Here is a 47,310-nt window from a genome sequence, read left to right as displayed (position 1 = left end):
TCACCAGTCCTACCCCTGTGTCGGTGCTTTGTCCACGACCGGTAGTGCCCAGGTGCCCGTGACGGACCCGTTCAGACCCCGTAGGTTGGCGTACATGGCGCTGCACGTGGTCGCCGCGCGCACCGACCCCGCGCTGTTCCGGCTGCCGTGGTCGAGACCGTTGGCGCAGTGGGAGGACTGGTACGTCGTCCCGCTGCCCCTCGGTCTGTCGCGGCACGTGGTGCGGGTGGTCCAGGTCAACCGGCAGTTCCTCGCGGTCAAGGAGACCGAGGAGTCCATCGCGCTGCGTGAGTACGACCTGCTGCGCGATCTGCAGCGGATCGGCCAGCCGGCCGTCGTCGCCCGCGGGGTGATCACGGGCCGGACGACGGCCGACGGCGAGCCGCTGCCGGCGGCGCTGCTCACCGAGCACCTGCACTACTCGCTCCCCTACCGCGCGGTCTTCCAGCACGGTCTGCGTGCCGAGCAGGTCCCGGCCCTGATCGACGCCCTCGTCGTGCTGCTGGTGCGCCTTCACCTCGCCGGCTTCTTCTGGGGCGACGTGTCGCTCTCCAACGCCCTCTTCCGCCGCAGCGCCGGTGGATTCGCGGCGTTCCTGGTCGACGCCGAGACCGGGGAGCTCCGCCCCAGCGTGTCCGACGCGATGCGCGAGCAGGACGTCACGGTCGGCTCGGAGAACATCTTCGCCGAGCTGATGGACCTCCAGGCCAGCGGCGACACCGACGTCGAGGTGGACCCCTTCGCGATCATCGCCCAGCTCACCGAGCGCTACCACGCCCTGTGGGAGGAGCTGACCGCAGCCGAGGAGTTCGGCGCCGACGAGTGGTACCGCGTCGAGCAGCGGATCGCCCGGCTCAACGACCTCGGCTTCGACGTCGACGAGCTCGACGTGCGCGCGGAGTCCGACCGCGTGCGGATCCAGCCGAAGGTGGTCGAGGCCGGGCACCATCGTCGTGAGCTGCGCGAGCTCACCGGCCTGGACGCCGAGGACAGCCAGGCCCGCCGGCTGCTCAACGACCTCGCCGCGTTCACCGCGCACTTCGGGTACGACGACGAGGACCGCGAGGTGGTCGCGCGCCGCTGGCTCGCCACCATCTACACGCCGATCGTGGACCTGCTGCCCCCGGGCCTGCGCCGCACCATCGCTCCCGCGGAGTACTTCCACGAGGTGATGGAGCACCGCTGGTACCTCTCCGAGGAGGCCGGCCACGAGGTCGACATCTTCGAATCGGCCCGCGACTACATCGCGAACGTCCTCCCGCGTCGACCACCGGACACCCCGTCGGGCCTCGCTTGACGGTGCCTGACCGGGCCTGACCGGGCCTGACCGGGCCTGACGGGGTTGTCCGGTGGTCGGGGAGGTCAGGACGGCCGGACGAGGATCTTGACGTTCTCCTCCTTGTTCTCGATCAGCTCCTGGAAGCCGCCGACGACCAGGTCGTCGAGGTCGATGCGCCCGGTGATGAACTGGTGGGGATCGACCTTGCCCTGTGCGATCAGGTCGATCGTGGGCCGGTGGTCGTCGGCGTACGCGAGGCTGCCGAGGACGTTGACCTCGCGGAACACCAGGTCGTTCATGGCCACGGACGCCTCGTGGCCCCAGATCGCGACGTTGACGCAGGTCCCGCCTGCCCGGGTCGACTGGATCGCGGTCTTGAGGACGGCGTCGACCCCGGCGCACTCGAAGGTGATGTCCGCGCCGCGGCCCGACGTCAGCTCCATGATCTCCGCGGTCACGTCGGTCGAGCGCGGGTCGAGGACGTGTCCGGCGCCGGCCACCGAGGCCTTCTCCTTGCGGACGTCGGCAGGCTCGACGACGATCACCTCCTCGACCCCGACGGCGCGCAGGGCGGCCGTGGTCACCAGGCCGATCGGGCCCGCGCCGAAGACGACGGCGGTGTGGTCCGGGCGCGATCCCGCGAGCCGGACGGCGTGGTAGGCGACGGCGAGCGGCTCGACCAGCGCGCCGACGTCGGTGCCCAGGTCGCCGAGCGGGTGGATCCAGCGACGCTCGGCCACGACGTACTGCGAGAACCCGCCGCCCATTCCCGACAGGCCCACGAAGCCGAGGGTCTGGCACACGTTGTAGCGCCCGTTGGTGCAGGCGTCACAGCGCCCGCAGACGATGTAGGGCTCGACGACCACCCGGTCGCCGACCCGGAGGTCGGTGACGCCCTCGCCGAGCTCGGCGACGACGCCGGCGAACTCGTGGCCGAGGGTGATCGGGACGGTCTCGCCGGTCAGCGGGTGCGGTGCGTCCGCGGGTGGCGCGAAGATCGGGCCCTCGAGGTACTCGTGGAGGTCGGTGCCGCAGATGCCGCACCACTCGACCTCGACCTTGACCGTGCCGGGCCGGACCACCGGCTCGGGCACGTCGTCGATCCGGATGTCGCCGCGGCCGTGGAAGCGTGCTGCCTTCATGACGGTCTCCTCTTCTCGGTTTCTTCTCGGTGGGTGCGGTCAGCCGGCCGGCGTGACGGCGGGATCGGGCAGGGGGACGCCGGGGTCGGCGGTGGCCTGCGAGTCCGGGGCGGGCGCGGACTCCGGCGCTCGGAGCGGGTAGGAGCCGAAGCCGACGATGTAGAGCAGCGTGACGAGGGCGAACCAGTCGAGGAAGCCCAGCGCGTTGCCGTGGAGGGCGCCGACGACCGCCGGCTCGTGCAGGACGTGCTCGGCGAGCACGTAGTAGTAGGCGACGAAGGTCCCGAGCGCGAGACCGAAGGTGATCAGGGCCCGGCACACCAGGTTGGTGGCGGTGCCGTAGCCGGTGGGCCGGTTGCCGAACGCGTTGCCCCAGAAGATCATCCACGCGACCCAGCACACGCCGATCTGCGACGGGAACTGGTTGATCGCGACGCCCAGCTGGTCGGTCACCGTCGAGCCGACGACCAGCTCGACCACGGCGCGCAGCGCGAAGTAGAGCACCGTTCCGAGCACGACGTTCCCGACCAGGGAGGCCAGCGCCACGGCGCCCCGGCCGCCGGCCAGGCGCCACGGCCAGTTCTCCCAGCACAGTCCGGTGAGGACGATCGCGATGACGACGCTGTAGTACCAGCCCAGCAGGGTGTTGAGCTCCAGCACCGGACCGCTCTCGGTGACCCGCTCCGAGACAGCAGGAATGCCGAGCACGACGTACAGCAGGATCGTCGGACCGAGCAGGGCCGCGATCTCGCACAGGCCCACGAACGGCTGGCGCAGGCCGCGGTCGGTCCACGGCCAGTGGTTCCAGTTCACGACGGCCATGACGTACGTCGAGAAGCCGAACAGCACGAAGAGCGCGCCCGTGAAGTAGCCGACCCCGCCCTCCCGGGCCGCGGAGAAGTCCGGGACCAGGCTGCCCAGGCCGTGTCCGAGGAGCCAGGTCACCACGATGGCGAAGGTCGCCGTGGCGGCGGTGTACGCGACGCCGCGCAGCGGCTGCGGGAGGCGGGCGAAGCCGGCCAGCTCGAGGTTGAAGCCCGTCCAGACGACGAACATCAGCGCCCAGAACAGGGCGGCGTTGAACGGGAGCGGATAGACGTCGAGCGGGCTGGTCTTGGGATCGGCCAGCAGATACCAGCCGAGGAGACCGGCGGCGAGGACGACCGCCAGGTTCACGAGCCCGAAGGCCCACCACGCCATGGGGCGCTTGTCGTTGTGCTGCATGTCGGACCACCTTCTGCGAATGTGATCGACAGCACACCCGCAGCGCCCGGCGAGCCGGAAGCGTTGCAGACGGTTGCAGCGCGAGACGGCCGGTTCAGTGGCCGGATCAGTGGCCGGTCAGGGGCGGCCGCGGAGCTCGAACTCGGCGGCCACGTCCGCGGGCCCCACCGGACCCCGCAGGGCGAGCGCCCACAGCAGCAGCCGCGCCTTGACGGGCGAGAGCCAGCCGGCGCCGACCGCGCCCCGGGCGAGCAGGTCGATCTCCGAGCCCGGATAGCCGTACATCGCCCGCCCGGTGGGCCCGGAGCCGGTGCGCGAGGCGAAGACGACCGGGAGCTCGCCGGCCAGGCGGCCCACGGCGTCGGCCATCCGCGCCGAGACATGGCCCGCGCCGAAGCCGGCGATCACGACACCGTCGATCCGGTCGAGCCCGCCGGCCAGGAGTGCCTCGAGCACGTACCCGTCGTCGCCGAGGTAGGTCGCCACCAGCGGAACCCGCGGATCGCCCGCCCGCTGTCCCGGCGGCACCCGCAGCGCGGGCACCCGGCCCGGCGGGACGCCGTACACGACCTCGCCCTCGACGCAGCGCCCGATCGGGCCGAACACCGCGGACCGGAAGGCGCTGGTCGACATCGAGTCGGTCTTGGCGACCCACCTCGCCTGGTGCAGCTCGTCGTCGAACGCCACCAGCACACCGCGCTCGCGGGAGCCCTCGGCGACGGCGCAGCGGACCGCGGTGAGGAGGTTGGCCGGACCGTCGGCGCCGGCGGCCTGCGGCGAGCGCATCGCTCCGGTCACCACGAGCGGCTCGGGGCGGTCCCAGAAGAGGTCGAGCAGGTAGGCCGACTCCTCGAGGGTGTCGGTGCCCTGGGTGATCACGACGCCGTGCGCGCCGTCGTCGACGGCGGCCTGCGCCCAGGCGAGGGTGCGCATGACGGTCGGCTCGTCGAGCGACGGGCTGGGCAGCTGCGCCAGCGTCTCGGCGCGGACCGTCGCGATCTCCGCCAGGCCTGGTACGGCGGCCGCGAGCCGCTGCGCCGTCAGGGTCGGCACGATCTCGGTGCCGTCGGTCGCGCTGGACGTCGAGGCGATGGTGCCGCCGAGGGCGCCGATCGCGACAGGGGGCCTCATGGGGCCATCCTCTCCGGTCGGTCGACGTCGGTGCGCACTGGTTGACTCCTCCCATGACCAAGGACGCGGCCCCCGGCCGGATGGGCGGCAGTGCCGAGCGCCCGGCGCGCTTCTTCGCCGACGCCGCGGAGTTCGACGCCTGGCTCGCCCAGAACCACGACACCGAGACCGAGCTGTGGATGGGCCTCTACAAGAAGCACGTCCCCGATCGCGGGCTCACCTGGGCACAGGCCGTCCCGGTCGCCCTGTGCTGGGGCTGGATCGACTCGGTCGCCCAGCGCATCGACGAGGACGCCACCCGCCAGCGCTGGACCCCGCGCAAGAGGACCAGCAACTGGAGCAAGGTCAACCTCGAGCTCGTCGAGCAGTTGCGCGCCGAGGGCCGGATGCAGCCCGCCGGGCTCGCGATCTGGGAGGCGCGGCGCCGCGAGCCGGCGCCCTACACCCACGAGGTCGACGGCGAGCTCGTGCTGCCCGAGGAGTACGCCGCCCGGCTGGCCGCCTCCCCCGCCGCGACGGCCTTCTGGGAAGCGGCGACCAGGACCTACCGCCGGATCTGCGTCAACTGGGTCCTCGCCGCCAAGCAGCAGGCGACCCGGGACCGCCGGATGGCCCAGCTCGTCGACGACTCCGCCGCGGGGCGGCTCATCCCGAGCCAGCGCTACGGCGACATCCCGAAGTGGGTCGAGCGGGCCGCGGCTGCGGCGGACGCGGCGTCCTCCGCGCGCTGACCGGTCATGTAACTCGGTGTTCGTGCGACTACCACGGGGTCCTGACGCGTCACGAGACCGTGGTAGTCGCACGAACACCGAGTTACATGACTCCGGCCCCGCAGACTCAGGCCCCGCAGACTCAGGCCGGCGACTCGACGTACACCGTCCCGCCCAGCTCGACGAACTCGGCCGACTTCCGCGCCATGCCGTCCGCCGCGAACCGCTCCCGCACGTCCTGGCTGATCCGCATCGAGCAGAACTTCGGGCCGCACATCGAGCAGAAGTGGGCGGTCTTGGCGTTCTCGGCCGGCAGGGTCTCGTCGTGGAAGGACTCCGCGGTGACCGGGTCGAGCGAGAGCGCGAACTGGTCGCGCCACCGGAACTCGAAGCGGGCCTTCGACAGGGCGTCGTCCCAGTCGCGGGCACCGGGGTGGCCCTTGGCGAGGTCGGCGGCGTGGGCGGCGAGCTTGTAGGTGATGACGCCGGTCTTCACGTCGTCGCGGTTCGGCAGACCGAGGTGCTCCTTGGGCGTGACGTAGCAGAGCATCGCGGTCCCGTGCATGGCGATCGTGGCGGCGCCGATGGCGGAGGTGATGTGGTCGTAGCCCGGCGCGATGTCGGTGGCGAGCGGGCCGAGCGTGTAGAACGGCGCGCCGTGGCACCACTCCTGCTGGAGCCGGACGTTCTCCTCGACGAGGTGGAGCGGGACGTGGCCCGGGCCCTCCACCATGACCTGGACATCGTGGTCCCAGGCCCGCGTCGTCAGCTCGGCGAGCGTGCGCAGCTCGGACAGCTGGGCCTCGTCGTTGGCATCCGCCGTCGAGCCGGGGCGGAGCCCGTCGCCGAGGGAGAAGCTGACGTCGTACCGACGGAAGATCTCACACAGCTCGTCGAAGTGCGTGTAGAGGAAGTTCTCCTCGTGGTGGGCCAGGCACCAGCCGGCCATGATCGACCCGCCGCGGCTGACGATCCCGGTCACCCGCTCGGCCGTGAGCGGCACGTAGCGCAGCAGGACGCCGGCGTGGATCGTCATGTAGTCCACGCCCTGCTCGCACTGCTCGATGACGGTGTCGCGGAAGATCTCCCAGGTGAGCCGGTCGGCCTCGCCGTCGACCTTCTCCAGCGCCTGGTAGATCGGCACGGTCCCGATCGGCACGGGCGAGTTGCGGATGATCCACTCGCGCGTGGTGTGGATGTCGTCGCCGGTGCTGAGGTCCATCACGGTGTCGGCGCCCCACGTGATCGCGTGGGTCAGCTTGTCGACCTCCTCGGCGATCGACGAGGTGACGGCGGAGTTGCCGATGTTGGCGTTGACCTTCACCAGGAACCGCCGGCCGATGATCATCGGCTCGGACTCGGGGTGGTTGACGTTGGCCGGGATGATCGCGCGGCCGGCGGCGACCTCGCTGCGCACCAGCTCGACGTCGCAGCACTCGCGGAGCGCGACGTACCTCATCTCCTCGGTCACGATCCCCGCCCGCGCGTAGGCCATCTGGGTCACCGGCGCCTCGCCGGATGCGCGCAGCGGCCGACGTCGGGCACCGCGCCACTCCCCGCGCGCCGCGCCGCGGCGGACCGCGGACCGGCCGTTGTCGAGGAGCTGGGTCTCACGGCCGTCGTACGCCGCGACGTCGCCGCGGCCCGCGATCCAGGCGGCCCGCAGCGGCTCGAGGCCGACCTCCGGGTCCGATCCGGGACCGGAGGTGCAGTAGCGGTCGAAGGTCTCGCCGTTGGTGAGCTCGACGCGGGTGAACGGCACGGCGAGGTCGCCGGTCCCGTCGCCGGCGAGGACGCGGGTGTGGGCGGGGTGGACGGTCATGGGTTCTCTCCTTGGGTGGGGGCGTGGACGTGGGCGACCGGCCCCCGGCCGCGACCGAGGGTCCAGTGCTTGCCGAGGGTCAGCTGGTGGGAGACGTACGCCGCGGCGCGCTCGGCGGCCGTCGCGACGTCGGCGCCGAGCGCGAGATGGGCGGCGAGCGCGCTGCTGTAGGTGCAGCCGGTGCCGTGGTCGTTGGTGGTCGGGACCGGGCCGCCGCGCGTGACGACGACCCCCGGTCCTGCGATGAGGCCGAGCGCGGCGGCCTCCGCCTCGTTGGGAGTGGCGACGGTCGCGACGGGGAGCAGGTCGGCGCGGTAGGCCTCCCGCACGTCGTCCGTGGCGAGGACGGCACCGGAGGTCGCGACCAGCACGGGATCGACGACCAGGAGGCGGTCCGCACACCGCTCCGCGACCAGCCGGACCACCTCCGGCGTGGCCAGCATGCCGGTCTTCACCGCCACCGGGTCGAGGTCGTCGAGCACGGCGTCGAGCTGGGCGACCACGACGTCGTACGGGACCGGGTGGATGGCGCGCACGCCGGTCGTGTCCTGCGCGGTGACGGCGGCGACGACGCAGGCGCCGTGGACGCCGAGGGCCGCGAAGGTGACGAGGTCGGCGGCGATGCCCGCTCCCCCGCTGGAGTCGGTGCCGGCGATCGTGACGACGACGGGCGGGGTCATCCCGCCGCCTCCAGGAGCGCCGCGACGACCGCGGCCGGGTCGGCGGCCCGCATCACGGCTCCCATCACCCCGACGCCCCACGCGCCCGCCTCCCGGGCGGCCGCCGCGTTGCCGGGCGTGATCCCGCCCAGCGCGAGCACCGGCAGCGGTGCCTGCGCGAAGGCGGCCGCCGGGACCGGGGGTCCGTAGCCGGGCTTGCTCGCCGTCGTCGCGTACGGCGACAGGGTGGCCCACCACGCGCCGTCGGCCGCCGCGCGGAGCAGGTCCGCGCGGTCGTGGCAGGAGCGTCCCCATCGCGTCGCGACCGCGGGGAGCGCCGAGCCGGAGGGCAGATGCAGGCCGCTGCAGCCCACGACCGCGCGGTGGGCGGCGACCACCTCCAGGCCACAGGTCCGTGCGTGGTCGGCGATCTTGGCGCGTTCGTCGTCGGGCAGGTCCACCTCGCGCAGCAGCACGGTGGTCAGTCCGCCGTCCGCGGCCGCGGCGAGCACGTCGCGCAGCGAACGTCCGGCCGGGACCTGGGTGCGGTCGGTCAGCACGACGACCCGCCGGCTCATCGGACGAGCCCGATCAGGGGGCTGGAGGCGCGGGCCTCGGCGCGGCGGGGAACCCGGCCCGCGCCGTAGGCCAGGCGACCGGCGTCGACCGCCAGCCGCAACGCCCGGGCCATGGCCACCGGGTCCTCGGCCCGCGTCACCGCGGTCGCCGCGAGCACCGCGTCGCAGCCCAGCTCCATGGCCAGGGCGGCGTCGCTCGCCGTACCGACGCCGGCGTCGAGGACGACGGGAACCTCGACGGCGGCGCGGACCGCGGCGATCGCATGCGGGTTGAGGACGCCCAGCCCCGAGCCGATCGGCGAGCCGAGCGGCATCACCGCCGCGCAGCCGGCGTCGACCAGCCGGCGGGCCAGGACCGGGTCGTCGGTCGTGTAGGGCAGGACCACGAAGCCGCGCCGGACCAGCTCCTCGGCGGCGTCGAGGAGCTCCACGGCGTCCGGCATCAGCGAGCGCTCGTCGCCGACGACCTCGAGCTTCACCCAGTCGGTGCCGAGCGCCTCGCGGGCCAGCTCGGCGGTCAGCACGGCCTCGCGGGCCGACAGACAGCCCGCCGTGTTCGGCAGCAGGCGCACACCGGCGGCCTGCAGAGCGGCGAGCAGTCCGCCGTCAGCGAGGGACGACGTGCGCCGGATCGAGACCGTCACCAGCGCGGGCCGGGCCGCCTCCAGGACCGGCTCCACCAACGAGGTGCGGGGAAGGCCGCCGGTGCCGAGGAGGAGCCGGGAGGACAGCGCCTCCCCCGCGATCACCAGGTCGGGCACGAGGGAGCTCATCCGCCCTGCACCGCCGTCACGACCTCGACGACGTCGCCCTCGGCGAGCGGGTACGACGCCCACTCGCCGCGCGGCACGACCTCGCCGTTGACGGCGACCGCGACGCCGTGGGGGCGGGCGTCGCCGAGGCGTCGCTCCAGCAGGTCCGCGACGGTCGCCGCGTCGCCCACGGTCTCGCCGTTGCAGGTGATCATCGTGCTCCTTCCATCGTGCGGCGGGGATCGAGGACCGGGTCGACCCGTCCGGTGTCGAGGTGGTCGGCCACGAGCTGCGCGGTGAGCGGCGCCAGCAGCACGCCGTGCCGGTAGTGGCCGGCGGCGAGCACGACGCCCTCGACGCCGCTGGGCCCGACGAGCGGCAGCCCGTCGGCGGTGGCCGGGCGGTCGCGCGCGGTGCCCTCGACGAGCGCGGCCCGGTCGAGCGCGGGCCACAGCGCCCGGGCGGCCGTCAGCAGCCGCAGAGCACCGCCGGCGGTCAGCACGGGCGGGGCAGCATGCGTCTCGGAGGTCGCGCCGAGGACGACCCGGTCGTCACCCCGGGGGACGAGGTAGACGGCCTCGCCGCCCACCCAGCCGCGGACGGTACGACGGGGCGGGTCGTCGGAGCGCAGCCGCAGGATCTCCCCGCGCACGCCCGTGACCAGTCCCGACCAGGGCTCCGGGAGGGCGGTGCCGGTCGCGACCACCGTGACCTCGGCGCCGGGGCGCCGCTCTCCCCGCAGCTCGACCCGGGCGAGCAGAGCGTCGCAGATCGCGCGCGGGTCGACGCTCGCCTCGGCGGGCAGCAGCGCGCCGCCGGCGACCCGCGCCAGGCTGGGCTCCGCGGCGCGGACGCCGGCCCGGCCGAGCAGCTCGACCCGGTGTCCGTGCCGGTGCAGCAGCGCGGCCTGCCGCTCGACCTGCTGGAGGTCGCCGGCGTCGTACCCGACGAGCAGGGTGCCGGTCCGGCGCACCTCCACCTCGAGGCGCGCGGCCAGCTCCGGCCACAGCTCCAGGGAGGCCAGGCCGAGCCGGAGGATCTCCTCCTCGCCGTGCCAGACCTCGGCCGCCGGACTGAGCATCCCCGCGGCGGCGTACGACGCCCCGCCGGCCGGTCGCGGATCGACGACGGCGACGTCGTGACCGCGCCGGGCCAGCTCGTCGGCGACGGTGAGGCCGACGATGCCGGCGCCGAGCACGTCGACGCGCGTCCCCGCCATCTCAGGCCACCGCCGCGACGAGCTCCTTCGCTGCACCCACGGGATCGGGATGTCGCCAGATCGCGCCGATCACGGCGACGCCGGTGGCACCGGCCGCACGGACCTCGGCTGCGGTCTCGGCAGTGATGCCGCCGATCGCGACCAGCGGCAGCACTCCGGCAGCCTCGCTGACGGCGCCGATGCCCTGCGGTGCGGGGAGTCCGGCCTTCGAGGCCGTGGCGAAGACAGGCCCGAAGCCGGCGTAGTCCGCGCCCGCTTCGGCGGCCGTCACGACCTCGGCCCGCGACCGACAGGTCGCCCCCACCACGAGGCCTGGGGCCAGCCGGCGGGCGTCGGCGACGGGGAGGTCGTCCGCTCCGAGGTGCACCCCGTCGGCCTCCGCAGCCAGGGCGACGTCGAGCCGGTCGTTGACCACGACCAGCGCCCCGGAGGGCCGCACCGCGGTGAGCACCGCCCGGGTGAGCGCGACCAGCGCGCCGGTGGCCAGCGTCTTGGCCCGGACCTGGAAGCCGTCGACGCCGGCATCGGCCAGCGCGTGCAGCAGGGAGAGGTCGTCTCGTTCGGAGACCAGGCAGAACACGTGAGGCGTCATCTCTTCCGTTCCTTCGCCGGCATGACCCGGATCAGGTGTGACGGTCGGAGCGGCTCCAGCTCCCTCTCAGCCCGCTGCCGCGGACTCCCGTGGGTTGTCGGCGGCGACGCTAGCAGCATCGTGCGACGAGAGGAACCGCCGGACCGCCAGGGCGGCTGCCCGCCCCGCCCGGTTGCCGCCGATCGTGCTCGCGGACGGGCCGTAGCCGACCAGCTGCACCCGCGGGTCACGGACGGCGGTCGTTGCGGTCTGCACGTCGGCGCTGCTCTGCAGCAGGGCGATCCCGCCGCGCTCGCTGCGCAGGCGCAGCGGTGCGAGGTGTCCCACCGCGGGCCGGAACCCCGTGGCCCACAAGATCACGTCGGCGCGCTCGAAGCCGCCGTCGGCCCAGCGCACGCCGTCCGGCTCGATCCGCGCGAACATGTCGCGCCGCTTCTCGTAGACGCCCAGCCGGGCCGCCTCCTGCTCCTGCGGACGCAGCGCAAGCCCGGTGACGCTGACGACACTGGCCGGCGGGAGGCCGGCGCGCACCCGCTCCTGGACCAGCTCGATGGCTTGCCTGCCGACGCTCTCGTCGAACCCGTCGCGCCACACCGGCGGGCGCCGGGTCACCCACAGCACGTCGGTGCGCGGCGCCAGCTCTCCGAGGAACTGCACCGCCGACGCCCCGCCGCCGACGACGACCACCCGCTTGCCGCGGAAGTGCTCCGGACCCGGATAGTCGGCGGTGTGCAGCTGCTCGCCGAGGAAGGTCTCGGCGCCCCGGTAGTACGGCACGAACGGCTGCGTCCAGGTGCCGGTCGCATTGACCAGGGTCCGCGTGGTCCAGGTCCGCTCCCCCGCGTGGACCACGAGGAGGCCGCCGTCGTCCGTCACCCGGTCCACCCGCACCGGACGTACGACGGGCAGCCGGTGCTCGTCCTCGTAGCGGCCGAACCACGCCGGGACCACCACGTTGGCCCGCTCCCGCGAGTCGCCCGGCGCCGGGGCGTCGGGCAGGTCGGCCACGCCGTGGACGTCGCGCATCGACAGGGAGTCCCACCGGTGCCGCCAGGCGCCGCCCGGTCCGTCGTCGGCGTCGAGCACGACATGGTCGATCCCGAGCCGGACCAGATGGAAGGACGCCGAGAGCCCGGCCTGGCCCGCTCCGATGACCACCGCGTCGTACACGTGCACGTCGGCCCAACACCGCGGAACCGGTATGAATGCCGCGATTCCGGTCACCCCGGAAGGCAGGAGGGTTCCTCCCGCCGAGCGTGACCGGATCGATGATGCTTCGTTGGTCCGCGCCCAGATGAGCCCACATCTCCGCGGAGGCGCGCCCGATTGCTCGGTGGAGGCGCGACCCGGCGAGACCGTCGTAGACCACCCGGCGTACCGCGGGTGTCCGGAGCGCACGACCTACGACGTCGCCCTCGCCGAGCAGCTCGCCGACCGGCTGCTGTCCTGACCCTCGTCCCCCGAGCGCCGGTCGGCCGGACGCGGGATATCCTCGGTAGCCGTGGCTGAAGCTGAGTTCCGATACTCCGACCTCCTCCCGACCGGCAAGGACGACACGCCCTACCGGCTGATCACGACGGAGGGCGTGGAGAGCGTCGAGGGTCCCGACGGCCGGACCTTCCTCAAGGTCTCGCCCGAGGCGATCCAGCAGCTCACCGCAGAGGCGATGCACGACATCAGCCACTACCTGCGTCCGGCCCACCTCCGGCAGCTGCGCAAGATCATCGACGACCCCGAGGCGTCCGGGAACGACCGCTTCGTCGCACTCGACCTGCTCAAGAACGTCAACATCTCCGCCGGTGGAGTGCTGCCGATGTGCCAGGACACCGGCACCGCCATCGTGATGGGCAAGAAGTCCGAGGGCGTGCTCACCGGCGCCGACGACGCCGAGTGGATCAGCAAGGGCGTCTACGACGCCTACACCAAGCTCAACCTGCGCTACAGCCAGCTCGCCCCGCTGACGACGTACGACGAGAAGAACACCGGCTCCAACCTGCCGGCGCAGATCGAGCTCTACTCCACCCCCGGCGCCGACGGGAAGTCGCCCGAGTACAAGTTCCTCTTCATGGCCAAGGGCGGCGGCTCGGCCAACAAGTCCTTCCTGTTCCAGGAGACGAAGGCGATCCTCAACCCCAAGCGGATGCTGGAGTTCCTCGACGAGAAGATCCGCTCGCTCGGCACGGCCGCCTGCCCGCCGTACCACCTCGCCGTGGTCATCGGCGGCACCAGCGCGGAGTTCGCGCTCAAGACCGCCAAGTACGCCTCCGCGCACTACCTCGACAACCTCCCCACCGAGGGCTCCATGGACGCCCACGGCTTCCGCGACCTCGAGCTCGAGGAGGAGGTCTTCAAGCTCACCCAGTCCTTCGGCATCGGCGCGCAGTTCGGCGGCAAGTACTTCTGCCACGACGTCCGCGTGGTCCGCCTCCCCCGCCACGGCGCGTCGTGCCCGGTCGCGATCGCGGTCTCCTGCTCCGCCGACCGCCAGGCGCTCGGCAAGATCACGTCCGAGGGCGTCTTCCTCGAGCAGCTCGAGACCGACCCGGCGCAGTACATGCCCGACGCCGGCGTCGCCGAGGACATCTCCGGTGGCGAGGTCGTCAAGGTCGACCTCAACCGCCCGATGAGCGAGATCCTCGCCCAGCTGTCGTCGTACCCCGTCAAGACCCGGCTCTCCCTCACCGGCCCGCTCGTCGTCGCGCGCGACATCGCGCACGCGAAGATCCAGGAGCGCCTCGACGCGGGCGAGGAGATGCCCGACTACCTCAAGAACCACCCCGTCTACTACGCCGGCCCCGCCAAGACCCCCGAGGGCATGGCGTCGGGGTCGTTCGGCCCCACGACCGCCGGGCGGATGGACTCCTACGTGAAGTCCTTCCAGGCCGCGGGCGGCTCGATGGTGATGCTCGCCAAGGGCAACCGCAGCAAGCAGGTCACCGAGGCGTGCAACGAGTACGGCGGCTTCTACCTCGGCTCCATCGGCGGCCCCGCGGCCCGTCTGGCACAGGACTGCATCAAGAGCCAGGAGGTCATCGAGTACCCCGAGCTCGGCATGGAGGCGGTCTGGAGGATCGAGGTCGAGGACTTCCCCGCCTTCATCGTCGTCGACGACAAGGGCAACGACTTCTTCACCGACCCGGGCGGCTCCGTCACCGTGCCGATCACCGGTCTCCGGGTGCGCTCGGCCGAGTGACCCGGGTGTCCGGGTGGGCGGTCCTTCCCTCGCCCGGGCGAGGAGCCACCTGGCGAGGCACGACCGGCGGATGGACGACGATCCGCCTCGGGAGGACTGACCGGGAACCTCCTCCGGCGGCGGTCCGTTGGATCAGATATGCGTTGCCCTGTTGACGAGACCACCCTGGTGATGAGCGAGCGCAGCGGGATCGAGATCGACTACTGCCCCCAGTGCCGGGGCGTGTGGCTCGACCGCGGCGAGCTCGACAAGATCATCGACCGCTCGGTCGACCAGCCCGCCGCCCAGCCCGCTGCGCAACCACCGCGTCCGGAGTACGACGCGTACCGCGCCCCGCAGCAGCAGTACCCGCCCCAGCAGGGCCACTACAAGAAGCGCAAGCGCGAGTCCTGGCTCAGCGAGCTGTTCGACTGAGCGTCCGTACGCCGTCGGCCGTGCCTCAGGCCAGGGCGCGCAGGTAGCGCCCGGTGACGGCGACCTGGACCAACCGGGCACCGGGGGCGGCGAGCCGGCTCCACCACAGCGCCGGCCGGGAGAACGCCTCGATCCGGACGGTGACGTCGCCGGCGGGGTCGATGGCGACGGCGAACTCCTCCTCCCCGGACTCCGGGTGTCCGGGGAGCGTGCCGTAGGCGAAGGCGACCCGGTCGGACTGCTCGACGATCCGCACCACGCGGACCGGCGCGTTGACCGCGGCCGGTCCGACTCCGATCCGGACCACGGCGACGGCACCCTCGCGCACCGGACCGTCAGCCCGGACGCCGAGCCCCGAGCGCAGCTGCACCTGCCACTCGAGCAGGTCCCGGCAAGCCCGCTCGAACACCTGTCGCCCCTGCCCGAGGACGTGCCCGCGGCTGAGGGCGTGGTACCCGGCCGGTACGACGCCGCTGCCGCTCGCCCCCACGGCGTCGTAGGTCCACGGTGCGGCTCGCAGCTGCGCTGCCTCGGCCTCCGACAGGAAGCCGAGCCGTCGCACGCGCATGCGCATGCGGGCAGCGTAGCGGCGGCGGCTTTCGGGGAAGTCTAGAGTCGAGAAGGTGAGTAGCGACGCCTTCCGCACCGAACACGACTCCATGGGCGAGGTCCGGGTGCCCGCCGCCGCGCTGTGGCGGGCGCAGACCCAGCGGGCAGTCGAGAACTTCCCGATCAGCGGCACGCCGATCGAGCCCGCACTGATCCATGCGCTCGGACACGTCAAGGCGGCCGCGGCGAGCGCCAACGCCGGGCTCGGGGTGCTCGACCGCGAGCTCGCCGACGCGATCACCGCGGCGGCGCGCGCGGTCGCCGAGGGCCGCCACGACGACCAGTTCCCGATCGACGTCTTCCAGACCGGCTCGGGCACCAGCTCCAACATGAACGCCAACGAGGTCATCTCCTCGCTGTGCGCCCGTGCCGGCGTCACCGCCCACCCCAACGACCATGTCAACGCCAGTCAGTCGAGCAACGACACCTTCCCGACCGCGATCCACGTCGCCGCCGCGCTCGCGGTCAGCGACGACCTCGTGCCCGCCCTCGACCGGCTCGCGTCCTCGCTGGAGGCGAAGGCCGAGGAGTTCGCCGATCTGGTGAAGTCCGGTCGCACGCACCTGATGGACGCGACGCCGGTGACGCTGGGCCAGGAGTTCGGGGGCTACGCGGCGACGGTCCGCTACGGCGTCGAGCGGTTGGGCGCCGTACTCCCCCGGGTGCGCGAGCTGCCGCTGGGCGGCACGGCCGTCGGCACCGGCATCAACACCCCGCCGGGCTTCGCCGCCGCCGCCATCGAGGCGCTCAGCGTGGCCACGGGGCAGGTCTTCACCGAGGCCCGCAACCACTTCGAGGCCCAGGGCACCCGCGACTCGCTCGTCGAGCTGAGCGGCGTACTGCGGACCATCGCGGTGGGGATCACCAAGATCTGCAACGACCTGCGCTGGATGGGCTCCGGCCCGACGACGGGCCTGGCCGAGATCCACCTGCCGGACCTGCAGCCCGGCTCCTCGATCATGCCCGGCAAGGTCAACCCCGTCCTGCCCGAGGCGACGCTGATGGTGTGCATGCAGGTGATCGGCAACGACGCCGCCGTGACCGTCGCCGGCGCGAGCGGGAGCTTCGAGCTCAACGTCGCGATGCCCGTCCTGGCACGCAACGTGCTCGAGTCGGTGCGCCTGCTCGCCCGTGCCAGCGCCACGCTGGCCGAGCGCTGCGTCGACGGCATCACCGCCGATGCGGAGCGGATGCGGCGCTACGCCGCGTCGTCACCGTCGGTGGTCACGCCGCTCAACAAGCACATCGGCTACGAGGCGGCCGCCAAGGTCGCCAAGCAGGCGCTCGCCACCGGCAGCCCGATCCGGGAGACCGTGCTCGAGCTCGGGTACGTCGAGCGGGGCGAGCTCACGCTCGAGGAGCTCGACGCCGCGCTCGACCTGATGTCCATGACCCGCCCCTGAGGGCAGGCTCCGGGCGCTCAGCCCCTCTTCTGCTCAGGCCCGCTTCTGCTCAGGCCCGCTTGCGCCCCGTGAGGATCGACGCCGCGATCACCGCGACGGCGGCCACGACGATCTGCCAGACATGGCGCATCCAGTCGACTCCGTTGGTCACGTTGTCCCAGGTGGGCTCGTGGCTGTCGAACGACTCGTTGTTGTTGCCCACCAGCACCCAGTAGAGCAGGCTGCCGACGAGCATGCCGACGATGCCGCACACGATGGTCAGCCACAGCGGGAACTTGGTCCGGTCACCGGGGGCCACGGCCTTGCCGATGAGTCCGATGACCGCTCCACCCACGATGGTCACGATGATGGTCCACAGCACGGCGACTCCTCAGCTCAGACGGCACACCCGAGTCGGCGTCCCTGTGGGCATCATGCACCCTCGCGTCGCCCGCGTTGCGGACCGCGCGCGGCAGCGCGGCGGAGCGAAGCGACGACGCGCTCGCGCCATCAGCTCAAGTGCGGCCAACGGCGGGAACACCGCACGAGGAGGCGCAGGAAGCGACGAAGGAGCGACCGGAGCCGACGACGGCGGCGTTTTCCGCCGTGCCGCCGGGTTGCCGCCAGACCGACTCGGCGCCTACGGAAGCCAACCGCGCGCGCGGCAGCGCGGCGGAGCGAAGCGACGACGCGCTCGCGCCAGCAGCTCAGTACCAGCCGTGGCTCTCGGAATGTCCCCAGGCGCCGCAGGGGCTGCCGTAGCGGTCCTGGATGTAGCCGAGGCCCCAGCGGATCTGGGTCGCGGGGTTGTGCGCCCAGTCGGACCCGGCCGAGGACATCTTGGAGCCGGGGAGGGCCTGCGGGATGCCGTAGGCGCTCGAGCTCGGGTTGTCGGCGTCGACGCGCCAGTTGGACTCGCGGGTCCACAGGGAGTCGAGGCAGCCGAACTGGCTGGAGGAGAAGCCGAACTCGGCGAGCAGGGCGCGGGCGATGTCGCGGGGGTCGGAGTCGGACAGCTCGCGGCTGTCGGTCATCGCGGCGGTCCGCGACCCGGCGAGGTCCAGGGACTTGGCCGGGACGGCCTCGGGACGCCGGTCGTCGCGCGAGAGGACCGGCTCGCGGCGCTCGATCGTCTCGGTGGGCAGAGCGCTCGCGCCGACGTGGGTGAACGCGTCGGCCTCGGCGGCACCCGCCGCGGGCGGCGTCGTCTGCTGTCCGGCCACACCGGCGGCGACGGAGACGCCCGTCACGGCGACGGCGACCGAGGAGAGGACGACGACGTTGCGGGCCGCCTTGCGGGGCGCCTGTGCGATGTGGGCGTGCTTGGGGGCGCCGCGGTGCTTGGGCGCCAGCTTCGCGTGATTCGACAAGTGCTCGTATTCGGGCTCGACAACATGGGGGGCGACCACCGCCCGATCGGGCCCGACTCGCTGTCAGACCGCCGATGGCCAGCGACCACCATGCCTGACCGGCGGGGACCATGCAAAACGGGCGCCCACAGGCCGATCCTCGCTTCTCCGCCCACCCGCCCCAGGAGTCCCACCGGCCACTCCGGCCCGCCTCCGGCGGTGACGTCATACGAGGCGTGGCCTCTGACCCACCCTGCGTATGACGTCCCGGGACGGTCGGAGGCGTGGGGTGCGCGCCGGTCCCACCACTCCCGGTGATCGTCGAACGCGCCCTTCGTCGTCCACAGCGGCCTTCACACCCGTCCTCCTCCACAGGGCACCCTGTGCCCGCCACCCCGGCGTCGGAACTCTCGCCCAGCCTGTCCGCATGGCTCGATCAACTGCTGCCCGACGACACTTCGTGGGCGACCGCGACGACCCCCGCACCCGCGCGCTGCTCGAACTGGCCGACGCGCAACACGGAGTGCTCAGCCGCCGACAGCTCTACGGACTGGGCGTCACCCGTTGGGAGATCCGCGCCCACGTGCGCGCCGAGCGGTGGCGCCGGCTCGGGGACCAGTCCGTCGTGATCCACACCGGGCCCCTGTCGCCGACCGGACATTGCTGGGCGGCGGTCTTCCAGGCCGGGCCGCGGGCGCAGCTCGACGGGGCGGCGTGCCTCGTCGCGTGGGGCCTGCAGCGCTACGAGATCGACCGGATCCGGGTGTCGGTCCCCCGCGGTGCCCGGATCCGCCGGACGCGGCGCTACGACATCCGGCAGACGCGACGGTGGTCACCCGACGACCTCGTGACATCGGGCATTCCGCGTACGCCGGTCGCTGTTGCCGCGGTCCGCGCGGCGCTGTGGGCGCAGAGCGACAAGCAGGCTGCGCATCTTCTGGTCACCACCGTCCAGCAGGGGCTCAGCACGCCCTCGGAGCTGGGGATCCAGGCATTGCGCGTGCGGCGGGACCGTCGACGGGCGCTGCTGTACGCGGTGATCAACGACCTCCTCGACGGTGCCCGCTCGCTCGGAGAGCTCGACGTCGCCCGCGAGGCGAGACGGCGCGGTCTGCCACCGCCGGCGCGGCAGGTGCTGCGCAAGGACCGGCGCGGCCGCTACTACCTCGACCTCTACTGGCCCGACCACCACTTGGTCGTCGAGGTGGACGGCATCCATCACAGCTGGGCGGAGAGCATTGTCGGCGATGCGCTGCGGCAGAACGCGCTCGTCCTGTCCGGCGACCGCGTGCTCCGTCTCCCGCTGCTCGGGTTCCGTCTGGAGCCCGATGCCTTCTTCGAGCAGATCCGCGAGGCGCTCACCACCGCCAGCATGGCCGCGTGACCAGGGCGGCCGCTTCCCACCGGCTCCCCATCCATCCGCGGACGTCATACGAACCGTGCGCTCTGACCCTCGCAGCGTATGACGTCCCACGCCCGACCAGCCGCCGGCAGGCCCCGGTCCCCGGACGTCATACGAACTGAGGCCTCCAACCCTCGGAACGTATGACGCAACCCGGGGACCGGGGACCGGGGGCCGCAACCCGGGGGCCGCAAACCCGAGAACCAGGGAGCCGGGAGCAGACCCACGACGAGCCGAGAGCGTCACACCACGACGTTCTCCAGCATCTCGGTGACCAGGGCGGCGATGGGCGAGCGCTCGGAGCGGGTGAGGGTGACGTGGGCGAAGAGGGGGTGGCCCTTGAGCTTCTCGACCACGGCGACCACACCGTCGTGCCGGCCGACCCGCAGGTTGTCGCGCTGGGCGACGTCGTGGGTGAGCACGACCTTGGAGTTCGCACCGATCCGCGAGAGGACGGTGAGCAGGACGTTGCGCTCGAGCGACTGGGCCTCGTCGACGATGACATAGGAGTCGTGCAGCGACCGGCCGCGGATGTGGGTCAGGGGCAGCACCTCGAGCATGCCGCGGTCGAGGATCTCGTCGACCACGTCACGCGAGGTCAGGGCGCCGAGGGTGTCGAAGACCGCCTGTGCCCAGGGCGACATCTTCTCCGACTCCGAGCCGGGCAGGTAGCCGAGCTCCTGGCCGCCGACCGCGAAGAGCGGCCGGAAGACGACGACCTTCTTGTGCTGCTGGCGCTCCATGACCGCCTCGAGGCCGGCGCACAGGGCGAGCGCCGACTTGCCGGTGCCCGCGCGGCCGCCGAGGGAGACGATGCCGACATCGGGGTCGAGCAGCAGGTCGAGGGCGACGCGCTGCTCGGCGCTGCGGCCGTGGATCCCGAACGCCTCCCGGTCACCGCGCACGAGGTGCACCTGCTTGTCGGGACCCACCCGACCCAGCGCCGTGCCGCGCTCGGAGAGCAGCACCAGGCCGGTGTGACAGGGCAGCTCACGCGCGTCGGCGAGGTCGAGCGTGCCGTCGTCGTACAGCTCGTCGACCTCGGCGGCGCTCACCTCCATCTCGGCCATGCCGGAGTAGCCGGTGTCGGAGTCGCCGGTCGTCTCGCCGCGGTACTCCTCGGCCGCCAGACCGACCGCCGACGCCTTGATCCGCATGGGCAGGTCCTTGGAGACCAGGGTGACGTCGTGGCCCTCGTCGGCGAGGTTGCGCGCGACCGCGAGGATCCGGGTGTCATTGTCACCGAGCCGGAAGCCCGACGGCAGCGACGAGGCGTCGGTGTGGTTGAGCTCCACCCGCACGCTGCCGCCGTCCTCGCCGACGGGGACGGGGGTGTCGAGCCGGCCGTGGCTGACCCGCATCTCGTCGAGCGCGCGTAGGGCGCTGCGCGCGAAGTAGCCCAGCTCGGGGTGGTGCCGCTTGCCCTCGAGCTCGGTGATCACCACCACCGGAAGCACCACCTCGTGCTCGGCGAACCGGCGCAGGGCGCCCGGGTCGGCCAGCAGCACGCTGGTGTCGAGGACGTACGTACGGCGCGTGCTGGTCTGTGCCCCATCGTGACTGGTTCCCACGACTCACCTCACCGGACCGCGCGCCCGCCAGGGGCCCCCGGCCCTATCCCTGGTAGACGGACCGGGGTGCGCGTTCGTGGATCTTCACGATCGGCCTCCCGATGTGGCCGGCTTCCCCACCTGCCACTGACTCGGAAAGTACGCCGGCCGGCCGGCCTTTTCGGGCGCCACGCCGCGACGGCGGGGTGAATGTCAGATGACGCGCCGGTAGGCCAGGTCGGTGATCGTGCGCTCCTTGGCCAGGCCCTTGCGCTCGAACTTGGTGACCGGACGCTCGGCCCACCGCTCGACGACGCCGCCAGCGAGCAGCGGCTCGGCGTCGAGGACCTCGACCATCTGCTCGGCATAGTCGGCCCAGTCGGTGGCGAGTCGCCACCACGCACCCGGCGCCAGCCGGGAGGCGATCAGCGCGGCGTTCTCGGCGTTGACGAGACGGCGCTTGTGGTGGCGCGTCTTGTGCCAGGGGTCGGGGAAGAAGGTCCACAGCTCGGCGATCGAGTCCGGAGCGATCCGGTGCTCGAGCATCCACAGCGCGTCGACGCCGCAGAACCGGACGTTGGTCGCACCCGCCTCGGCCACCCGGCCGAGTGCCTCCGCGACGCCGGGCCGCCACACCTCCAGCCCGAGGATGTTCAGGTCCGGGCGGGCTGCGGCGAGCGCCGCCGTCGCCTCGCCCACCCCGCCGCCGATCTCCACCGCCAACGGTGCCTCGCGGCCGAACCACTGCGCCCAGGAGAGGTCCGGGTCGTCCACCGCGTCGTCCGGGATGACCCCGTCGTCGGCGTACGCGTCCCACGCCGCCTGCTGCCTCGGGCTGAACCGACTGCCGCGGCGGGTGTAGGTCAGCACCTCCCGCAGCCGACGCCCGTCCTCGGTGAACTTGTGGTGAGGACGGGCAGGGGTCACCCCGTGGTTCACGCAGAGGCCCCGATGGCGATCGCGAAGATGACGATGTAGACGATGACGAACAGCAGGCCGAGCATCAAGAAGCACGAGCCGACGATGCCGAGGACCCAGCCGATCGTCACCATCTGGCTCCCCCCGATGGCGCCCTGGGAGGCGGCAATCTCCTTGCGGACGCGGCCGCCGATGACCCACGCGAACGGCGCGATCACCTGGCACAGCGCCAGCCCGAGGATCCCGAGGATGAGGACCATCGTCGCCTGGGGGTGGTCCGGCGGCGGGCCGAAGTACTGGCCGCCCTGGCCGTACGACGGGTAGGGCCGCGGGTCGTAGGGGTTGGTTCCGGGCTGCTGGCTCACCGGCGGATTCTCCCACGCTCCCCGCAACGTGCGGAAAAGCAGGAGCGCCCCGCTGCCGAAGCAGCGGGGCGCTCCCCGAAGCAGGTCAGATCACTTGGTGATCTTCGTGACCCGGCCGGCGCCGACGGTGCGGCCACCCTCGCGGATCGCGAACTTCAGACCCTCGTCCATGGCGATCGGCTGGATGAGCTCGACCGACATGTCGGTGTTGTCGCCCGGCATGACCATCTCCGTGCCCTCGGGGAGGGTCACGACGCCGGTCACGTCGGTGGTCCGGAAGTAGAACTGCGGACGGTAGTTGTTGAAGAACGGCGTGTGGCGGCCGCCCTCCTCCTTCGAGAGGATGTAGACGCTGGCCTCGAAGTTGGTGTGCGGGGTGGTGGTCCCCGGCTTCACCACGACCATGCCGCGCTCGACGTCCTCGCGCTTGGTGCCGCGAAGCAGCAGACCGACGTTCTCACCGGCCTGGCCCTCGTCGAGCAGCTTGCGGAACATCTCGACACCGGTGACGGTGGTCTTCTGCGAGCCCTCGCGGATGCCGATGATCTCGACCTCCTCGTTGACCTTGACGATGCCGCGCTCGATACGACCGGTGATGACGGTGCCACGACCGGTGATCGTGAAGACGTCCTCGACGGGCATGAGGAAGGGCTTGTCGACCTCACGCTCGGGCTGCGGGATGTACTCGTCGACGGCCGACATGAGCTCGAGGACCGACTGGCCCCACTTCTCGTCGCCGTTGAGCGCCGGGAAGGCGGCAACGCGCACGACCGGAACGTCGTCGCCCGGGTACTCGTACTCGGAGAGGAGCTCGCGCACCTCCATCTCGACGAGCTCGATGAGCTCGTCGTCGTCGACCATGTCGCACTTGTTGAGCGCGACGACCAGGGCGGGGACGCCGACCTGGCGGGCGAGCAGCACGTGCTCACGGGTCTGCGGCATCGGGCCGTCGGTCGCGGCGACCACCAGGATCGCGCCGTCCATCTGGGCGGCACCGGTGATCATGTTCTTGATGTAGTCCGCGTGACCGGGGCAGTCGACGTGCGCGTAGTGGCGCGCCTCGGTCTGGTACTCGATGTGCGCGATCGAGATCGTGATGCCGCGCTGCCGCTCCTCGGGAGCCTTGTCGATCTGGTCGAACGGCGAGGCCTCGTTGAGGTCAGGGTACGCGTCGTGCAGGACCTTCGAGATGGCCGCGGTCAGCGTGGTCTTGCCGTGGTCGATGTGACCGATCGTACCGATGTTGACGTGCGGCTTGGTCCGCTCGAACTTCGCCTTAGCCACTGGGGCTCCTCCTGGTGTGTTGTTACTTGACTCGTACTAATGGGATGTTGCCGAGGGCCTGCGTTGAGTCCCGGGGTCTCCGGGGACACGGGGGCCGGAGCCCCCGTGTGGTCACTCGCCGCGCGCCTTCTTGATGATCTCGTCGGCGATGTTCGTGGGAACCTCGGCGTACGAGTCGAACTCCATCGAGTACGACGCCTGACCGGAGGTCTTGGACCTCAGGTCGCCAACGTACCCGAACATCTCGGACAGCGGCACGAGGGCGCTGACGACGATGTCGCCGTGACGCTCCTCCTGCGCGCGGATCTGACCGCGACGGCTGTTGATGTCACCGATGACCGTGCCGAGGAAGTCCTCGGGGGTGGTCACCTCGACGGCGAACACGGGCTCGAGGAGGACCGGGCGCGCCTGGCGAGCGGCCTCCTTGAACGCCTGGATGCCGGCGATCTTGAACGCGAGCTCGGACGAGTCGACGTCGTGGTAGGCGCCGTCCTCGAGCGAGACCTTCACGTCGACCATCGGGTAGCCGGCGAGGACGCCGAACTCCATGGCCTCCTGGGCACCGTTGTCGACCGAGGGGATGTACTCGCGCGGAACGCGACCACCGGTCACGTTGTTCGAGAACTCGTATCCAGCGCCGAGACCGGTCTCCGGGTCGACGTTGGGCTCGATCGAGATGATGACCTTCGCGAACTGGCCCGAGCCACCGGTCTGCTTCTTGTGCGTGTAGCTGTGGTTCGCGACCTTGCTGCGGATGGTCTCGCGGTAGGCGACCTGCGGCTTGCCGACGGTGGCCTCGACCTTGAACTCGCGCTTCATCCGGTCGACGCGGATCTCCAGGTGGAGCTCGCCCATGCCCGAGATGATGGTCTGGCCGGTCTCCTCGTCGGTCTTGACGACGAAGGTCGGGTCCTCCTCGGCGAGACGCTGGATCGCGACGCCGAGCTTCTCCTGGTCGCTCTTGGTCTTCGGCTCGATGGCCACCGAGATCACGGGGGCCGGGAAGGTCATCGACTCCAGCACGACCGGCTTGGACGCGTCGGCGAGCGTGTGCCCGGTCCGGGTGTCCTTGAGGCCCATGACGGCGACGATCTGGCCGGCGCCGACCGACGCGATCTCCTCACGCTTGTTGGCGTGCATCTGGTAGACCTTGCCGATCCGCTCCTTGCGGCCGTTGCTCGAGTTGAGCACGGTGCCGCCGGCCTCGAGCTTGCCCGAGTAGACGCGCACGAAGGTCAGCTTGCCCAGGTGGGGGTCGGCCGCGATCTTGAATGCGAGCGCGGACAGCGGCTCGTCGACCGACGGCTTGCGGAGGATCTCGGTCTCCTCGTCGCCCGGCTTGTGGCCGACGATGCCCTCGACGTCGAGCGGCGAGGGGAGGTAGTCGACGATCGCGTCGAGCAGGGGCTGGACGCCCTTGTTCTTGAACGCGGTGCCGGTGAGGATCGGGTTGACCTTGTCGGCCAGGGTCGCGCGACGGATGGCGGCCTTGAGGGTCGGCACGTCGAACGTGTCGCCGTCCTCGAGGTAGGTCTCCATGATGTCGTCGTCGGCCTCGGCGAGGGTCTCGACGAGCTTCTCGCGGTACTCGGCGGCCTTGTCGGCCAGGTCCGCGGGGATCTCCTCGACGACGTAGTCCTCGCCCTGCTGGGTCTCGCCGCGCCACACCTTGGCGTTCATCTCGACCAGGTCGACGACGCCGATGAAGTCGCCCTCGGCGCCGATCGGGATCTGCAGGACCAGCGGGGTCGAGTTGAGCTTCTGCACGATCGAGTCGACGACGCGGTAGAAGTCCGCACCGGTCCGGTCGAGCTTGTTGACGAAGCACATCCGCGGGACGGCGTACTTGTTGGCCTGGCGCCACACCGTCTGCGACTGGGGCTCCACACCGGCGACACCGTCGAAGACCGCGACGGCGCCGTCGAGGACGCGCAGCGAGCGCTCGACCTCGACGGTGAAGTCGACGTGGCCGGGGGTGTCGATGATGTTGATCTGGTGCTTCTTCCACCAGCAGGTCGTCGCGGCGGACGTGATCGTGATGCCGCGCTCCTGCTCCTGCTCCATCCAGTCCATCGTGGCGCCGCCGTCGTGGACCTCACCGATCTTGTAGGTGATGCCGGTGTAGAACAGGATGCGCTCGGTGGTGGTGGTCTTGCCGGCGTCGATGTGCGCCATGATGCCGATGTTGCGGACGGCGTTCAGGTCCGTCGTGATGTCGACTGCCACGTGAGTCAGCGTTCCTTAGGTAAGGGGAATGAACCGGTGGTGCCGGAGCGGGCGCCGCGGTGGCGGGCCCGCTCCGACGACGTCACCAGCGGTAGTGGGCGAAGGCCTTGTTCGACTCGGCCATCTTGTGGGTGTCCTCGCGCTTCTTCACCGCGGCACCGAGGCCGTTGGCAGCGTCGAGGATCTCGTTCTGCAGGCGCTCGGCCATGGTCTTCTCGCGACGCTCCTGGGCGTAGCCGACCAGCCAGCGCAGCGACAGCGTGGTGCCGCGGTTGCCCTTGACCTCGATCGGGACCTGGTAGGTCGCACCGCCGACGCGGCGGGACTTGACCTCGAGCGCGGGGCGCACGTTGTCGAGCGCACGCTTGAGGGTGATGACCGGGTCGGTGCCGGTCTTCTCACGGGTGCCCTCGAGTGCGGCGTAGACGATCCGCTGAGCAACCTGCTTCTTGCCGTCCTGCAGCACCTTCGAGACCAGCTGGCTCACCAGCTGCGAGCCGTAGACCGGGTCGACGTCGATGGGGCGCTTCGGAGCGGGGCCCTTGCGCGGCATGTCAGCTCTTCTCCTTCTTGGCGCCGTAGCGGCTGCGAGCCTGCTTACGGTTCTTCACGGCCTGGGTGTCGAGCGCGCCGCGGATGACCTTGTAGCGAACACCGGGCAGGTCCTTCACACGACCGCCGCGGACGAGCACGATCGAGTGCTCCTGCAGGTTGTGACCCTCGCCCGGGATGTAGGCGGTGACCTCGACGCCGCTGCTCAGGCGCACGCGGGCGACCTTGCGCAGGGCGGAGTTCGGCTTCTTCGGGGTGGTGGTGTAGACGCGGGTGCACACACCGCGTCGCTGGGGCGAACCCTTCAGGGCAGGCGTCTTGGTCTTCGACACCTTGTCCTGGCGGCCCTTGCGGACCAACTGATTGATGGTGGGCACCTGGTGGTTCCCTTTCGGTTTCGTTCTCACGGCCTGACACGGTGCCTGGCTCGGGGTGGTTCGGTGATGCTGTGCCGGGAGTGCTCCCCCGCTCACCACGCCCGTGAGGGGCAGCCGGTGGGAGGGCATGCTCGACGTGCCGGGTGGCCCCAGACACGAAGTTCGAGATTACCGGCCGCCCCGAAGGCGGGTCAAAATGCCGCGTGCCCGCGCGAGCGCGCCGGGTCAGGTCAGCCAGCGCGTGATCGGGTCGATCGCGAAGTAGACCACGAACAGCACGGCGACGATCCACAGCAGCGGGTGCAGCTCGCGGGCCTTGCCGCGGACCACCTTGAGGAAGGCGTAGGCGATGAAGCCGGCCCCGATCCCGGCCGTGATCGAGTAGGTGAACGGCATCAGCACGATGGTCAGGAAGGCCGGGATCGCGATCTCGACGTCGTCCCAGGCGATGCCGGTGATCTGCTGCATCATCAAGAACCCGACCAGGACCAGGGCGGGCACCGCGGCCTCCGACGGGATCATCGCGACCAGGGGCGAGAGGAAGATCGTCGCCAGGAAGAGCACGCCGGTGACCACGGAGGCCAGGCCGGTGCGCGCGCCCTCGCCGACGCCCGAGGCCGACTCGATGTACGACGTGTTCGACGAGACGCCGGCCGCGCCGCCGGCGATCGCCGCGACGGAGTCGACGACGAGGATCCGCTCGGCGTTCGGCGGCATGCCCTCCTCGTCGAGCAACTTGGCCTCCGCGCCGATCGCGGTCATGGTGCCCATGGTGTCGAAGAAGTCGGCCAGCATGAGCGAGAAGACCAGCAGCAGCACGGTGACCACGCCGACCTTGTCCCACGAGCCCAGCAGGTCGAACTCCCCGAGCGTGCCGAAGTCGGGCGCGTGGAAGCTCTCGGGCCACGCCGGCACCGTGAGCGCCCAGCCGCCCGCCTTCTCGGCCGAGGAGCCGAGGTCGCCGACGGCCTCGACCACCACCGCGACGGCGGTCATCACGACGATCGAGACCAGGATCGCGCCCCGCACCTTGCGCACCCACAGGGCCAGCATCAGCAGCAGGCCGACCACGAACACGAGCACCGGCCAGCCGTTGAGGTTGCCGTCGGCGCCGAGCTGGACCGGGACGGTGGTGCCGGCGGCGTCGGGGATCCGCTTCACCACGCCGGCGTCGACGAAGCCGATCAGGGCGATGAACAGCCCGATGCCGACCGAGATGGCGACCTTCAGCTGAGCAGGCACGGCGCGGAAGACGGCCGCCCGGAAGCCGGTCAGGACCAGCACGAGGATGAGGAGGCCCTCGATCACCACCAGGCCCATCGCGTCGGCCCAGGTCATCCGGCTGGCGACCGCGAAGGCGAGGAACGCGTTGAGCCCCAGGCCGGTGGCCAGCGCCAGCGGATAGTTGGCCACGACGCCCATCAGGATGGTCAGCACGCCCGCGACCAACGCCGTGCCCGCGGCGATCGCGGGCAGGTTCGGTGCGGCGCCGCCGCCGAGGTAGTTGCCGTCGACATCGGTGGCGTAGCCCAGGATGAGCGGGTTCAGCACGACGATGTAGGCCATCGTGAAGAACGTGACCACGCCTCCGCGAACCTCCTGGCCGAGGCTGGAGCCTCGCTCGGAGACGCAGAAGAAGCGGTCGATCGGGTTCGCGGAGGCGCGGGAGTCGGCCGAGTTCACAGCGGAAGCATGGCAGGCTCCGCCGCCGGAGCGACACCGGCCTTCGCTCCCGCCAGCCTGCGCACCACGACGGCGAGGCCGACGCCGACCAGAACCAGCACTCCCCCGGCGACCAGCGTCCACCGGGCGCCGAACTGCTCCCCGATCCAGCCGATGAGCGGCGAGCCCAGGGGCGTGCCGCCCATCACGATCGTCATGTAGATCGCCATCACCCGCCCGCGCAGCGCCGGCGCCGACTCGGTCTGCAGGAGGGCGTTGCAGGAGTTGAGCACCGTGATGACGGAGAAGCCGAGCACGGGGCACAGCAGCACGAAGGTGAGGTACGTCGGCATCAGCCCGGCCGCGATCTCGACCACGCCGAACACCACGGCGGCGCCCATGAGCAGCCGGACCCGGACGCGGGAGCGTCCGGCGGCGACGAGTGCGCCGGTGAGCGAGCCGATGGCGAGCACGGAGCCGAGGACGCCGTACTCCTCCGCGCCCTTGCCGAAGACCTCGGTGGCCATCAGCGCCGAGGTGATCTGGAAGTTCATCCCGAAGGTGCCGACGAAGAAGACGAGCACGAGGATCATCAGCATCTTCGGCTGTCCGCGGAGGTAGGCGACGCCCTCGCGGAGCATCCCCGGGGTGCGACCGGAGGGGCGGGGCGAGTGGAGGGCGTCCTCGTCCATCCGGCGCAGCTGGCCGATCACGGCGAGGTAGGACAGGGCGTTGGCGAGGATGACCCATCCGGTGGCGCGCATGCCGCCTCCGCCGAGGCCGATGAGCAGGCCGGCGAGGCCGGGACCGACGAGGCGGGCGGTGTTGAAGGCGGCCGAGTTGAGGCTCACCGCGTTGGCGACGTCGTCGACGCCCACCAGCTCGGAGACGAAGGCCTGCCGCGCGGGGCCGTCGAACGCGGCGCCGATGCCGAAGACGAAGGCGATGAGGTAGACGTGCCAGGTCTCGGCGACGCCGAGCGCGGCGATCACGCCGAGCGCGAGCGAGGCGAGCGCCATGACCGCCTGCGTGATCTGCAGCAGGACGCGCTTGGGGATGCGGTCGGCCAGCACGCCGGCGTACGGGGAGAGCAGCAGGACCGGCAGGAACTGCAGGCCGGTCGTGATGCCGAGCGCGGCGCCGCCGTTGCCGGGGATGGTCAGGACCAGCCAGTCCTGGGCGACGCGCTGCATCCAGGTGCCGACGTTGGAGACGAGGCTGCCGGCGAAGTACAGCCGGTAGTTCGGGTGGGACAGGGAGCGGAATCGGGGGCTCGTGGGATCTCCTTCGGGTCGCTGCCGGTGGTGGGTGCTCGCGGGGGCTCAGCCAGGAATCACTCGGACTCGGCGAGGCGTTGCAGGATCGGCGCGGCTCGGCGCAGCACGTCGCGATCCTCGGCGCTCAGCTCCTCGAGGCGGCGCGAGAGCCACCGGTCGCGTCGCGTCAGGTCGGCGGCGACGACCGCGCGGCCCTCGTCGGTGACGCGGACGACGACCTGGCGGCCGTCGCTGGGGTGGGCGCACCGCTCGACGAGTCCGGCGTCGGCGAGCGCGGTCACGGTGCGGGTCATGCTCGGCGGCTGCACCTGCTCGCGGGCCGCGAGCGCACCGACCGCGAGCTCGCCGTGGCGGTGGAGCGCGTGGAGCACGGCCATCGAGGAGACGCTGAGGTCGTTGTCCGGGTGGCGCTCGCGCGCCAGGCGCCGGCGCAGCCGCATGACCGCGAACCGGAGCTCGCTGGCAAGGCCCGCGTCGGTTCGCACGTGCAACTCCCGAGTCGGCATATCGTTAGCATAAGTCATTACCTTCGGTAAGTATTCCGGCCGGCGGTAGCATGAGGGCGTGGAGCTCCGTGACGACCAGCCGACCCAGCACGAGATCGGCAACCGGACCTACCTGATCGCACCCGTCGAGCCGCTCGACGTCGACGGCGTGCGGACGGTCCAGGTCGGCACCGGACTCTTCCTCCTCGCCTTCATCGGGCTGCTGCCGTTCTACGGACGCCTCGAGGAGGACGGCCACACCTGGCTGCTCTGGATGTGCCTCACCGGCGTCGGCCTCGGCCTGCTGGGCTCGGAGTACTGCAAGCGCCGGCGCCAGGTCCGCGCCGAGCGCGAGCGCGACACCGATGGGTGACGCCCCTCCCCTGCCGCCGACGCGGTGGGCGCTGGGTGGCTCGAGGACCAGCGGGTACGGCGACCGGTTCGCCGAGCTGATCGCGGAGGGCGCCGACGTGGTCGGTGAGGCGCGGCTCGCCGACGCCCTGGTCCCGCGGGGCGCGGCGATCCTCGACGCCGGCTCCGGCATGGGGCGCATCGGCGCCCACCTCCTCGCCCAGGGCCACCGGGTCACCGCCGCCGAGCCCGACCCGGTCCTCGTCGAGCAGTCCCGCCGACTGTGGCCCGAGCTGGAGGTGCTGCCGCTCGAGATCCTCGCGCTGACGTCCGATGCGCTCACCTCCGCCGCCGCGCCGACGGCCTACGACCTCGTCGTGTGCGTCGGCAACGTGCTCACCTTCGTCGCCGAGGGCACCGAGGTCGCCGTCCTGCGACGCCTCGGCTCCCTGCTCGCCCCCGGCGGGCGGATCCTCGTCGGCTTCCACCTGCAGGAGGGGCCGACGACCGCGCGGGAGTACGCCCCCGAGGAGTTCCTCGCCGACGTCGAGGAGGCCGGGCTGGTCGTCCAGCACCGGTTCGGCGGCTACGACCTGCGCCCGGTCGACGACCTCTACTGCGTGGCGATCCTGGCCCGAGCCTGACCCGCGAAGCCACCCAGGCGTCGCGCGCCGACAGGCTCGCCGGCAGGCGGGCGCAACCACCTACCGGACTCGAGTGCGCTCGCGCCATCCAACAACGCGCTCGCGCCACGGAAGCCGTCGCGTCGGTCATCGCGGGAAGCGAGGGCGACGGAGCGTAGGGAGCGAGGGACGAGCGACCGGAGCGAAGGAGCCGAGCCTTTCCGCGAGCCGACACTGTGGCCGCCGGACCAACGCAACCATCTACCGGACTCGACTGCGCTCGCGCCATCCCACCCCACGCGTCGGTCATCGCGGGAATCGACGGCGACGCAGCGCAGGGAGCGACGAAGGAGCGACCGGAGCGAAGGAGCCGAGCTTTCCGCGAGCCGACACGGTGGCCGCCAGGCGGACGGAACCACCTACGAAAGCCAACTGCGCGCGCGGCAGCGCGGCGGAGCGAAGCGACGCCGCGCTCGCGCCATCCCACCCCACGCGTCGGGCATCGCGGGAAGCGACGGCGACCCAGCGCAGGGAGCGACGAAGGAGCGACCGGAGCGAAGGAGCCGAGTTTTCCGCGAGCCGACACGGTGGCCGCCAGGCGGACGGAACCACCTACGAAAGCCAACTGCGTGCGCGGCAGCGCGGCGCGAGGAACGAGCGACGCGCTCGCGCCATCCAACTCAGAATGTCTCGAGGTCGTCGAGCGAGATGGTGTCGATGACGGGCGGCGCGGGCGGCTGGGGCTGCTGACGCTTGGTCAGCCGCACCTCGGAGTGGGCGCCGCAGCCGTGCTGGTGGGCCACGACGCGGCCGTCGTCGTTGGCGTCGCCGTTGGCGCAGACCCCGAACAGCTCCGAGAGCGGCCCGTTGAGCCGGACGAGGAAGCCGCACGAGTAGCACTGCTGCGGCGCGGACTTGGCGATCGGGGCGTCGGGGCCGGGCTCGCCGTCGTACCAGCGCTCGGCGGCGGCGGCGCGTCCCTCCGGCGAGAGCACGCGCACCCGGCCCAGACCGAGGTCCTTGGCTACCTGGCGGATCTGTGCCTTCTCGTCGGTGTCGAGCGGGTCGTCGCCGAAGGAGTACGTCGGCACCAGCCGCGGGTCGTCGTCGGCGACGGGCAGCAGATCACCGGGCGACATGTCGCCGGGGCGCAGCCGCTCGCGGTAGGGGACCCAGGGCGGAGCGACGATCGCGTCGGATCCGGGCAGGAGGACGACCTCGACGACGGTGACCTTGCGCTGCCGCGAGGCGCGGGTCAGGGTGACCGCCCAGTGCCAGCCGCGGTAGCCCTTGCTGGTGCACTCGAACAGGTGGGTGACGACCCGGAGGCCGTCGACCTGGTAGCCGGAGTGCTCGCCCACGTCGGCGGCGTCGACCTCCTCGAGCAGCGCAGCGCGGGCCGCGTCGACGGCTTCGGCGGTGGCGGCGTCGGTCAGCTTGCGCTCCAGGATGGACACCGGCACAGCATCCCCCATGCCGGCGCGGATCGTCACGTCGGGGCAGGCAAGATAGACGCGTGACCACCGACGGCTCCGATCCGCGCCCTCCGGCCAGCCCGCCGGACGCCGACGACGGCGGGAGTCCCCAGCTGACGGAGACCGGCTCGATGCGAGCGGTCGGGGCCGGCATCGGCACCGGCGCCAAGGCCACGGCACGGGGGCTCAAGGGATTCGCGACCGTGACCGGGCGCGCGGGCCGGGCGACCTTCCGCCAGGCGCGGCGCGCGGCGGGCGCCCAGGGCGCGGAGCGCTCGGGGCTCAACCGCCTGATCGAGCTGCACGCCTGCAACGCCGCCGGTGACTCGGCCTTCGCGATCGCCCTCGCGGGCACGGTGTTCTTCGCCGGCGCCACCAGCGGCGAGCGCGGCCCCGTGCTGCTGTTCCTGGGCCTGACCATGGTCCCGTTCGCCATCGTCGCCCCGCTGATCGGCCCGTTCCTCGACCGGTTCAGCCACGGCCGGCGCTGGGCGATCGGCGCCACCTTCGCGCTGCGCGCCTTCCTGTGCTGGGTGCTGGCCGGCACCCTGGGCGACGGATCGCCGTGGTTCTACGTCGCCGCGCTCGGCGTCCTCGTCTCCTCCAAGGCGTACGGCGTCGCGAAGGCGGCCGCCGTGCCGCGCCTCCTCCCCTCCGAGATCACGCTCGTCAAGGCCAACGGCCGGGTCGCGCTTGCCGGGGTGGTCGGCGCCTGCGTCTCGGGGCCGCTCGCCGGAGCGGCGTACTGGATCGGTCCGGAGTGGGCGTGCCGCTACGCGTTCGTGGTGTTCACCGTCGGCACCATCGCCGCCATCCTGCTCCCCAGCCGCGTCGACTCCTCGACGGGCGAGGAGTCGCTCGGGGGGCCGGGCGCCGGGCCGCGGCGCAGCGGTCTCCCGCCACGGGTCGCCTTCGCGCTGCGGGCCAACTGCGGACCCCGACTGCTCTCGGGCTTCCTCACCATGTTCATGACGTTCGTGCTCGCGACCGAGCCGCTCGACGGCTGGGAGAGCAAGACCCGCTCCACGCTGCTGGTCGGTCTGGTCATCGGCGCCGCCGGACTGGGCAACACGATCGGGATCGTGGTCGCCTCGCTCGCCCGCAGGATCAACCCGGCCGTCATGGTCGTGGTGGCTCTGGTCGCCGACATCGTCGCGTTGGTGCTGGCGACGGTGCTCTACAGCCTGCTCCCCCTGCTGGCGCTGGGACTGACGGTCGGGCTGATGCAGTACCTCGCGAAGGTGTCGCTCGACTCGACGATCCAGAGCGGCGTGCCGGTGCGCGCACACGCCAGCGCCTTCGCCAAGGGCGACACGACCCTGCAGCTGGCCTGGGTGTTCGGCGGCTTCCTCGGCGTCGTGATGTCCTACCCCGCCGTCAACGGCGTGGGGCTGGCGTTCGCCGCCGTGCTGCTGACCGCGTGGGCGGTGTTCGTGCTCCGCAGCGCGCCGGACCGGAAGGCGTCGAGGCCGGCGCCGACCGGTTGAGTCCGAGCCCGGCTCAGGACTCCAGCTCGTCGGCGAGCGCGCGCAGCAGCTTGGCCACGGGCTGCGCCGTACGACGGTCGGGGTGACGGCCGTGGCGGTAGGCCTCGCCGACGCCGTCGAGCAGGCGGATCAGGTCCTCGACGATCGGGACCATCTCCTCGGGCTTCTTGCGCTTGGCCTGCTGCTGGTTGCGCGAGACCGAGGCGGGGGCGTCGAGGACGCGGACCTGCAGGGCCTGCTCGCCGCGCCGGCCCTGGGCGATGCCGAACTCGACGCGGGTGCCCGCCTTGAGGGTGGTCACGCCCTCGGGCAGCGCGTCGGCGCGGACGTAGACGTCCTCGCCTCCCTGCTGGGAGAGGAAGCCGAAGCCCTTCTCCGCGTCGTACCACTTCACCTTGCCAGTCGGCACGGGTCGGCCCAACCTCTCTCGTCGTACGCCTGCGCCCGGGTGGGCGCACGCGCGGCCATCGTAGTGTCCGGGCCGCCTCCTATTCTCACCGGCGTGACCACCGCATCGACTCCGCCCGCGCAGCCGGCGCCGCCCCTGCCCCTCGCGACCGGGCGACTGGTGCTGCGCACCGTGCTCGCCTCGGACGGCGCGGCGATCGGCGCCTACTGCGCCGACCCGGAGGTCACCCGCTACCTGCCGTTCGCCGCACTGGACGCCGAGGGCCTGGCGGAGCGGATGGCACGGCTGGTGGCCGCGACGGCGCCGTCGGTGCCGGGCGAGAGTCTGTGCCTGGCGGTGCTGCACGACGACGTGCTCGTCGGCGACGTCATGCTGCGCCTCACCGACCGGCACGGTCCGCAGGACCCACCGGCGATCGGGGAGCTGGGCTGGGTGTTCTCACCGGAGTACGCCGGGCGCGGGTTCGCGACCGAGGCCGCGCGGGCGCTCGTCGACCTGGCGTTCACCCACTACCCGCTGCACCGGCTGATGGCGCGGCTCGATCCCCGCAACGTCGCCTCGGCGCGTCTGTGTGAGCGGCTGGGCATGACCCGCGAGGCGCACACCCGGGAGGACTACGCCGATCGCGACGGGACGTGGAGCGACACCGCGGTCTACGGGCTCCTGCGCCGCGAGTGGGCGGGCTCCTGAGGGTGCAGCGGCCTCACTCGGCGCGCTCGACCTTCATGGTGCGGTCGCCGAAGCGCACCTCGTCGCCGGGCAGCAGCGTGCTCGGCCGGCCCGGCGACAGGGAGCGCGACATCCCCTTGCGGATGACATAGGACCCGTTGGTCGAGCCCCGGTCCATCACCACGAGGGCGCCGTCGGGCGCGACCTGGAACTGCGCGTGGGTCTTGGAGAGCGACATGTCGGAGGAGCGGAGCGGGACGACGTGGCGCGCGTCCTCCCCCGGTCGCGGCTCCGGCCGCCGGCCGACGAGCGCGAGCCCCTCGACCACGAACGCCTCCCCCGTGTCGAAGGCCACCCGCCACCGCACGCTGGCGGGGGTGGCCGCGGCCGCGGGCTGGCTGCCCGGCTCGGGACGCAGTCGGGTCTGCTCCACGGGGACCCGGGCGGCGGGAGCGACGGCCGGCGCAGGAGTGGCGGCGGGAGCGGCGGCGGGAGCGGGGGCGGGAGCGAGCGGTGGAGTCGGAGCCGGAGTGGCCGCCGGGGGCGACACGGGGGGCGGCACCGCCGCCGGTGCCGCGGGCACGGCGGCCGGCACGGGGGTGGAGACGGGGGCCGGCACGGGGGTCGGCACGGGGGTGGGGACGGGGGTGGGGACGGGGGTGGGGACGGGGGTGGAGGTGGGCGTCGGGGTGGGGTCGGGCATCGGCGGGGTCGTGTGCTCCTCGACCGGCGACGGCAGCAGCCGCATCGCGGTCAGGTTCACGATCTGCTGCGGACGCTCGACCTCAGGGGCGGCCTCGACCTCCTGGGGACGCACGTCGACCACCATGGCGTCGCCGATCCGGTCGTGGAGCCCGCGGCGCTGCCGGTCGGGGTCCATGGCGGCGGTCCAGGCGAAGGTGGCCAGCCCGAGGCCCGCGGTGGGCAGACCGGCGAGGCCGAGGACGATCGCGCGCATCAGGCCGGCGCCGACGCCGACCGGTCGTCCCGTCGTACGCCGCACGACACGCAGCCCGGTGGCGGACTTGCCCGGTGTCAGACCGGTCGCGCCGACCAGGACGCCGAGCACCAGGCCGACCAACGCCGCGACGCCGAGGAAGGTGAGGACGACGACCATCCCGTCGTCGGGGTCGACGAAGCGCCACACCCCGAACGCCGCGGCTGCGGCGAGGCCCCAGCCGACCGCGCGGTCGATGACGAAGGCGGTGAACCGTCGCTCCATCTCCGCCGGTGGATGGGCACCGGCGTCGGCAGGCGGGGAGGGGACGTGGGTCATGCAGAGCGCTCCGAGTAGCGGGTCTCAGGTCAGGGACGGGTGACCTGGATGGTGATCCCGTCACCGAGGTTGATGGTCGCGCCGGGGATCAGCTGGACGGCGATGCCGGGCTTGAGGTCCTCAGGACCCAGCCCCGGCTGCACCAGGACGGTGCCGTTGGTCGAGCCCATGTCGGTCACGACCGCGGTGCCGAGGTCGGCACCCGTACCGGGGCGGACCTCGACGTGCGTGGAGGAGATCTCGTGGAGCCGGCTCGGCACCGTGACGAGCATCGGCTGCTCGGTCGAGGTGAACCGACGCGCCTCCGGCGCCCGGCCGATGAGGATGGCGCGGTCGACGATGACCGACTGGCCGTCGGAGACCAGCAGCTTGGCGACCGGCTGGGTCACCGGCGGCGCGGCCGGGGCACCCGGGACCGGAGGCACCAGCGGCGCGGGCGGCTCGCCGGCCCCCGCGACGGTGTGGCCGTCGTGCTCGACGCCGGGCGCCGGCGGGGTGATGCGCCCCACCGGCTCCCACGATCCGATGGGCAGCGGAGGCGCGTCGGGAGCGTCCGGCGCACCGGGGGCCGGGACCCCCGGGGGCGGGGGCGGCACCCATCCCGGAGGCGCGACGTCGGCCCCGTCGCCCGACGGCGCGGGCGGAGGTACGGCGGGCGTCGGCGGCTCGGCGGGTCGCTCGGCCTGGTCGGACTGGTCGGCCTGGTCGGACTGGTCGGCCTGGTCGGACTGGTCGGTGGGCGCCGGGGTGTCCCAGGGCGTGACCCAGCCGTCGGGGGCGGGCGTCGAAGGCGCATCGGCCACCGCCTCGTCCGTGCCCGTCTCGCCGTCCAGGTCGCCGTCCAGGTCGGCGTCCATGTCGAGGACCTCGGTGGCCGGGTCGTCGTCGAGGTGGGCGGCCTCCGTCGCCGCCGCGGCGTCCTCGTCAAGCGGGCTGGGCTCGTCGAGCGGGCTGGGCTCGTCGGACGGGCTGGGCTCGTCGGACGGGCTGGGCTCGTCGTCGGTCGGCAGCGCCGCCTCCGCGGGCTGCTCGTCGTCCTCGGGCTCCTCGTCGATCTGGGGCGGCTCGGGGACCTCGGGCACGTCGGGCATGTCCGGCACCGGCGGCACGCTCGGCGTCGGCGGCACCGGAGGCACCGTGGGCGCGTCGGGCAGGTCCGCGGCGAGGTGCGCACCACCGACCGCGGGCGGCAGGCCGGCGTCCGGCGCCGGGTCCTGGCCGGGCTCGTCGCCGGGTTCCTCCGCGGACTCGGCGACCCCCGCGGGGACGGGCGTCGCGGGGGCGGACGTCGCGGCGACGGCGGGGCGGTCGATCCGGCCCACCCTGACCAGACCGGTCAGGATCTGCAGGTCGCCTGGGGCCGTGTCGGCTCCGTCCTGCGAGCCGTCCTCGTCGGCGGGCAGCTCGATGCTGAGCGCGGTGACGTCGTCGAGGCTCCGCTCGACCCAGGTGTGGCTGGCGCCGCCGTCGACCGTGACGGTCTCGCCAGCGGCGGTGACGGTGGCGACCACGCCGGCGCCGCGCAGCAGCACCCGGGTCGGGCCCTCGTCGCTGCTGACCAGAGCGAACCCCGGGATCCGGCTCAGCCCGGAGGCGAGCAGCCCGTCGAGGACGTCGTCGAAGCCCGCACCCCCGTCGACCAGCGCCCAGAGGCGCACGACCTGCTCCTTCTGCGACGCGGGCAGCACGATCGCGGCCTCGGGTCCGAAGACCGCGAACCACGCACCGGTGCGGTAGGACCAGGCATCACCGCTCTGGGTCATGGGAGTGCCCCCAACTTCTGCTCCAGACTCAGCCGCTGCGCGTGCGAGTCGTACGGGTCGTCGTTCGCCAATCCCACCACATCGACCACGACCGCTGTCGCGTTGTCGTGCCCACCCGCGCTGACGGCGGCGGCGACGAGCGCGTCGGCGGCGTCGCGCGGGTCGTCGTACCCGGCGAGGATCGAGGCGATGGTCACGTCGTCCACCATGCCACTCACGCCGTCCGAGCACAGCAGCAGGCGCTCGGCCGCGGCGAGCGGCAGGAGGTAGTAGTCGGCGGCGCCGCTGACCGCGCCGGGCATCGCCGCACCGCCGAGGGCGCGGGTGATGACATTGCGGCTCGGATGGACCGCGGCGTCGTCGGCGGTGATCCGTCCGGCGTCGACGAGCTCCTGGACCAGGCTGTGGTCGACGCTGATCTGCTCGAGCTCGCCCTCGTTGTAGCGGTAGATCCGGGAGTCCCCGACGTTGGCGAGCAGCCAGTGCGGGCCGCCCGCGGACTGCACGAGGAGGGCGAGCACCACGGTGGTTCCGGCCGCGAAGGCCTCCCCGGCGCCGGCGGAGCGCTGCTCCTCGTCATAGGCGAGCAGGCGGTCCTGCGCGACCTGGAGCGCCGCGTCGACCGCCGCGGCTCCCTCCTCGAGGTCGTAGTCGCGGTGGGCGAGGCGGGCGAGCTCCTCGACGGCATAGGTGCTCGCCACGTCGCCACGGTCGTGCCCGCCCATGCCGTCGGCGACCACGAAGACGGGCGGGTCCGCCAAGAAGGCGTCCTCGTTGACCTCCCGGACCAGCCCGACATCGGTCGCGGCACCGTGGTGCAGCTCGACCCGGTTCATGCGCGGGGGCCCGCTGACGAGGACTCGTCTAGCGTTGAGGCCGTGGGAGCGGGACGGAGGGGACACCGGTCGTTGGCCGACCAGTTGCGGTCGTGGCCCGACGATCGGCTCCAGCGCCTGCTCACCGCACGTCCCGACCTGGCCACCCCTGCCCCTCACGACTTCGGACAACTCGCGTCCCGCGCTGCGGTGAGGAACTCGATCGCACGCGCGCTCGACGGCCTCACCCGAGGCGAGCTCTCGGTGCTTGATGCCCTCGTCGTCGCCGGTCAAACCACCGATCGCGAAGTCGCCGCGATCGTCCGCGCCGAGACGGGGTACGTCGAGGCGACGCTCGCCCGGCTGCGCGATCTCGCGCTCGCCTGGGACTCCCCCGAGGGGCTGCGCGCGCTCAGCGGCGTGGCCGACGCGATGATCGGCGGAGCGGACGCCGGCGTGAGCGGGCTGCGGCCACGGTCGTCGTCGGCCCGGCCCGCCGAGGAGATCGCCGAGGTCCTCGCATCGCTGCCGCCGGCCGCCCGGGCGATGCTCGACCACGTCATCACGGAGGGCGGCACAGCCAAGTCCGGCACCGTCCGGGTCGGCCTGCGCCCGGAGGACGCCGAGACCCCCGCCGAGCTCCTGGTCGCCCACCGTCTGCTCGTCCCGGGAGGCTCGCTCCTCCCCGGCCTGCTCGTCGTGCCCGGAGAGGTCGGCCTGGTCGTGCGCGGTGGCCGGACGACGACCGGCCCGGTCGACGAACCGCCCGCGGTGGCCGCCGAAGCGCGCTCCCCCCGGCTGGCGGCCAGCGCGGCCCTCGGCGCCGCCACCGACCTCGTACGACGCGTGGGCCTGCTCCTCGAGTGGTGGGGCGGCCGGCCCGCCGCCGCGCTGCGCACCACCGGCCTGGGCGTGCGGGAGCTGCGCGCCGCCGCGGCCCAGCTGCAGGTCGCCGAGCCCGAGGCGGCGCTGCTGGTCGAGCTCGCGCACGACGCGGGTCTGGCGGCGACGCGCGCCGACGCCGACGGCAACCCGGTGTGGGTGCCGACCACGGTGTTCGACGAGTGGGCCGAGCGCCCGGTCGCCGAGCGGTGGGCCGTGCTGGCCCGCGCGTGGCTGTCGAGCTCGCGGCTCCCCTCGCTGGTCGGCGAGCGGGGCCCGGACCAGAAGCCGTGGAACGCGCTCACCCCCGAGCTCTCGGCCTCCGGCATGCCGGAGGCCAAGGAGATGGCACTGCGGATCCTCGCCGACCTGCCGGAGGGGCACGGTCTCGCCGCCGGCACCGGTCTGCCCTCGCTCGTCGCGCGGGTCGCGTGGGAGCGCCCGCGCCGTCCCCGTACCCGCCCCGACCTGGTGGCGTGGGCGGTCGCCGAGGCCGCGGTCCTCGGACTCACCGGCGCGGACGTGCTGGCGCCGTACGCCCGACCGCTGCTGGAGGGACACGACCCCGCCCCGGTGCTGGCCGACCTGCTGCCTCCCCCGGTCGACCACGTGCTCGTCCAGGCCGACCTGACCGCCGTCGCCCCGGGGCCGCTGGAGCCGGACCTGGCGCGCCGCCTCCAGCAGGTCGCCGACGTCGAGTCGCACGGGGCCGCGACCGTCTACCGCTTCACCGCCGGCTCGGTACGCCGTGCGCTGGACGCCGGCTGGACGGCCGCCGAGCTGCACGCATTCGTGCTGGCGGCCTCGCGCACGCCCGTCCCGCAGCCGCTGAGCTACCTGATCGACGACGTGGTCCGCTCCTTCGGCCGGCTGCGGGTGGGGATGGCGTCCTCGTTCGTGCGCTCCGAGGACGAGGCCGCGCTCGCCGCCCTGGTCAACCACCCCAAGGCCCCCGGGCTCGGGCTCCAGCGGATCGCGCCCACGGTCCTCGTGTCCACGCAGCCGATCGACGTCCTCCTCCCGCGGCTGCGTGAGCTCGGACTGGCGCCCGTGGTCGAGGGCCCCGACGGCGTCGTCCGCGTCGGCGCCCCGGACGCACTGCGGGCCCGCCCGCCCCGGACCCGCGACCGCGCCGACGCCGCCCGGGCGGCCGCCCGGCAGGCGGCCCAGGCCGCCTCCGCCGTGGCGACGGTGCGCGAGGGCGACGAGGCGGCTCGCTCCCGGCCCGCCTCGGCCTCCGCCCCGGGTGGCGGGGTGCTCTCGGCCCTGCGCGACGCGATCGAGCGGGGCGGCGCCGTGCTCATCGCCTTCACCGACAACCAGGGCGTCGTCTCGGAGCGGACCGTCCGTCCCCTCGTGGTCGAGGGTGGCCAGCTCACCGCCCTCGACGCGGACGCCGGCGAGGACGACCCCGACGCGGAGCGCCGCTATGCCGTGCACCGGATCGGCAGGGTCATCCCGGTCGGGTAGCCGGCAGCGGCCGGCGGGCGCGGCAGCGCGGCGCGACGAAGGAGCGACGTCGGCCGTCGCGGGAAGCGTGGGCGACGGAGCGGGGAGAGCGACGGAGGAGCGACCGGAGCGCAGGAGCCGAGCTTTCCGCGAGCCGACGGTGTGGCCGCCAGGCGGACGGACCCACCTACCGGACTCGACCGCGTGCGCGGCAGCGCGGCGCGACGAAGGAGCGACGCGCTCGCGCGATTAGAGGAGCGACGTCGGTCGTCGCGGGAAGCGTGGGCGACGGAGCGGAGAGAGCGACGAAGGAGCGACCGGAGCGCAGGAGCCGAGGCTTTCCGCGAGCCGACGGTGTGGCCGCCAGGCGGACGGAACCACCTACCGGACTCGACCGCGTGCGCGGCAGCGCGGCGCGAGGTACGAGCGACGCGCTCGCGCCCTCCAACTAGACTCGTGCGGTGACAGACGGACCCCTGATCGTGCAGTCGGACAAGTCGCTGCTGCTGGAGGTCGACCACCCGCAGGCCGCCGAGTGCCGCAAGGCGATCGCACCTTTCGCCGAGCTGGAGCGCTCGCCGGAGCACATCCACACCTACCGGCTCACTCCGCTGGGGCTGTGGAACGCGCGGGCGGCCGGGCACGACGCGGAGCAGGTGGTCGACACGCTGCTGACCTGGTCGCGCTACCCGGTCCCGCATGCGCTGCTGGTCGACGTCGCCGAGACCATGGCCCGCTACGGGCGGCTCCGTCTGGAGAAGCACCCCGTGCACGGGCTCGTGCTCGCCTCGAGCGACCGGCCCGTGCTGGAGGAGGTGCTGCGCGCGAAGCGGATCTCCGGGATGCTCGGCGCCCGGCTCGACGACGACACCGTCGCGGTCCATCCCTCCGAGCGTGGCAACCTCAAGCAGGCCCTGCTCAAGCTGGGTTGGCCGGCCGAGGACTACGCCGGGTACGTCGATGGCGAGGCTCACGCGATCGACCTGGCCGAGGAGGGCTGGACGCTGCGCGACTACCAGCGCGACGCGGCCGAGTCGTTCTGGCACGGCGGCTCCGGCGTGGTGGTCCTGCCCTGCGGGGCGGGCAAGACCCTGGTCGGCGCGGCCGCGATGGCGCACGCCAAGGCGACCACGCTCATCCTGGTCACCAACACCGTCAGCGCCCGGCAGTGGAAGGACGAGCTGGTTCGCCGTACGTCCCTGACCGAGGACGAGATCGGCGAGTACTCGGGCACCGTCAAGGAGATCCGGCCGGTCACCATCGCGACGTACCAGGTCGTCACCACCAAGCGGAAGGGTGTCTATCCGCACCTCGAGCTCTTCGACGCCCGCGACTGGGGCCTCATCGTGTACGACGAGGTGCACCTGCTGCCGGCGCCGATCTTCCGGATGACCGCGGACCTCCAGGCGCGCCGGCGGATCGGGCTGACCGCGACCCTGGTGCGCGAGGACGGGCGCGAGGGCGACGTGTTCTCCCTGATCGGGCCGAAGCGGTACGACGCCCCGTGGAAGGACATCGAGGCACAGGGCTGGATCGCCCCGGCCGACTGCATCGAGGTGCGCGTCTCGCTCCCCGACTCCGCGCGGATGACGTACGCGACCGCGGAGCCGGAGGAGAGGTACCGTCTCGCCGCCTGCACCCCGGAGAAGCTCGGTGTCGTGCGCGACCTCGTCACCCGCCACGCGGGTCAGCCGACGCTGGTGATCGGCCAGTACCTCGAGCAGCTCGACGAGCTCGCCGAGACGCTGGACGCTCCCGTCATCACCGGCCAGACCACGGTCAAGGAGCGCCAGCGGCTCTATGACGCCTTCCGGTCCGGGGAGGTCGGACTGCTGGTCGTGTCGAAGGGCGCCAACTTCTCCATCGACCTGCCGACCGCCGAGGTCGCGATCCAGGTGTCCGGGTCGTTCGGGTCACGCCAGGAGGAGGCCCAGCGGCTCGGACGGCTGCTGCGGCCGGGCGAGCCCGGGCCCGACGGTGAGCGGAAGGTCGCGCACTTCTACACGATCGTCGCCCGCGACACCGTCGACGCCGAGTTCGCCCAGAACCGGCAGCGCTTCCTCGCCGAGCAGGGCTATGCGTACCGGATCATCGACGCCGAGGACCTCGCCGGCGCCTGAGGGGGTGTCGGGCGGGGGCCCGCGTCATGTAACTCGGTGTTCGTGCAACTACCACGGTCTCCTGACCGGTCACGAGACCGTGGTAGACGACGGAACACCGAGTTACATGAGGCGGCGCCAGATCAGGCCGCGGCGGATCCCGCGTCCGCGGCGACGAGCGCGCGCTCGAGGATCTCGGTGACGGCACCGACCGGGGTCACGGTCAGCGCCGCGAGGATCTCGGCGGGGACGTCGTCGAGGTCGGGGCGGTTGCGCTCGGGGATGAACACCTCGGCGACACCGGCACGCTGGGCGGCGAGCAGCTTCTGCTTCACCCCGCCGATCGGCAGGACCCTGCCGGACAGCGTGACCTCGCCGGTCATCGCGATGTCGGAGCGCACCGGCCGCCCGGTCAGGAGCGACACGAGCGCGGTGACCATGGTGACGCCCGCGGACGGACCGTCCTTGGGTACGGCGCCCGCGGGGAAGTGCACGTGGATCGACCGCTCGAAGGCGGTGGCCGGGATGCCCAGCTCGGCGGCGTGCGAGCGCACCCACGACAGGGCGATCCGGGCGGACTCCTTCATCACGTCCCCGAGCTGGCCGGTCACCGTCAGGCCCGTCTCGCCGTCGGCGACCGAGGTCTCGACGTACAGCACGTCACCGCCCATGCCGGTGACCGCGAGTCCGGTGGCGACGCCGGGGACCGACGTGCGCTCCTCGAGGTCCGGGGTGAACCGCGGCCGCCCGATCAGGTCCTCGAGCTCGCCGACCACGATGTCGACGCGCTCCACCTCCCCCGACGCGAGCCGCGCGGTGACCTTGCGGAACGCCTTGGCGAGCAGCCGCTCGACCTGGCGCACACCGGCCTCGCGGGTGTAGTTCGCCGCGATCTCGCGCAGCGCCTCGTCGCTGATCGTCACCTCGTCGACCGACAGCGCGGCCCGCTCGAGCTGACGCGGGACCAGGAAGTCGCGCGCGATCGCGACCTTGTCCTCCTCGGTGTAGCCGTCGATGGCCACCAGCTCCATCCGGTCGAGCAACGCGGGCGGGATCGAGCCGATGTCGTTGGCCGTCGCGATGAACAGCACGTCGGACAGGTCGAGGTCGAGCTCGAGATAGTGATCGCGGAAGGTGTGGTTCTGCGCGGGGTCGAGCACCTCGAGCAGCGCCGCCGCCGGGTCGCCCCGGTAGTCGGATCCGACCTTGTCGACCTCGTCGAGCAGCACGACCGGGTTCATCGAGCCGGCCTCCTTGATCGCCCTCACGACGCGACCGGGCAGCGCGCCGACGTACGTGCGCCGGTGACCGCGGATCTCCGCCTCGTCGCGGACGCCGCCGAGGGCGACCCGGACGAACTTCCGGCCGAGCGCGCGGGCGACGGACTCGCCGAGGGAGGTCTTGCCGACGCCGGGAGGGCCGGCCAGCAGGACGACGGCGCCGGAGCCGCGCCCACCGACGACCTCGAGACCGCGCTCGGCGCGGCGCGCACGGACGGCGAGGTACTCGGTGATCCGGTCCTTCACCTCGTCCAGTCCGTGGTGGTCGGCGTCGAGCACCGTGCGGGCCGCGACGACGTCGGTGTCGTCCTCGGTCCGGACCGCCCAGGGCAGGTCCAGGACGGTGTCGAGCCAGGTGCGGATCCAGCCGGCCTCCGGGTTCTGGTCGCTGGCGCGCTCGAGCTTGTCGACCTCACGCAGCAGGGCCTCCCGGACGGCGTCGGGGACGTCGGCGGCCTCGATCCGGGCGCGGTAGTCGTCGCCACCCTCGGGGTCGCTCTCGCCGAGCTCCTTGCGGATCGCGGCGAGCTGCTGGCGCAACAGGAACTCCCGCTGCGACTTCTCCAGCGACTCCCGCACGTCCGCGTCGATCTTGTCGCTGACCTCGGACTCGGCGACGAAGTCGCGGGTCCACTCGAGCAGCAGGCGCAGCCGCTCGGCGACGAGTGGGGTCTCGAGGAGCTGGCGCTTGCGGTCGTCGGAGAGGTACGGCGCGTAGCCGGCTGTGTCGGCCAGGGCGGAGGGATCCTCGATCCGGGTCACCTGGTCGGCGACCTGCCAGGCCTCGCGCCGCTGCAGCAGGCCGACGACCAGCTTGCGGTAGTCCTCGGCCAGCCCGCGGACCACGTCGTCCACCACGCCCCCGTCGGCGGGATCGACCTCGACCCAGAGCGCCGCGCCGGGTCCGGTCACGCCGCTGCCGATGCGGGCCCGGCCGCCGGCCTTGAGCACCGCGGCGGGCTCGCCGCCGGAGAACCGGCCGACCTTCTCGACGCTCGCCACGACGCCGTAGGAGGCGTAGCGGTGGTCCTCGAGGCGGGGCGCGAGGAGGACCTGGGGGCTCTCACCGCTCTCGCGGGAGGCCAGCTGGGCGGCGTCGATGGCGGCTCGGGCGGGCTCGTCGAGCTCGACCCGCACGACCATCCCGGGGAGCACCACCACGTCGGAACAGAACAGCACCGGAAGCTGGATCGGGTTCGTCATGACCCTTCCAATGCCGGGCGGAACAGGGCTGTTCCGCCGTTCGCGGTCGGCGAACTCGGGAACCTTCCGCCGGAGTCAGTCGAGCAGACGCGCCGGGACGAGGGAGATGTCGTACGGCGCGGCGGCGGTCCACTCCTCGTCGCCCGCGACCAGCGCCGCCACCTCGTAGCGGCCGTCCCGCAACTCCCACGCGGTGAGGCTCGGGACCTCGGGGTCGAGGATCCAGTACGACGGCACGCCGGCCCGCTCGTAGATCCGTTTCTTGCGCACCTGGTCGCGGCCACGACTGCTCGGCGAGAGGATCTCGACGACCAGGAGCGGCGCGCCCGTCAGACCGCGCTGCTCGGGCCGGTCGCGCTCGACGACGAGAAGGTCGGGCTCGACCACGGACAGCTCCTCCACCTGCACGTCGAAGGGCGCAGCGAGGACGACGAGTCCCGTGGGGCATGCGAGCCGCAACGCGAAGTAGAGGTTGCCGGACGAGCGCTGGTGATCGAAGGAGGGCGACGGCGACATGACGATCTCACCCTCGAGCAGCTCGTAGCGGTTGCCGTCGTCGGGCATCCGGTCGAGATCCGCGCGGGTGTGGCCCGGGCCGAGGGTCGGAGTGGTCATGTCTCTCATCGTGCCTCCTCATGCCGAGAGCTCGCCAGCGCGCAGCCGCGCACGGTCGGCGGCCGATCGTCCCTGCGCCGCGCCCCACGCGTCGTACCTCCCGCCGATCGAGCGGTCCCGCAACCGGCCGCCGAAGAGCCGCTCGAACTCGTCGTCGACAACCCCGGCCCGCGACCTGAGCACCGGCAGGGAGCCGGAGGACGACGGGTCCGCCAGCACCGCCGCCTCCACTGCCGTCAGCCGCTCGCGGATCCGGGCGGCGAAGCCGAGGTGGAAGGACTGCCGGAAGGCACTGGACCGGACGCGATCACCGGCCCCGGCGTCCCGGGCGGCCGCGGCCAGCGCGTTGCCGGCCTGCACGAGCAGGGAGGTGAAGAGGACGTCGACGGCAGCGAGGTCCTCGGCGTGACCGACGACGGCGGCCAGACCGAGTCCGCCGAGCTCGACCGAGCGACAGCGGTTCGCCTGTGCGACGGCCGCGAGCAGCACGCCCTTGGCGCTCGCGTAGGGCGCCTCCAACGGGAGCCTGACCATGCTCGGGCGATCGTCCGCCAGGGGCCGGCCGTGGTCGAGGAGCCGCGCGCGGTCGACGGCGTGCCGCGCCATCAGCTGCTGAGCCTTGGCCGTCAGCGCCTCCGCCTCGGCCTCGAACACCGTCGACTCCGCCTTCGCCAGCAGCTTGCGGATCCGCTCCAGGACCGGGTCGGCCGTCGCCGGCCCACAGGGCGAGGCGACCTCCACCACCGACGGATCGGCCCCGG

The 47,310-nt window shown here is 72.5% G+C and carries 44 protein-coding genes and 1 riboswitch; of the genes, 12 read left to right on the top strand and 32 right to left on the bottom strand.

What is annotated here, in order from left to right; all coding sequences use genetic code 11:
• Nucleotides 1-94: 94 nt before the first annotated feature.
• A complete protein-coding gene (locus tag FHP29_RS21115; RefSeq protein ID WP_139624819.1) occupies nucleotides 95-1,297 on the top strand; it encodes a DUF4032 domain-containing protein in 1,203 nt (400 codons plus the stop codon).
• 65 nt (nucleotides 1,298-1,362) lie between these two features.
• On the opposite strand, the gene FHP29_RS21110 is transcribed toward FHP29_RS21115, so the two are convergent.
• The 3 genes from FHP29_RS21110 to FHP29_RS21100 form a co-directional block, all read right to left on the bottom strand.
• A complete protein-coding gene (locus tag FHP29_RS21110) occupies nucleotides 1,363-2,421 on the bottom strand; it encodes a 2,3-butanediol dehydrogenase (protein ID WP_139624818.1) in 1,059 nt (352 codons plus the stop codon).
• Between the two features lie 39 nt (nucleotides 2,422-2,460).
• On the bottom strand, nucleotides 2,461-3,645 hold the full coding sequence (locus FHP29_RS21105; RefSeq protein ID WP_139624817.1) for a hypothetical protein: 1,185 nt from the start codon (nucleotides 3,643-3,645) through the stop codon (nucleotides 2,461-2,463).
• A gap of 117 nt (nucleotides 3,646-3,762) precedes the next feature.
• Nucleotides 3,763-4,776, bottom strand: coding sequence for an asparaginase (locus FHP29_RS21100; protein ID WP_139624816.1), 1,014 nt, complete (start codon nucleotides 4,774-4,776; stop codon nucleotides 3,763-3,765).
• Nucleotides 4,777-4,829: 53 nt separating this feature from the next.
• Between FHP29_RS21100 and FHP29_RS21095 the strand changes: the two genes are divergently transcribed.
• Entirely contained in the window at nucleotides 4,830-5,507 is a 678-nt protein-coding gene (locus FHP29_RS21095; protein ID WP_139624815.1) for a YdeI/OmpD-associated family protein, read from the top strand.
• Nucleotides 5,508-5,628: 121 nt separating this feature from the next.
• Here the strand turns inward: FHP29_RS21095 and thiC are convergent, their stop codons facing one another.
• The 8 genes from thiC to FHP29_RS21055 all read right to left on the bottom strand — a co-directional run bounded on the left by thiC (nucleotide 5,629) and on the right by FHP29_RS21055 (nucleotide 12,284).
• Complete coding sequence (thiC, locus tag FHP29_RS21090; RefSeq protein WP_139624814.1) at nucleotides 5,629-7,308, bottom strand: phosphomethylpyrimidine synthase ThiC; 1,680 nt, start codon at nucleotides 7,306-7,308, stop codon at nucleotides 5,629-5,631.
• On the bottom strand, nucleotides 7,305-7,988 hold the full coding sequence (locus FHP29_RS21085) for a bifunctional hydroxymethylpyrimidine kinase/phosphomethylpyrimidine kinase (protein ID WP_139624813.1): 684 nt from the start codon (nucleotides 7,986-7,988) through the stop codon (nucleotides 7,305-7,307). The genes thiC and FHP29_RS21085 overlap by 4 nt, the downstream gene beginning before the upstream one ends.
• Nucleotides 7,985-8,545: a thiamine phosphate synthase gene (locus FHP29_RS21080; RefSeq protein WP_139624812.1), complete on the bottom strand. Its 561-nt coding sequence runs from the start codon at nucleotides 8,543-8,545 to the stop codon at nucleotides 7,985-7,987. The genes FHP29_RS21085 and FHP29_RS21080 overlap by 4 nt, the downstream gene beginning before the upstream one ends.
• Nucleotides 8,542-9,318: a thiazole synthase gene (locus FHP29_RS21075; RefSeq protein ID WP_139624811.1), complete on the bottom strand. Its 777-nt coding sequence runs from the start codon at nucleotides 9,316-9,318 to the stop codon at nucleotides 8,542-8,544. Before FHP29_RS21075 ends, FHP29_RS21080 begins: the two co-directional genes overlap by 4 nt.
• On the bottom strand, nucleotides 9,315-9,512 hold the full coding sequence (gene thiS / locus FHP29_RS21070) for a sulfur carrier protein ThiS (RefSeq protein WP_139624809.1): 198 nt from the start codon (nucleotides 9,510-9,512) through the stop codon (nucleotides 9,315-9,317). Before thiS ends, FHP29_RS21075 begins: the two co-directional genes overlap by 4 nt.
• Nucleotides 9,509-10,516 carry an FAD-dependent oxidoreductase gene (locus tag FHP29_RS21065; RefSeq protein ID WP_139624807.1) on the bottom strand — a complete coding sequence of 336 codons (1,008 nt, stop codon included), beginning with the start codon at nucleotides 10,514-10,516 and terminating at the stop codon, nucleotides 9,509-9,511. The genes thiS and FHP29_RS21065 overlap by 4 nt, the downstream gene beginning before the upstream one ends.
• Before the next feature lies 1 nt (nucleotide 10,517).
• A complete protein-coding gene (thiE, locus tag FHP29_RS21060) occupies nucleotides 10,518-11,108 on the bottom strand; it encodes a thiamine phosphate synthase (RefSeq protein ID WP_139624805.1) in 591 nt (196 codons plus the stop codon).
• A riboswitch (TPP riboswitch) is annotated at nucleotides 11,100-11,209 on the bottom strand. (Overlaps the previous gene by 9 nt.)
• Entirely contained in the window at nucleotides 11,175-12,284 is a 1,110-nt protein-coding gene (locus tag FHP29_RS21055; protein ID WP_158296665.1) for an NAD(P)-binding domain-containing protein, read from the bottom strand. It overlaps the preceding riboswitch by 35 nt.
• A gap of 325 nt (nucleotides 12,285-12,609) precedes the next feature.
• Here FHP29_RS21055 and FHP29_RS21050 point away from each other — a divergent pair, with 325 nt between their 5' ends.
• Nucleotides 12,610-14,301, top strand: coding sequence for a fumarate hydratase (locus tag FHP29_RS21050; protein WP_205014307.1), 1,692 nt, complete (start codon nucleotides 12,610-12,612; stop codon nucleotides 14,299-14,301).
• Nucleotides 14,302-14,439: 138 nt separating this feature from the next.
• Nucleotides 14,440-14,715, top strand: coding sequence for a TFIIB-type zinc ribbon-containing protein (locus FHP29_RS21045; RefSeq protein ID WP_139624803.1), 276 nt, complete (start codon nucleotides 14,440-14,442; stop codon nucleotides 14,713-14,715).
• 25 nt (nucleotides 14,716-14,740) lie between these two features.
• Here FHP29_RS21045 and FHP29_RS21040 read toward each other — a convergent pair whose 3' ends face one another.
• Nucleotides 14,741-15,289, bottom strand: a complete 549-nt coding sequence (locus FHP29_RS21040; RefSeq protein WP_205014306.1) for a DUF1990 family protein — start codon at nucleotides 15,287-15,289, stop codon at nucleotides 14,741-14,743.
• 49 nt (nucleotides 15,290-15,338) lie between these two features.
• Between FHP29_RS21040 and FHP29_RS21035 the strand changes: the two genes are divergently transcribed.
• Entirely contained in the window at nucleotides 15,339-16,727 is a 1,389-nt protein-coding gene (locus FHP29_RS21035; protein WP_139624802.1) for a class II fumarate hydratase, read from the top strand.
• A 49-nt stretch (nucleotides 16,728-16,776) separates the two neighbouring features.
• Here the strand turns inward: FHP29_RS21035 and FHP29_RS21030 are convergent, their stop codons facing one another.
• Complete coding sequence (locus tag FHP29_RS21030) at nucleotides 16,777-17,088, bottom strand: GlsB/YeaQ/YmgE family stress response membrane protein (protein ID WP_139624800.1); 312 nt, start codon at nucleotides 17,086-17,088, stop codon at nucleotides 16,777-16,779.
• A 325-nt stretch (nucleotides 17,089-17,413) separates the two neighbouring features.
• Nucleotides 17,414-18,076 carry an aggregation-promoting factor C-terminal-like domain-containing protein gene (locus FHP29_RS21025; RefSeq protein ID WP_139624799.1) on the bottom strand — a complete coding sequence of 221 codons (663 nt, stop codon included), beginning with the start codon at nucleotides 18,074-18,076 and terminating at the stop codon, nucleotides 17,414-17,416.
• 406 nt (nucleotides 18,077-18,482) lie between these two features.
• On the opposite strand from FHP29_RS21025, the gene FHP29_RS21020 reads away from it, so the two are divergent.
• A complete protein-coding gene (locus FHP29_RS21020) occupies nucleotides 18,483-19,439 on the top strand; it encodes an endonuclease domain-containing protein (protein ID WP_158296664.1) in 957 nt (318 codons plus the stop codon).
• Nucleotides 19,440-19,699: 260 nt separating this feature from the next.
• On the opposite strand, the gene FHP29_RS21015 is transcribed toward FHP29_RS21020, so the two are convergent.
• From FHP29_RS21015 to FHP29_RS20970, 10 genes are all read right to left on the bottom strand, one after another.
• Nucleotides 19,700-21,028 (bottom strand): PhoH family protein, encoded by a 1,329-nt coding sequence (locus tag FHP29_RS21015; RefSeq protein WP_139624797.1) that lies wholly within the window; start codon nucleotides 21,026-21,028, stop codon nucleotides 19,700-19,702.
• A gap of 192 nt (nucleotides 21,029-21,220) precedes the next feature.
• Complete coding sequence (gene trmB / locus FHP29_RS21010; protein ID WP_139624796.1) at nucleotides 21,221-21,946, bottom strand: tRNA (guanosine(46)-N7)-methyltransferase TrmB; 726 nt, start codon at nucleotides 21,944-21,946, stop codon at nucleotides 21,221-21,223.
• On the bottom strand, nucleotides 21,943-22,290 hold the full coding sequence (locus tag FHP29_RS21005; RefSeq protein WP_139624794.1) for a DUF4190 domain-containing protein: 348 nt from the start codon (nucleotides 22,288-22,290) through the stop codon (nucleotides 21,943-21,945). Before FHP29_RS21005 ends, trmB begins: the two co-directional genes overlap by 4 nt.
• Before the next feature lie 90 nt (nucleotides 22,291-22,380).
• Entirely contained in the window at nucleotides 22,381-23,574 is a 1,194-nt protein-coding gene (tuf, locus tag FHP29_RS21000) for an elongation factor Tu (RefSeq protein WP_139624793.1), read from the bottom strand.
• A gap of 111 nt (nucleotides 23,575-23,685) precedes the next feature.
• Nucleotides 23,686-25,800 (bottom strand): elongation factor G, encoded by a 2,115-nt coding sequence (gene fusA / locus FHP29_RS20995; protein ID WP_139624792.1) that lies wholly within the window; start codon nucleotides 25,798-25,800, stop codon nucleotides 23,686-23,688.
• An 82-nt stretch (nucleotides 25,801-25,882) separates the two neighbouring features.
• Nucleotides 25,883-26,353: a 30S ribosomal protein S7 gene (gene rpsG, locus FHP29_RS20990; RefSeq protein WP_139624791.1), complete on the bottom strand. Its 471-nt coding sequence runs from the start codon at nucleotides 26,351-26,353 to the stop codon at nucleotides 25,883-25,885.
• 1 nt (nucleotide 26,354) lies between these two features.
• The gene (rpsL, locus tag FHP29_RS20985) at nucleotides 26,355-26,729 is read right to left on the bottom strand and encodes a 30S ribosomal protein S12 (protein ID WP_038677267.1); all 375 of its coding nucleotides are present in this window, start codon (nucleotides 26,727-26,729) and stop codon (nucleotides 26,355-26,357) included.
• A 225-nt stretch (nucleotides 26,730-26,954) separates the two neighbouring features.
• Complete coding sequence (locus FHP29_RS20980; protein WP_139624789.1) at nucleotides 26,955-28,412, bottom strand: NCS2 family permease; 1,458 nt, start codon at nucleotides 28,410-28,412, stop codon at nucleotides 26,955-26,957.
• Nucleotides 28,409-29,626: an MFS transporter gene (locus tag FHP29_RS20975; RefSeq protein ID WP_240044667.1), complete on the bottom strand. Its 1,218-nt coding sequence runs from the start codon at nucleotides 29,624-29,626 to the stop codon at nucleotides 28,409-28,411. Before FHP29_RS20975 ends, FHP29_RS20980 begins: the two co-directional genes overlap by 4 nt.
• A gap of 98 nt (nucleotides 29,627-29,724) precedes the next feature.
• Nucleotides 29,725-30,174, bottom strand: coding sequence for a MarR family transcriptional regulator (locus FHP29_RS20970; RefSeq protein WP_240044646.1), 450 nt, complete (start codon nucleotides 30,172-30,174; stop codon nucleotides 29,725-29,727).
• 58 nt (nucleotides 30,175-30,232) lie between these two features.
• Here FHP29_RS20970 and FHP29_RS20965 point away from each other — a divergent pair, with 58 nt between their 5' ends.
• Nucleotides 30,233-30,526, top strand: a complete 294-nt coding sequence (locus FHP29_RS20965) for a DUF2530 domain-containing protein (RefSeq protein ID WP_240044645.1) — start codon at nucleotides 30,233-30,235, stop codon at nucleotides 30,524-30,526.
• A complete protein-coding gene (locus tag FHP29_RS20960; RefSeq protein WP_139624784.1) occupies nucleotides 30,519-31,148 on the top strand; it encodes a class I SAM-dependent methyltransferase in 630 nt (209 codons plus the stop codon). The genes FHP29_RS20965 and FHP29_RS20960 overlap by 8 nt, the downstream gene beginning before the upstream one ends.
• A 659-nt stretch (nucleotides 31,149-31,807) precedes the next feature.
• Here the strand turns inward: FHP29_RS20960 and FHP29_RS20955 are convergent.
• A complete protein-coding gene (locus FHP29_RS20955) occupies nucleotides 31,808-32,584 on the bottom strand; it encodes a DUF3027 domain-containing protein (protein WP_240044644.1) in 777 nt (258 codons plus the stop codon).
• A gap of 59 nt (nucleotides 32,585-32,643) precedes the next feature.
• On the opposite strand from FHP29_RS20955, the gene FHP29_RS20950 reads away from it, so the two are divergent.
• Nucleotides 32,644-34,089 carry an MFS transporter gene (locus FHP29_RS20950; RefSeq protein WP_240044643.1) on the top strand — a complete coding sequence of 482 codons (1,446 nt, stop codon included), beginning with the start codon at nucleotides 32,644-32,646 and terminating at the stop codon, nucleotides 34,087-34,089.
• Nucleotides 34,090-34,102: 13 nt separating this feature from the next.
• Here FHP29_RS20950 and FHP29_RS20945 read toward each other — a convergent pair whose 3' ends face one another.
• The gene (locus FHP29_RS20945; RefSeq protein ID WP_139624783.1) at nucleotides 34,103-34,498 is read right to left on the bottom strand and encodes a cold-shock protein; all 396 of its coding nucleotides are present in this window, start codon (nucleotides 34,496-34,498) and stop codon (nucleotides 34,103-34,105) included.
• 93 nt (nucleotides 34,499-34,591) lie between these two features.
• Here FHP29_RS20945 and FHP29_RS20940 point away from each other — a divergent pair, with 93 nt between their 5' ends.
• Nucleotides 34,592-35,188 (top strand): GNAT family N-acetyltransferase, encoded by a 597-nt coding sequence (locus FHP29_RS20940; RefSeq protein ID WP_139624782.1) that lies wholly within the window; start codon nucleotides 34,592-34,594, stop codon nucleotides 35,186-35,188.
• 13 nt (nucleotides 35,189-35,201) lie between these two features.
• On the opposite strand, the gene FHP29_RS23170 is transcribed toward FHP29_RS20940, so the two are convergent.
• The 3 genes from FHP29_RS23170 to FHP29_RS20925 are packed head-to-tail and all read right to left on the bottom strand — an operon-like array spanning nucleotide 35,202 to nucleotide 39,042.
• Nucleotides 35,202-36,443, bottom strand: coding sequence for an RDD family protein (locus tag FHP29_RS23170; protein WP_139624781.1), 1,242 nt, complete (start codon nucleotides 36,441-36,443; stop codon nucleotides 35,202-35,204).
• A 29-nt stretch (nucleotides 36,444-36,472) separates the two neighbouring features.
• Nucleotides 36,473-38,206, bottom strand: a complete 1,734-nt coding sequence (locus tag FHP29_RS20930; RefSeq protein ID WP_139624779.1) for an FHA domain-containing protein — start codon at nucleotides 38,204-38,206, stop codon at nucleotides 36,473-36,475.
• Complete coding sequence (locus FHP29_RS20925) at nucleotides 38,203-39,042, bottom strand: PP2C family protein-serine/threonine phosphatase (protein WP_139624778.1); 840 nt, start codon at nucleotides 39,040-39,042, stop codon at nucleotides 38,203-38,205. Before FHP29_RS20925 ends, FHP29_RS20930 begins: the two co-directional genes overlap by 4 nt.
• A 243-nt stretch (nucleotides 39,043-39,285) precedes the next feature.
• On the opposite strand from FHP29_RS20925, the gene FHP29_RS20920 reads away from it, so the two are divergent.
• On the top strand, nucleotides 39,286-41,373 hold the full coding sequence (locus FHP29_RS20920) for a helicase-associated domain-containing protein (RefSeq protein ID WP_240044642.1): 2,088 nt from the start codon (nucleotides 39,286-39,288) through the stop codon (nucleotides 41,371-41,373).
• A gap of 440 nt (nucleotides 41,374-41,813) precedes the next feature.
• Nucleotides 41,814-43,472: a DNA repair helicase XPB gene (locus tag FHP29_RS20915; protein ID WP_139624776.1), complete on the top strand. Its 1,659-nt coding sequence runs from the start codon at nucleotides 41,814-41,816 to the stop codon at nucleotides 43,470-43,472.
• Nucleotides 43,473-43,594: 122 nt separating this feature from the next.
• Here FHP29_RS20915 and lon read toward each other — a convergent pair whose 3' ends face one another.
• The 3 genes from lon to FHP29_RS20900 all read right to left on the bottom strand — a co-directional run.
• Nucleotides 43,595-45,934, bottom strand: coding sequence for an endopeptidase La (gene lon / locus FHP29_RS20910; protein ID WP_139624775.1), 2,340 nt, complete (start codon nucleotides 45,932-45,934; stop codon nucleotides 43,595-43,597).
• A gap of 75 nt (nucleotides 45,935-46,009) precedes the next feature.
• On the bottom strand, nucleotides 46,010-46,549 hold the full coding sequence (locus tag FHP29_RS20905) for a Uma2 family endonuclease (protein ID WP_240044641.1): 540 nt from the start codon (nucleotides 46,547-46,549) through the stop codon (nucleotides 46,010-46,012).
• An 18-nt stretch (nucleotides 46,550-46,567) separates the two neighbouring features.
• Nucleotides 46,568-47,310, bottom strand: a 743-nt coding sequence (locus FHP29_RS20900; protein ID WP_139624773.1) for a DUF2786 domain-containing protein, incomplete at its 5' end; no start/stop codon positions are given.

The organism is Nocardioides albidus, from assembly GCF_006335005.1.
GTDB classification, from domain to species: domain Bacteria; phylum Actinomycetota; class Actinomycetes; order Propionibacteriales; family Nocardioidaceae; genus Nocardioides; species Nocardioides albidus.
The sequence above is the reverse complement of the archived record's forward strand: the minus strand, read 5'-3'. Positions and strand labels throughout refer to the sequence as shown.

Excerpts from the sequence above, each read along its gene's own strand:
- FHP29_RS21115 (WP_139624819.1), top strand. The coding sequence starts at position 95 with ATGGCGCTGCACGTGGTCGCCGCGCGCACCGACCCCGCGCTGTTCCGG.
- FHP29_RS21110 (WP_139624818.1), bottom strand. The coding sequence starts at position 2,421 with ATGAAGGCAGCACGCTTCCACGGCCGCGGCGACATCCGGATCGACGAC.
- FHP29_RS21105 (WP_139624817.1), bottom strand. The coding sequence starts at position 3,645 with ATGCAGCACAACGACAAGCGCCCCATGGCGTGGTGGGCCTTCGGGCTC.
- FHP29_RS21100 (WP_139624816.1), bottom strand. The coding sequence starts at position 4,776 with ATGAGGCCCCCTGTCGCGATCGGCGCCCTCGGCGGCACCATCGCCTCG.
- FHP29_RS21095 (WP_139624815.1), top strand. The coding sequence starts at position 4,830 with ATGACCAAGGACGCGGCCCCCGGCCGGATGGGCGGCAGTGCCGAGCGC.
- thiC (WP_139624814.1), bottom strand. The coding sequence starts at position 7,308 with ATGACCGTCCACCCCGCCCACACCCGCGTCCTCGCCGGCGACGGGACC.
- FHP29_RS21085 (WP_139624813.1), bottom strand. The coding sequence starts at position 7,988 with ATGACCCCGCCCGTCGTCGTCACGATCGCCGGCACCGACTCCAGCGGG.
- FHP29_RS21080 (WP_139624812.1), bottom strand. The coding sequence starts at position 8,545 with ATGAGCCGGCGGGTCGTCGTGCTGACCGACCGCACCCAGGTCCCGGCC.
- FHP29_RS21075 (WP_139624811.1), bottom strand. The coding sequence starts at position 9,318 with ATGAGCTCCCTCGTGCCCGACCTGGTGATCGCGGGGGAGGCGCTGTCC.
- thiS (WP_139624809.1), bottom strand. The coding sequence starts at position 9,512 with ATGATCACCTGCAACGGCGAGACCGTGGGCGACGCGGCGACCGTCGCG.
- FHP29_RS21065 (WP_139624807.1), bottom strand. The coding sequence starts at position 10,516 with ATGGCGGGGACGCGCGTCGACGTGCTCGGCGCCGGCATCGTCGGCCTC.
- thiE (WP_139624805.1), bottom strand. The coding sequence starts at position 11,108 with ATGACGCCTCACGTGTTCTGCCTGGTCTCCGAACGAGACGACCTCTCC.
- FHP29_RS21045 (WP_139624803.1), top strand. The coding sequence starts at position 14,440 with ATGCGTTGCCCTGTTGACGAGACCACCCTGGTGATGAGCGAGCGCAGC.
- FHP29_RS21040 (WP_205014306.1), bottom strand. The coding sequence starts at position 15,289 with ATGCGCATGCGCGTGCGACGGCTCGGCTTCCTGTCGGAGGCCGAGGCA.
- FHP29_RS21020 (WP_158296664.1), top strand. The coding sequence starts at position 18,483 with ATGGCTCGATCAACTGCTGCCCGACGACACTTCGTGGGCGACCGCGAC.
- rpsG (WP_139624791.1), bottom strand. The coding sequence starts at position 26,353 with ATGCCGCGCAAGGGCCCCGCTCCGAAGCGCCCCATCGACGTCGACCCG.
- FHP29_RS20970 (WP_240044646.1), bottom strand. The coding sequence starts at position 30,174 with ATGCCGACTCGGGAGTTGCACGTGCGAACCGACGCGGGCCTTGCCAGC.
- FHP29_RS20960 (WP_139624784.1), top strand. The coding sequence starts at position 30,519 with ATGGGTGACGCCCCTCCCCTGCCGCCGACGCGGTGGGCGCTGGGTGGC.
- FHP29_RS23170 (WP_139624781.1), bottom strand. The coding sequence starts at position 36,443 with ATGACCCACGTCCCCTCCCCGCCTGCCGACGCCGGTGCCCATCCACCG.
- FHP29_RS20930 (WP_139624779.1), bottom strand. The coding sequence starts at position 38,206 with ATGACCCAGAGCGGTGATGCCTGGTCCTACCGCACCGGTGCGTGGTTC.
- FHP29_RS20925 (WP_139624778.1), bottom strand. The coding sequence starts at position 39,042 with ATGAACCGGGTCGAGCTGCACCACGGTGCCGCGACCGATGTCGGGCTG.
- lon (WP_139624775.1), bottom strand. The coding sequence starts at position 45,934 with ATGACGAACCCGATCCAGCTTCCGGTGCTGTTCTGTTCCGACGTGGTG.
- FHP29_RS20905 (WP_240044641.1), bottom strand. The coding sequence starts at position 46,549 with ATGACCACTCCGACCCTCGGCCCGGGCCACACCCGCGCGGATCTCGAC.